The 57,373-nt window shown below is 68.6% G+C and carries 52 protein-coding genes (2 of these 52 running past the window's edge); 29 read left to right on the forward strand and 23 right to left on the reverse strand.

Annotation, left to right across the window (positions count from 1 at the left end; translation table 11 throughout):
- From dinB to ACWDTS_RS16915, 3 genes are all read right to left on the reverse strand, one after another.
- A protein-coding gene (gene dinB / locus ACWDTS_RS16905) for a DNA polymerase IV (protein WP_450118647.1) crosses the window boundary here: on the reverse strand, positions 1-1,050 show its 5' portion. The gene continues 195 nt to the left of window position 1, outside the view; the window shows 1,050 of its 1,245 coding nt (coding positions 1-1,050); it begins with the start codon at positions 1,048-1,050; the stop codon falls past the left edge of the window.
- A 20-nt stretch (positions 1,051-1,070) separates the two neighbouring features.
- Positions 1,071-2,459, reverse strand: coding sequence for a DNA repair protein RadA (gene radA / locus ACWDTS_RS16910; RefSeq protein WP_248675797.1), 1,389 nt, complete (start codon positions 2,457-2,459; stop codon positions 1,071-1,073).
- Positions 2,460-2,560: 101 nt separating this feature from the next.
- Entirely contained in the window at positions 2,561-3,193 is a 633-nt protein-coding gene (locus ACWDTS_RS16915) for a copper chaperone PCu(A)C (RefSeq protein ID WP_197250926.1), read from the reverse strand.
- Between the two features lie 290 nt (positions 3,194-3,483).
- On the opposite strand from ACWDTS_RS16915, the gene carD reads away from it, so the two are divergent.
- The 5 genes from carD to rlmB are packed head-to-tail and all read left to right on the forward strand — an operon-like array spanning position 3,484 to position 7,589.
- Entirely contained in the window at positions 3,484-3,972 is a 489-nt protein-coding gene (gene carD / locus ACWDTS_RS16920) for an RNA polymerase-binding transcription factor CarD (RefSeq protein WP_068155544.1), read from the forward strand.
- A gap of 33 nt (positions 3,973-4,005) precedes the next feature.
- Positions 4,006-4,731: a 2-C-methyl-D-erythritol 4-phosphate cytidylyltransferase gene (gene ispD / locus ACWDTS_RS16925; protein WP_197250937.1), complete on the forward strand. Its 726-nt coding sequence runs from the start codon at positions 4,006-4,008 to the stop codon at positions 4,729-4,731.
- A gap of 4 nt (positions 4,732-4,735) precedes the next feature.
- Positions 4,736-5,212 carry a 2-C-methyl-D-erythritol 2,4-cyclodiphosphate synthase gene (gene ispF / locus ACWDTS_RS16930; protein WP_248675796.1) on the forward strand — a complete coding sequence of 159 codons (477 nt, stop codon included), beginning with the start codon at positions 4,736-4,738 and terminating at the stop codon, positions 5,210-5,212.
- 11 nt (positions 5,213-5,223) lie between these two features.
- Complete coding sequence (gene cysS, locus ACWDTS_RS16935; protein WP_450118648.1) at positions 5,224-6,618, forward strand: cysteine--tRNA ligase; 1,395 nt, start codon at positions 5,224-5,226, stop codon at positions 6,616-6,618.
- Positions 6,618-7,589 (forward strand): 23S rRNA (guanosine(2251)-2'-O)-methyltransferase RlmB, encoded by a 972-nt coding sequence (rlmB, locus tag ACWDTS_RS16940; protein ID WP_450118649.1) that lies wholly within the window; start codon positions 6,618-6,620, stop codon positions 7,587-7,589. The genes cysS and rlmB overlap by 1 nt, the downstream gene beginning before the upstream one ends.
- A 27-nt stretch (positions 7,590-7,616) precedes the next feature.
- Here rlmB and ACWDTS_RS16945 read toward each other — a convergent pair whose 3' ends face one another.
- Genes ACWDTS_RS16945 through ACWDTS_RS16965 form a run of 5 tightly spaced genes read right to left on the reverse strand, consistent with a single transcriptional unit; the run spans position 7,617 to position 15,075 of the window.
- Positions 7,617-8,480 (reverse strand): 5-oxoprolinase subunit C family protein, encoded by an 864-nt coding sequence (locus tag ACWDTS_RS16945; protein ID WP_197250930.1) that lies wholly within the window; start codon positions 8,478-8,480, stop codon positions 7,617-7,619.
- 44 nt (positions 8,481-8,524) lie between these two features.
- Positions 8,525-12,151 (reverse strand): hydantoinase B/oxoprolinase family protein, encoded by a 3,627-nt coding sequence (locus ACWDTS_RS16950; protein WP_450118650.1) that lies wholly within the window; start codon positions 12,149-12,151, stop codon positions 8,525-8,527.
- Positions 12,152-12,189: 38 nt separating this feature from the next.
- Entirely contained in the window at positions 12,190-13,074 is an 885-nt protein-coding gene (locus tag ACWDTS_RS16955) for a metal ABC transporter permease (protein ID WP_248676258.1), read from the reverse strand.
- A complete protein-coding gene (locus ACWDTS_RS16960) occupies positions 13,074-13,949 on the reverse strand; it encodes a metal ABC transporter ATP-binding protein (RefSeq protein ID WP_450118651.1) in 876 nt (291 codons plus the stop codon). Before ACWDTS_RS16960 ends, ACWDTS_RS16955 begins: the two co-directional genes overlap by 1 nt.
- Positions 13,950-13,977: 28 nt before the next feature.
- Positions 13,978-15,075: a metal ABC transporter solute-binding protein, Zn/Mn family gene (locus tag ACWDTS_RS16965; protein WP_450118652.1), complete on the reverse strand. Its 1,098-nt coding sequence runs from the start codon at positions 15,073-15,075 to the stop codon at positions 13,978-13,980.
- Positions 15,076-15,228: 153 nt separating this feature from the next.
- On the opposite strand from ACWDTS_RS16965, the gene ACWDTS_RS16970 reads away from it, so the two are divergent.
- Both ACWDTS_RS16970 and ACWDTS_RS16975 read left to right on the forward strand, forming a co-directional pair.
- Positions 15,229-16,335 carry a LacI family DNA-binding transcriptional regulator gene (locus tag ACWDTS_RS16970; protein WP_450109565.1) on the forward strand — a complete coding sequence of 369 codons (1,107 nt, stop codon included), beginning with the start codon at positions 15,229-15,231 and terminating at the stop codon, positions 16,333-16,335.
- Positions 16,336-16,609: 274 nt separating this feature from the next.
- Positions 16,610-18,361, forward strand: coding sequence for a M4 family metallopeptidase (locus ACWDTS_RS16975; protein ID WP_450118653.1), 1,752 nt, complete (start codon positions 16,610-16,612; stop codon positions 18,359-18,361).
- A gap of 77 nt (positions 18,362-18,438) precedes the next feature.
- On the opposite strand, the gene otsB is transcribed toward ACWDTS_RS16975, so the two are convergent.
- Both otsB and kstR read right to left on the reverse strand, forming a co-directional pair.
- Positions 18,439-20,997 (reverse strand): trehalose-phosphatase, encoded by a 2,559-nt coding sequence (gene otsB, locus ACWDTS_RS16980; protein WP_450109567.1) that lies wholly within the window; start codon positions 20,995-20,997, stop codon positions 18,439-18,441.
- Positions 20,998-21,087: 90 nt separating this feature from the next.
- A complete protein-coding gene (kstR, locus tag ACWDTS_RS16985) occupies positions 21,088-21,750 on the reverse strand; it encodes a cholesterol catabolism transcriptional regulator KstR (protein WP_450118654.1) in 663 nt (220 codons plus the stop codon).
- A 91-nt stretch (positions 21,751-21,841) separates the two neighbouring features.
- Between kstR and ACWDTS_RS16990 the strand changes: the two genes are divergently transcribed.
- The 9 genes from ACWDTS_RS16990 (at position 21,842) to ACWDTS_RS17030 (ending at position 31,848) form a co-directional block, all read left to right on the forward strand.
- Positions 21,842-23,998 carry an acyl-CoA dehydrogenase family protein gene (locus ACWDTS_RS16990; protein WP_450118655.1) on the forward strand — a complete coding sequence of 719 codons (2,157 nt, stop codon included), beginning with the start codon at positions 21,842-21,844 and terminating at the stop codon, positions 23,996-23,998.
- A 72-nt stretch (positions 23,999-24,070) separates the two neighbouring features.
- The gene (locus ACWDTS_RS16995) at positions 24,071-25,132 is read left to right on the forward strand and encodes an acyl-CoA dehydrogenase family protein (RefSeq protein ID WP_450118656.1); all 1,062 of its coding nucleotides are present in this window, start codon (positions 24,071-24,073) and stop codon (positions 25,130-25,132) included.
- Entirely contained in the window at positions 25,117-26,268 is a 1,152-nt protein-coding gene (locus ACWDTS_RS17000) for an acyl-CoA dehydrogenase family protein (protein WP_248676152.1), read from the forward strand. Before ACWDTS_RS16995 ends, ACWDTS_RS17000 begins: the two co-directional genes overlap by 16 nt.
- A gap of 14 nt (positions 26,269-26,282) precedes the next feature.
- Positions 26,283-27,275: a bifunctional MaoC family dehydratase N-terminal/OB-fold nucleic acid binding domain-containing protein gene (locus tag ACWDTS_RS17005; protein ID WP_450109570.1), complete on the forward strand. Its 993-nt coding sequence runs from the start codon at positions 26,283-26,285 to the stop codon at positions 27,273-27,275.
- Positions 27,272-27,676 carry a MaoC family dehydratase gene (locus ACWDTS_RS17010; RefSeq protein ID WP_450109571.1) on the forward strand — a complete coding sequence of 135 codons (405 nt, stop codon included), beginning with the start codon at positions 27,272-27,274 and terminating at the stop codon, positions 27,674-27,676. The genes ACWDTS_RS17005 and ACWDTS_RS17010 overlap by 4 nt, the downstream gene beginning before the upstream one ends.
- A complete protein-coding gene (locus tag ACWDTS_RS17015) occupies positions 27,673-28,845 on the forward strand; it encodes a lipid-transfer protein (protein ID WP_450118657.1) in 1,173 nt (390 codons plus the stop codon). Before ACWDTS_RS17010 ends, ACWDTS_RS17015 begins: the two co-directional genes overlap by 4 nt.
- A 92-nt stretch (positions 28,846-28,937) precedes the next feature.
- Positions 28,938-29,774 (forward strand): mycofactocin-coupled SDR family oxidoreductase, encoded by an 837-nt coding sequence (locus ACWDTS_RS17020; protein WP_450118658.1) that lies wholly within the window; start codon positions 28,938-28,940, stop codon positions 29,772-29,774.
- A 147-nt stretch (positions 29,775-29,921) separates the two neighbouring features.
- Positions 29,922-31,334, forward strand: a complete 1,413-nt coding sequence (locus tag ACWDTS_RS17025; RefSeq protein WP_450118659.1) for a DUF2252 domain-containing protein — start codon at positions 29,922-29,924, stop codon at positions 31,332-31,334.
- A gap of 121 nt (positions 31,335-31,455) precedes the next feature.
- Complete coding sequence (locus tag ACWDTS_RS17030) at positions 31,456-31,848, forward strand: SHOCT domain-containing protein (RefSeq protein WP_248676156.1); 393 nt, start codon at positions 31,456-31,458, stop codon at positions 31,846-31,848.
- 170 nt (positions 31,849-32,018) lie between these two features.
- Here the strand turns inward: ACWDTS_RS17030 and ACWDTS_RS17035 are convergent, their stop codons facing one another.
- Together ACWDTS_RS17035 and ACWDTS_RS17040 are read right to left on the reverse strand one after the other, a co-directional pair.
- Positions 32,019-32,312, reverse strand: coding sequence for an SHOCT domain-containing protein (locus ACWDTS_RS17035; protein ID WP_450109576.1), 294 nt, complete (start codon positions 32,310-32,312; stop codon positions 32,019-32,021).
- Positions 32,313-32,361: 49 nt separating this feature from the next.
- The gene (locus ACWDTS_RS17040; protein ID WP_450109577.1) at positions 32,362-32,811 is read right to left on the reverse strand and encodes a DUF6325 family protein; all 450 of its coding nucleotides are present in this window, start codon (positions 32,809-32,811) and stop codon (positions 32,362-32,364) included.
- A gap of 252 nt (positions 32,812-33,063) precedes the next feature.
- On the opposite strand from ACWDTS_RS17040, the gene ACWDTS_RS17045 reads away from it, so the two are divergent.
- The 6 genes from ACWDTS_RS17045 (at position 33,064) to ACWDTS_RS17070 (ending at position 39,037) form a co-directional block, all read left to right on the forward strand.
- Positions 33,064-33,492: a DUF7144 family membrane protein gene (locus ACWDTS_RS17045; protein ID WP_450109578.1), complete on the forward strand. Its 429-nt coding sequence runs from the start codon at positions 33,064-33,066 to the stop codon at positions 33,490-33,492.
- A 20-nt stretch (positions 33,493-33,512) separates the two neighbouring features.
- Positions 33,513-34,946: a hypothetical protein gene (locus ACWDTS_RS17050; RefSeq protein ID WP_450109579.1), complete on the forward strand. Its 1,434-nt coding sequence runs from the start codon at positions 33,513-33,515 to the stop codon at positions 34,944-34,946.
- A 6-nt stretch (positions 34,947-34,952) separates the two neighbouring features.
- Complete coding sequence (locus ACWDTS_RS17055; protein WP_450118660.1) at positions 34,953-36,290, forward strand: diacylglycerol/lipid kinase family protein; 1,338 nt, start codon at positions 34,953-34,955, stop codon at positions 36,288-36,290.
- Between the two features lie 73 nt (positions 36,291-36,363).
- Positions 36,364-37,179 carry an SDR family oxidoreductase gene (locus tag ACWDTS_RS17060; protein ID WP_450118672.1) on the forward strand — a complete coding sequence of 272 codons (816 nt, stop codon included), beginning with the start codon at positions 36,364-36,366 and terminating at the stop codon, positions 37,177-37,179.
- An 83-nt stretch (positions 37,180-37,262) separates the two neighbouring features.
- Positions 37,263-38,237 carry an ATP-binding cassette domain-containing protein gene (locus tag ACWDTS_RS17065; protein WP_450118661.1) on the forward strand — a complete coding sequence of 325 codons (975 nt, stop codon included), beginning with the start codon at positions 37,263-37,265 and terminating at the stop codon, positions 38,235-38,237.
- Positions 38,234-39,037 (forward strand): ABC transporter permease, encoded by an 804-nt coding sequence (locus ACWDTS_RS17070; protein ID WP_248676158.1) that lies wholly within the window; start codon positions 38,234-38,236, stop codon positions 39,035-39,037. Before ACWDTS_RS17065 ends, ACWDTS_RS17070 begins: the two co-directional genes overlap by 4 nt.
- Positions 39,038-39,046: 9 nt before the next feature.
- On the opposite strand, the gene ACWDTS_RS17075 is transcribed toward ACWDTS_RS17070, so the two are convergent.
- Positions 39,047-39,436 (reverse strand): TIGR02611 family protein, encoded by a 390-nt coding sequence (locus tag ACWDTS_RS17075; protein WP_248676169.1) that lies wholly within the window; start codon positions 39,434-39,436, stop codon positions 39,047-39,049.
- 258 nt (positions 39,437-39,694) lie between these two features.
- On the opposite strand from ACWDTS_RS17075, the gene ACWDTS_RS17080 reads away from it, so the two are divergent.
- Positions 39,695-42,286, forward strand: coding sequence for an AMP-binding protein (locus tag ACWDTS_RS17080; protein WP_450118662.1), 2,592 nt, complete (start codon positions 39,695-39,697; stop codon positions 42,284-42,286).
- On the opposite strand, the gene ACWDTS_RS17085 is transcribed toward ACWDTS_RS17080, so the two are convergent.
- The 7 genes from ACWDTS_RS17085 to ACWDTS_RS17115 form a co-directional block, all read right to left on the reverse strand.
- Complete coding sequence (locus tag ACWDTS_RS17085; protein ID WP_450109584.1) at positions 42,267-42,641, reverse strand: VOC family protein; 375 nt, start codon at positions 42,639-42,641, stop codon at positions 42,267-42,269. The two genes, ACWDTS_RS17080 and ACWDTS_RS17085, sit on opposite strands and share 20 nt — an antisense overlap.
- Before the next feature lie 344 nt (positions 42,642-42,985).
- The gene (locus ACWDTS_RS17090) at positions 42,986-43,405 is read right to left on the reverse strand and encodes a DUF7144 family membrane protein (protein WP_450109585.1); all 420 of its coding nucleotides are present in this window, start codon (positions 43,403-43,405) and stop codon (positions 42,986-42,988) included.
- Between the two features lie 114 nt (positions 43,406-43,519).
- A complete protein-coding gene (locus ACWDTS_RS17095; protein ID WP_450109586.1) occupies positions 43,520-45,265 on the reverse strand; it encodes a cholesterol oxidase substrate-binding domain-containing protein in 1,746 nt (581 codons plus the stop codon).
- A 44-nt stretch (positions 45,266-45,309) separates the two neighbouring features.
- On the reverse strand, positions 45,310-46,170 hold the full coding sequence (locus ACWDTS_RS17100; RefSeq protein WP_450118663.1) for a MaoC/PaaZ C-terminal domain-containing protein: 861 nt from the start codon (positions 46,168-46,170) through the stop codon (positions 45,310-45,312).
- Positions 46,171-46,242: 72 nt separating this feature from the next.
- Positions 46,243-47,955, reverse strand: coding sequence for a 3-oxosteroid 1-dehydrogenase (kstD, locus tag ACWDTS_RS17105; RefSeq protein WP_450118664.1), 1,713 nt, complete (start codon positions 47,953-47,955; stop codon positions 46,243-46,245).
- Between the two features lie 172 nt (positions 47,956-48,127).
- Positions 48,128-48,466 (reverse strand): hypothetical protein, encoded by a 339-nt coding sequence (locus ACWDTS_RS17110; protein ID WP_248676163.1) that lies wholly within the window; start codon positions 48,464-48,466, stop codon positions 48,128-48,130.
- Between the two features lie 2 nt (positions 48,467-48,468).
- A complete protein-coding gene (locus tag ACWDTS_RS17115; RefSeq protein ID WP_197251655.1) occupies positions 48,469-49,614 on the reverse strand; it encodes a Rieske 2Fe-2S domain-containing protein in 1,146 nt (381 codons plus the stop codon).
- A gap of 188 nt (positions 49,615-49,802) precedes the next feature.
- On the opposite strand from ACWDTS_RS17115, the gene hsaA reads away from it, so the two are divergent.
- From hsaA to hsaB, 4 genes are read left to right on the forward strand one after another with little or no spacing between them, the layout of a single operon-like run.
- Positions 49,803-50,978 carry a 3-hydroxy-9,10-secoandrosta-1,3,5(10)-triene-9,17-dione monooxygenase oxygenase subunit gene (gene hsaA, locus ACWDTS_RS17120; protein WP_450109589.1) on the forward strand — a complete coding sequence of 392 codons (1,176 nt, stop codon included), beginning with the start codon at positions 49,803-49,805 and terminating at the stop codon, positions 50,976-50,978.
- Positions 50,979-50,990: 12 nt separating this feature from the next.
- On the forward strand, positions 50,991-51,866 hold the full coding sequence (gene hsaD / locus ACWDTS_RS17125) for a 4,5:9,10-diseco-3-hydroxy-5,9,17-trioxoandrosta-1(10),2-diene-4-oate hydrolase (RefSeq protein WP_248676164.1): 876 nt from the start codon (positions 50,991-50,993) through the stop codon (positions 51,864-51,866).
- On the forward strand, positions 51,866-52,765 hold the full coding sequence (gene hsaC, locus ACWDTS_RS17130) for an iron-dependent extradiol dioxygenase HsaC (RefSeq protein WP_248676165.1): 900 nt from the start codon (positions 51,866-51,868) through the stop codon (positions 52,763-52,765). Before hsaD ends, hsaC begins: the two co-directional genes overlap by 1 nt.
- On the forward strand, positions 52,765-53,349 hold the full coding sequence (hsaB, locus tag ACWDTS_RS17135; RefSeq protein WP_248676166.1) for a 3-hydroxy-9,10-secoandrosta-1,3,5(10)-triene-9,17-dione monooxygenase reductase subunit: 585 nt from the start codon (positions 52,765-52,767) through the stop codon (positions 53,347-53,349). Before hsaC ends, hsaB begins: the two co-directional genes overlap by 1 nt.
- 159 nt (positions 53,350-53,508) lie before the next feature.
- Here hsaB and argJ read toward each other — a convergent pair whose 3' ends face one another.
- The 3 genes from argJ to ACWDTS_RS17150 form a co-directional block, all read right to left on the reverse strand.
- A complete protein-coding gene (gene argJ / locus ACWDTS_RS17140; protein ID WP_450118665.1) occupies positions 53,509-54,657 on the reverse strand; it encodes a bifunctional glutamate N-acetyltransferase/amino-acid acetyltransferase ArgJ in 1,149 nt (382 codons plus the stop codon).
- 189 nt (positions 54,658-54,846) lie between these two features.
- Positions 54,847-55,596: an acetoacetate decarboxylase family protein gene (locus tag ACWDTS_RS17145; RefSeq protein ID WP_197251710.1), complete on the reverse strand. Its 750-nt coding sequence runs from the start codon at positions 55,594-55,596 to the stop codon at positions 54,847-54,849.
- 88 nt (positions 55,597-55,684) lie between these two features.
- Positions 55,685-56,557, reverse strand: a complete 873-nt coding sequence (locus ACWDTS_RS17150; protein WP_450118666.1) for an aldo/keto reductase — start codon at positions 56,555-56,557, stop codon at positions 55,685-55,687.
- A 123-nt stretch (positions 56,558-56,680) separates the two neighbouring features.
- On the opposite strand from ACWDTS_RS17150, the gene ACWDTS_RS17155 reads away from it, so the two are divergent.
- Both ACWDTS_RS17155 and ACWDTS_RS17160 read left to right on the forward strand, forming a co-directional pair.
- Complete coding sequence (locus ACWDTS_RS17155) at positions 56,681-57,112, forward strand: SRPBCC family protein (protein WP_450109591.1); 432 nt, start codon at positions 56,681-56,683, stop codon at positions 57,110-57,112.
- 5 nt (positions 57,113-57,117) lie between these two features.
- A protein-coding gene (locus tag ACWDTS_RS17160; RefSeq protein ID WP_450109592.1) for an ArsR/SmtB family transcription factor crosses the window boundary here: on the forward strand, positions 57,118-57,373 show its 5' portion. 62 nt of this gene lie beyond the right edge of the window; 256 of the gene's 318 nt are visible here — the first part of the coding sequence; the start codon lies at positions 57,118-57,120; the stop codon falls past the right edge of the window.

Below are 57,373 nucleotides of genomic sequence, written 5' to 3' on the forward strand. Positions count from 1 at the left end.
CAGCTGTTCGGTGTCCTCGTCGTCGAGATTGGTGACCGCGACACCCACGAGCGTCAGCCCGCGATCGGCGACGAGCGGCCACGCGGCATGCAGCAGGTCCAGGGCGGTGTCGCGGACGGTGTCGGTGCGCGCGGTCGCGACCGGCAGCGTGTGCGACCGGGTGATGCGCGTGTAGTCGGCGAAGCGCAGTCGCAGCACGACCGTGCGGCCGAGCCGATCGGCCGCCCGCATCCGCCGGGTCACCTTGTCGACGAGCAGCATGAGGGTCGCAGCCACGGAGTCCGGATCGTGGTAGCCGCGTCCGAGCGCGTGCTGGGCTCCCATCGAGCGGCGTCGTCGCCGGGTGCGGACGGTCCGGGGATCGACGCCGTTGGCCAGTGCGTGCAGGTGGCGGCCGGTGGCCTTCCCGAGCAGCGCCACCAGGTCGCTCTCACTGTGGCTCGCGACGTCGGCGACGCGGCGGATGCCGTGGGCGTGCAGCGTGGCGGCGGTGACCTTGCCGACGCCCCAGAGGCGTTCGACGGGCAGCGGATGCAGGAACTGCAGTTCGCCGTCCGGTGGCACGAGCAGCAGTCCGTCCGGTTTCGCGACGCCACTGGCGACCTTCGCGAGGAACTTCGTGCGCGCGACCCCGACGGTGATCGGCAGCCCGACCTGCTCGGCGACGTCGCGGCGCAGCCTTGTCGTGATCTCCAGGGGCGTGCCCGCGATTCGGCGCAGCCCGCCCACGTCGAGGAACGCCTCGTCGATGGAGATGCCCTCCACGATCGGGCTCGTCCGGTCGAAGACGGCGAACACGTCGCGGCTCGCGCGGGTGTAGGCGTCCATGCGCGGCGGCACCGAGATCAGGCCTGGGCACAGCGCGCGGGCGGCCCGTCCGGACATCGCCGTCTTGATCCCGTACGCCTTCGCCTCGTAGCTCGCGGCGAGCACGACCCCGCCGCCCACGACTACCGGCCGGCCCCGCAGCCACGGATCGTCGCGCTGCTCCACCGACGCGTAGAACGCGTCGAGGTCGGCGTGCAGGATCGTCGCATCGGACACGAACATATGTTCGCATCCGGCACCGACTAGCTCCGCAGCGCCGCCAGCGCCTGTCCGACGTTGCCCACCTCGGTCGCCTTCACCGACTTGGGCACGCCCTCGGTGCCGGGCGGGACCAGCGCGCGGGTGAAGCCGAGCCGGCCGGCCTCTGCGAGTCGCCGGCCCACGCCGGACACGCGCCGGACCTCACCGGCGAGCCCGACCTCGCCGAGCAGCACCGTGCCCGCCGGCAGCGGTTTCTCGCGCACCGCCGACGCGACCGCGAGTGCCAGGGCGAGGTCCGCGGACGGATCGGTGATCCGCATGCCGCCGACCGTCGACGCATAGACGTCGCACTTGCCCAGCGGGATCCTGCAGCGACGTTCCAGCACAGCGAGGACCATCGCGACCCGGGCGGAGTCGAGCCCGCTCACCGCCCGCCGCGGCGACGGGTTGTGGGTGGGCACCACCAGCGCCTGCAACTCACCGAGCATCGGACGCTTGCCGTCCATGGTCACGGTGATCGCGGTTCCGGCGACCTCCTCGGTGCGGTGCTGCAGGAACAGCCCGGACGGGTCGCTGACTCCGGCGATGCCGTCCTCGGACAGTTCGAAGCAGCCGACCTCGTCGGCGGCCCCGAAACGGTTCTTCACGCCGCGCACCATGCGCAGCGTCGAATGCTTGTCTCCTTCGAAGTGCAGCACGACGTCGACGAGATGCTCGAGCGATCGTGGCCCGGCGACCGCGCCGTCCTTGGTGACGTGACCGATGAGCAGCACCGGGACGCCGCTGGCCTTGGCGAGCGAGGTCAGCGCGCTGGTGACGGCCCGCACCTGGGTGACACCGCCGGAGACGCCTTCGACGTCGGCGGCGAGCATCGTCTGCACGGAGTCGACGACGAGCAGCGTCGGCTTCACCTGTTCGACGTGACCGAAGATCGTCGCGAGATCGGATTCGGCGGCGAGGAAGACCCGTTCGTGCACCGAACCGGTGCGATCGGCGCGCAGCCGCACCTGACCGGCGGATTCCTCGCCGGTGACGTAGAGCGAGCGGTCGTCGGGGCTGCGCTGTGCCCAGCGATGCACGACCTCGAGGAGCAGCGTGGATTTGCCGACGCCCGGTTCGCCGGCGAGCAGAACGACCGACCCCGGCACCACCCCGCCGCCGAGCACCCTGTCGAGTTCGGAGATGCCGGTCGGTTTGGCGTGCGTGGCCTTGCCGTCGACGAGCGTCAGCGGCGTCGCGGGTGTGGTCGGCAGGATCGCGGCGGCACCGGCGCGCGCCAGTGATGTTCCCGGGCGTGCGGCGACCGCGGCGGGAACGGCCGCTGTCTCGTCCATCGACCCCCACGTGCCGCACTCGGGGCAGCGCCCCACCCATTTCGCGACGGTGTGCGCGCAGTCGCTGCAACGGTAGATCGATTTCGTCTTGGCCACGGACTGCACGATAGAGGCGCGGACCGACACCGGACCTCCACCGAAACGAGGGCGGGGCCGGACGAGCAATGCTCGTCCGGCCCCGCCCTCGTGAGATCGGGTCAGTGGCTCTCGCCGACCACCGGAGACTTGTCGGACTCGTGCCGCTCCAGCTTCGGGCCCGCGTCGACGGGAACGCTGACGGTCACGTCGCCGGCCTCGGCGAACGTGAAGGTGACCGGGATGGTCAGGCCGGGGCGGACGCCCTCCTTCAGGCCGGTCAGCTCGACGGCGACGGGCACCGCGGTGTCGGGCTCCTCCTCGTCACCGGCCGGCTTCGGCGACTCGTCGACGACGAGTCCCTCGGCCTCGGCGGCCTGGGCAGGCGGAAGACCTGCGACGACGGAGCGTCCCGGCGGAATCTCGAGGTCGCCGACACCGGTCGCGGCGGCCGCGAAATCGGTGGAGATGCCGGTCAGCTTGTCCGGGGTGTACGGATCGAGGTTGACGATGCTGAAGCCGAGGGCGGCCTTGCCGCCGGGCTCGAGGGAGTACTCCTCGGAATCGGGGTAGATCACGTGCACATTGCGCAGTGCGATCTGGCCGACGTTGCCGCTGTTGCCGTTGATGGCCGCGACCTGGGTGGCGGTCTGGCTGATCTGGCCGGCGCCGCAAGCGGACAGAGTGAGCGCTGCCCCGGCGGCCAGGGCGAGAGCAGTCGCGACTCGGCGAGTCGGCGCGTTCAGAGCAGTCACGGGTTGTCCTCCACTCGAGTAAGGCTCGCAATCCACTAGGCAGAGTAGTAGTTGCCGGCGGCGCAGTCTTCCCCGGGGCCGTTCCGGCGGCACACCGACTGCACGGCGACGCGTACGCGCGCCCTGCGAATCATGATATTGGGCGGCCTGTGTCGGAAGTCACGAGATGCACGGAACCGGTTGCATGTCAAGCCCTACGCGCACGCGTCGGTGCCCCTGACCTGCGCCGTTGATGAGGGGCGAATGTGGTCGCGTGTTAAACTCGAAGAATCGAAAGGGGCACGGGACACATGATTTTCAAGGTCGGAGACACCGTCGTATACCCCCATCACGGTGCGGCGCTGATCGAAGCAATCGAAACACGCACCATCAAGGGTGAGCAGAAGGAATATCTGGTTCTGAAAGTCGCGCAGGGCGACCTGACCGTACGGGTACCTGCTGAAAACGCGGAATACGTCGGTGTTCGCGACGTCGTCGGGCAAGAAGGCCTCGACAAGGTTTTCCAGGTTCTGCGCGCACCACACACCGAAGAGCCGACCAACTGGTCGCGCCGATACAAGGCCAACCTCGAGAAGCTCGCATCCGGCGACGTGAACAAGGTCGCGGAAGTTGTGCGCGACCTGTGGCGTCGTGAGCAGGATCGCGGACTTTCCGCAGGTGAGAAGCGGATGCTCGCCAAGGCTCGGCAGATCCTCGTCGGTGAGCTCGCGCTCGCCGAGGGAACGGACGACGTCAAGGCGGAGACGCTGCTCGACGAGGTGCTCGCCGCCGCGTCCTGAGGCGTGGCAGCAGCGAACATCGAAAAACAGCAGTTGAACGATCGCAGCGGGCCGGTCGTCGGAATCATTCCGGCGGCCGGCCGCGGCGTACGTCTGGGGGAATCGCTTCCCAAGGCGTTCGTCGAACTCGGAGGCCGCACGATGCTCGACCGTGCGGTGCACACCATGATCGACTCCGGCGCGGTCGACCGCGTCGTGATCGTCGTGCCCGCCGAACTGGCCGGGACACCCGTCGACGAGCTCGTCGGGGCCGTCCCGGACGGACGCATCACGGTGGTCGCCGGTGGCGCGGAGCGCGCCGACTCGGTGCGGGCCGGCCTCGACGCCGCGGGCGACGCCCGATTCGTGCTCGTGCACGACGCGGCGCGGGCCCTGACCCCGCCGGACCTGTGCGTGCGGGTCGCGGGGGAACTGCGCGAGGGCAAGGACGCGGTGATTCCGGTCCTGCCGGTCGCCGACACCGTCAAGAGCATCGACACCGACGGGTGGGTCACCGGCACACCGGACCGGTCCACCCTGCGTGCGGTGCAGACTCCTCAGGGATTCGACATCGCGTTGCTGCGCCGGGCGAACGACGACGCCGGTGACGCCACCGACGACGCGGGCCTCGTCGAACGGCTCGGTGAGCGGGTGCACACCGTCGCCGGCGACCCTCTGGCCTTCAAGATAACGACGCCGTTGGACCTGGTCCTGGCCCGAGCGCTGCTCGAGTCGGAGACCGGAGCCCGGGAATCGGCCGAACGAGAACAGGAGCGTTAGCACCGTGCGAGTCGGTATCGGATCCGACGTCCATCCTGTCGAGGCAGGGAAACCGTGCTGGATGGCGGGGCTGCTGTTCGAGGGTGTCGACGGGTGCTCGGGCCATTCGGACGGTGATGTCGCAGCTCACGCGCTGTGCGATGCGTTGCTCTCCGCCGCGGGTCTCGGCGATCTCGGTTCCGTGTTCGGCACGGATCGGCCGGAGATGGCCGGGGCGAGCGGTGCGTCGATGCTCGCCGAGGTCCGGCGACTGCTCGACGCGAACGGTTTCACGATCGGGAACGCCGCGGTCCAGGTCATCGGGAATCGCCCGAAGATCGGGCCGCGTCGCGACGAGGCGCAGAGGGTCCTGTCCGACGTGCTCGGCGCCCCGGTATCGGTCTCGGCGACCACCACCGACGGGCTCGGCCTCACCGGCCGCGGCGAGGGTGTGGCGGCGATCGCGACTGCTCTGGTCCTGCCCCTCGAGACGGAACGGTAGGATCGCTGGTCGTGACCTTGCGCCTTTACGACACCGAAACGCGGGCCGTGCGGGATTTCGTCCCGCTGGTCCCCGGCCATGCCTCGGTGTACCTGTGTGGCGCCACCGTGCAGGGCGAACCCCATATCGGTCATGTGCGCAGTGGCGTCGCGTTCGACGTACTGCGTCGGTGGCTGTCCGCGCAAGGCCTGGACGTCGCTTTTGTGAGAAATGTCACAGATATCGACGACAAGATCCTCCGGAAGGCCGCCGAGGCGGGCCGCCCGTGGTGGGAGTGGAAGTCGACGTACGAGCGCGCCTTCAACCGCGCCTACGACGCCCTCGGAGTGCTGCCGCCGTCCGTGGAGCCCCGCGCGACCGGCCACATCACCCAGATGGTCGACCTGATGCAGCGGCTCATCGACGCGGGCCACGCCTACGCGGCCGACGGCAACGTCTACTTCGACGTGCTCAGCTACCCGGAGTACGGATCCCTGTCCGGGCACAAGCTCGAAGACGTCCACCAGGGCGAGAGCGCGGGCCAGGGCAAGCGCGACCCCCGCGACTTCACGATGTGGAAGGCCGAGAAGCCCGGTGAACCGTCCTGGCCGACCCCGTGGGGTCGCGGACGGCCGGGCTGGCACCTCGAGTGCTCGGCGATGGCCGGCTATTACCTCGGTGGCACCTTCGACATCCACTGCGGCGGCATGGACCTGGTGTTCCCGCACCACGAGAACGAGATCGCGCAGGCCAAGGCCGCGGGCGACGGCTTCGCGCGATACTGGCTGCACAACGGCTGGGTCACCATGGGCGGCGAGAAGATGTCCAAGTCGCTCGGCAACGTGTTGTCGATCCCGAACGTGCTGAAGCACGTCCGTCCGCAGGAACTGCGGTACTACCTGGGCAGTGCCCACTACCGTTCGATGCTCGAGTACTCCGATGCGGCACTGCAGGAGGCGGCCGCCGCCTACCGGGGCCTCGAATCGTTCGTGCTCAAGACCCGCGACCGCGCGGGCGACGTCCCGCTCGGGACCTGGACCGAGGCGTTCGCCGCGGCTCTCGACGACGACCTGGGTGTGCCGAAGGCGCTCGCCGAGATCCACGGCCGGCGCAGCGAGGGCAACAAGGCGCTCGACGCGGGCGACCTCGACGCCGCCGTGCACATCGCGGGCCAGGTCCGCGCGATGCTCGGCGTCCTCGGTCTCGACCCGCTCGATCCGCACTGGCTGGAGCAGTCCTGCGACGAATCCGCGGCGCTCGCTGCACTCGATGTGCTCGTCGCCGCCGAACTCGAGCGGCGTCAGCTCGCGCGCGCGGAGAAGAACTGGGCGGTCGCCGACGAAGTGCGCGACCGGATGGCGAAGGCGGGCATCGAAGTGACCGATACGCCGAACGGACCCGAGTGGTCCTTGAAAGCAGGGCAGTGATGGCTGGCAATTCTCAGCGCCGCGGAGCAGTCCGCAAGGGCGGAAGCAAGAAGGGGCAGGTCGTCGGCTCCGGCGGTCAGCGACGCCGTGGTCTCGAGGGTCGCGGCGCGACCCCGAAGGCCGAGGACCGGCCGTACCATCCCGCTGCCCGGCGTGCGCGTGCCGCCGCGAAGAACGCCGACCAGCGCGGCGGTGGCGGAGGTCGCCGACCGGCCGGCCGGAAGGCCGAGGACGGTCCGGAAATGGTGCTCGGCCGTAACCCGGTCGTCGAGTGCCTGCGGGCCGGTGTGCCCGCGACCGCGCTGTACGTCGCGCTCGGCGCCGAGTCCGACGAGCGGCTCAAGGAAGCCGTCCAGCGCGCCGCCGAGACGGGGATCTCGATCCTCGAGGTGCAGCGCAGCGAGCTCGACCGGCTCACCGCGAACGGCATGCACCAGGGCATCGGTCTCCAGGTGCCGCCGTACCGGTACGCGCACCCGGACGATCTGATCGCGGCTGCCCGCGACAACCACGAGCGGCCGCTGCTGGTGGCGCTCGACAACATCTCCGACCCGCGCAACCTCGGTGCCGTCATCCGCTCGGTCGCCGCATTCGGTGGGCACGGCGTGGTCATCCCGCAGCGCCGCAGCGCGTCGGTGACGGCCGTCGCGTGGCGTACCAGCGCCGGTGCCGCGGCGCGGCTTCCCGTCGCGCGGGCCACGAACCTGACGCGGACCCTCAAGGACTGGCAGTCCCAGGGTGTGCGGGTCGTGGGTCTCGACGCGGGTGGCGACACGAGCCTCGACGACTTCGACGGCACCGATCCGGTCGTGGTCGTCGTCGGTTCCGAGGGCAAGGGCCTGTCGCGCCTCGTCCGCGAGACGTGCGATTCGATCCTGTCGATCCCGATGGCCGGCGACGTCGAGTCGCTCAATGCGTCGGTCGCGGCGGGCGTCGTCCTCGCCGACATCGCGCGTCAGCGCCGCAAGTGACACGGCGACGGTGACGGGTTCGCCCCGTCACCGTGCGCGATGGAACCGGATGTGGTGTCCCGGCCGCAGTTGCGCCGCGATGTGCACGTCCTCGGGCACGACGACAGCGATCACCGGATAGTCGCCGACGGCGGGATGGTCCGCGAGCAGCAGGATGGGATGCCCGTCCCGGGGAACCTGGATCGCTCCCGCGACCGTCGGCTCGCCGGCGAACCTGTCCCGGCCGGCCCGGTGCAGGGGCCCCGGTCCGTGCAGGCGGATTCCGCGGCGATCGAGTTCCGGTGTGACCGACCAGATCTCCCTGGTCAGTGCTTCGACCGCTCCGGGTGTGAACCAGTGTTCCTGGGGTCCGCGACGGACCCGCAGCACGGCCGGTTCGGGCGTCTCGGCGGGCGGCGGAATCTGCACTTCCGTCGGCAGCTCCGCGGCGAGTCCCCCCACGAGCAGGCGGTCCCCGGCGCGCACGGGCGCCGGGCCGACCCCGGACAGCGTGTCGGTGGCGCGGCTGCCGAGCACCTCCGGCACGTCGATGCCGCCGCGCACCCCCACATACGTGCGTAATCCCTCCGACGGGGCGCCGAGTGTGAGGACATCACCGTCGTTCAGGCGCAGCATCGCGTAGTCGCCCTTCGGCCGGCCGTTCACCGCGACCGCGACCCGGGCGCCGGTGACCGCGACGATCGTCGGCCCGATACTGCGGATCTCGAGCCCGCCGACGGTCACCTCGAGGGTTGCGGCAGCCGGGTCGTTGCCGACGAGGCGGTTCGCTGCGTCGTGCGAGGTGAGGTCCGCCGCACCGGATTCGGAGATCCCGGCCTCGGCGTCCCCGGCGCGTCCACGATCCTGGATCGTGGTCAGAGCTCCGCTGCGAACGATCTCGAGCCAAGCCATACCGAGATTCTCGCGCACCGGGCCGTCCGGTGCCCGGGGTTTCGTCAGGGCCGGCCGTACCCCCCTCCGCCCGGTGTTTCGACGACCAGGACGTCGCCCGGCCCGACGTCCACCGAATCGCACCCGGCCATCTCGGTCACCGAGCCGTCGGCGCGTTCGATCCGGTTCGCGCCGAGCGACCCCGGCTCGCCGCCGGCCATGCCGTAGGGCGGAACACGCCGGTGCCCGGACAGGGTGCTGACGGTCATCGGCTCGAGGAACCGGATCCGCCGGGTGCCGCCGTCACCGCCGTGCCGGCGACCGCGACCGCCGCTGCCCGCACGGATCGAGTACTCCTCGAGCAGCACCGGCAGCCGCCATTCGAAGACCTCCGGGTCGGTGAGCCGCGAGTTCGTCATGTGCGTCTGGACCACCGAAGTGCCGTCGAAGCCGTCGCCCGCGCCGGATCCCGAGCCGAGCGTCTCGTAGTACTGGTGCCGCGCGTTGCCGAAGGTAACGTTGTTCATCGTGCCGGCGCCCTCGGCCTGCACCCGCAGCGCCGCGTAGAGCGCGCCGGTCACGGCCTGTGAGGTCTCGACGTTCCCCGCGACCACCGCGGCCGGGTACTCGGGCGCGAGCATCGACCCCTCCGGGATGACGATGTGCAGCGGGCGCAGGCATCCGTCGTTGAGTGGGATGTCGTCCGCGACGAGTGTCCGGAACACGTACAGCACCGCAGCACGCGCCACCGCCGTCGGCGCGTTGAAGTTCGTCGGCAGCTGGACGGAGGTTCCGGTGAAATCGATCGTCGCCGAACGTGATTCGCGGTCGACGGTGACGCGGACCTCGATCACCGCACCCGAATCCGTCTCGTACCGGTAGTGCCCGTCCTCGAGCCGGTCGACGACGCGGCGCACCTCCTCCTCGGCGTTGTCCTGCACGTGCCGCATGTAGGCCTGCACGACGTCGAGTCCGAAGTGCTCGATCATCCGGCCGACCTCGGTGACGCCACGCGCGTTCGCGGCGACCTGGGCGCGCAGATCCGCGAGGTTCGTGTCGGGATTGCGCGACGGATACGGCCCGGAGGTGAGGAGTTCCCGCGTCTCGTCGGTGCGGAAGTTGCCGTTCTCGACGAGCAGCCAGTTGTCGAACAGCACGCCCTCCTCACGGATGTCGCGGCTGCCCGCCGGCATCGAACCCGGTGTCAGGCCGCCGATCTCGGCGTGGTGCCCGCGCGATGCGACGTGGAACAGGATGGTGTCGCCGTCGGCATCGAACACCGGGGTGATGACCGTGACGTCCGGCAGGTGGGTGCCGCCGTGGTACGGATCGTTGACGGCGTACACATCGCCCGGCTTCATCGAACCCGCTCGGCGCCGCACGACCTCCTGGACGCTGGTGCCCATGGACCCGAGATGCACCGGGATGTGCGGGGCGTTCGCGATGAGATTGCCGTCCGGATCGAACAGCGCGCACGAGAAGTCCAGTCGCTCTTTGATGTTGACGGACTGAGCGGTGGATTCGAGGGTGGTACCCATCTGTTCGGCGATCGACATGAACAGGTTGTTGAAGATTTCCAGCAGCACCGGGTCGGCCTCGGTGCCGACGTCCGCGCCGGCGAGAGCCGCGAGCCGTTCGAGTACCAGATGACCGTGATCGGACAGCGTTGCCCGCCAGCCGTTCTCGACGACGGTGGTGGACAGGTCCTCGGCGACGATCGCGGGGCCGGCGACCTCGGTGCCGGGTGTCAGATGCTCGCGCCGGTACAACGGCACTTCGCGCCACGCACCGTCGACGAACATCCTCACCCGGGCGGGAGGCTGCTCGCCGCGGGCGTCGGCACTGCCGAGACCGGTCAGATCGGGACGGCGGGTCAACCCGGCGGCCTCGATCGCGACCGCGTCGACGATCAGCGGCCGGTCCATGAGGAACGAATACGTGCGCCGGTGTATCGCCTCGAACTCCGAGGTCATCGTCGCCGGGTCGGCCAGCGGTACCGGCACCGACGTGTCGGTCCCGTCGTACCGCAGATGCGCGGACCGGCTCACCACGATCCGGTCGTCGGGGATGTCCTCGTCCCGCAGCTCCGCACGGGCGTCGGCCTCCAGCTCGCCGGCGACAGCGTGCAGCCGGGGCATCGCCTCGTCGGACAGTTCGACGACGACGGACTGCTCGCGCATCGCGGCGGTGTCGGCCAGGCCCATTCCGAGAGCGGAGAGCACACCGGCCAGCGGCGGCACCAGCACCGTACGGATGCCGAGCACATCGGCGACCGCGCAGGCGTGCTGGCCGCCCGCCCCGCCGAATGTGGTCAGCGCGTACTCGGTGACGTCGTGCCCCTTCTGCACCGAGATCTTCTTGACCGCGTTCGCCATGTTCGAGACCGCGATCTGCAGGAAGCCCTCGGCGACCTGCTCCGGGGAACGGTCGTCGCCGGTGGCGGTGCGGATCTCCGCGGCGAGGTCGGTGAATCGGGCACGCACCGTGTCGCTGTCGAGGGGCTGGTCGCCGCCCGGACCGAACACGTGCGGGAAGTGCTCGGGCTGGACGCGACCCAGCATCACGTTGGCGTCGGTGACCGTCAGCGGCCCGCCGTTCCGGTAGGACGCCGGACCGGGATCGGCACCCGCCGAATCGGGACCGACCCGGTAGCGGCTGCCGTCGAAGTGCAGAATCGACCCGCCGCCGGCGGCGACGGTGTGGATGTCCATCATCGGTGCGCGCAGCCGCACACCCGCGACGACGGTGTCGAACACCCGCTCGTACTCACCGGCATAGTGCGACACGTCGGTGGACGTGCCGCCCATGTCGAAGCCGACGACCTTCCCGAACCCGGCGATCTCCGACATGCGGGTCATGCCCACGATGCCGCCGGCCGGCCCGGACAGGATGGCGTCCTTGCCGCGGAAGTGCTGCGCCTCGGTCAGGCCGCCGTTGGACTGCATGAACATCAGCCGCACCCCGGGCAGTTGCTCGGCGACACGGTCGACGTAGTTGCGCAGCACCGGGGACAGGTAGGCGTCGACGACAGCGGTGTCGCCGCGCGGCACCACCTTCATCAAGGGGCTGGCGACCGCGGACAGCGAGATCTGGCCGAAGCCGATCTTCTCGGCGAGTTCCCCGACCGCGCGTTCGTGCTCGGGATACAGGTGGCTGTGCATGCAGACGACCGCGACCGAGTCGATGCCGTCCGCGTGTGCGGCGCGCAATTCCGGTTCGAGCGCGTCGAGGTCGGGGGCCCGCAGCACGGTCCCGTCGGCGCGGACCCGTTCGTCCACCTCGATCACCCGCTCGTACAGCAGTTCGGGCAGCACGATGTTGCGGTCGAAGATGCGCGGCCGGTTCTGGTAGCCGATGCGCAGGGCGTCGCGGAAGCCGGCGGTGATCACCAGCGCCGTGCGCACACCCTTGCGTTCGAGCAGTGCGTTCGTCGCGACGGTGGTGCCCATGCGGACCTGCTCGACGAGATCGGCGCCGACGGGTGCGTCCTCGGGCACGCCGAGCAGCACGCGGATACCCGCCACGGCAGCATCACGGTAGCGGGACGGATTCTCCGACAGCAGTTTGTGGGTGACCAGCGTGCCGTCGGGTCGCCGGCCGACGACGTCGGTGAAGGTGCCCCCACGGTCGATCCAGAATTCCCACCGCCCGGTCCCGGGGTTCTGCTTGTCTGCCGTGTCCTCCGTCGCCATGAAAGGAGCGTATCGACTCCGATCAGGCGGGCCCGACCTCAGTGTGCGGCGACCGCTCGGCCCGCGCCCCGCCGCTGCCGGGCCGACCCGACGAACCGGCACACCAGGTAGATGACGAAGGCGATCGCGGTGATGAAGCTCGAGACGGGCACGCCCGGTGCGAGCGCCAGCAGGATGCCGCCGACCGCGGCGAGTTCCGCGAACACCACCGCCAGGGCCGTTGCGGCGAGCGGGCTGCTCGCGATCCGCGCGGCCGCCGCCGCGGGCGTGATGAGCAGGGCCATCACCAGCAGCGCGCCGACGATCTGCACCCCGAGCGCGGCGGTGATGCCGACCAGCACCGCGAACACGATCGACAGCGCCCGGACCGGGACACCGCGCGCGGCGGCGACCTCGGGGTCGGTGCTCGCGAACAGCAACGGCCGGTAGATGAAGAGCAGCGTGCCGACGACGACCACGGCGCAGACGGCCAGCACCGCGATCCCGGTGCCGCCGGGCGCGACGATCTGGCCGGTGAGCAGGGAGAACGCGGCGCCGGTGCGGCCGTCGTAGGCCCACAGCAGCAGCACGGCCAGGCCCAGCCCGAAGGCCATGACCACGCCGATCACCGAGTCGCGTTCGCGGGCGCGGGTGCCGAGGATGCCGAACAGGATCGCCGCGACGACGGCGCCGAAGACCGCGCCGATCCCGACCGAGACGCCGATGAGCAGCGCCGCGGCGGCGCCCGTCAGCGACAGTTCGGACGTGCCGTGCACCGAGAACGCCATCTGCCGGCTCACGATCAGCGGGCCGATGATGCCCGCGAGCAGACCGAGGATCGCACCGGCGAGCAGCGCCTGCTGCACGAAGTCGTACTGCAGCAACTCGACGGTGTCCTGCCAGTCGAACATGCGGCTCATCGCGTCGGAGAACTTGCTGCTCATCAGTGATCCTCGTGATGGTCGTGATGGACGCCCTCGCCGGGGCGCAGGCCGCCGGCGCTGCCGAGCGCATCGATGGCGTCGCCGGTGCCGACGACGACGAGGCGGCCGCGCATCTCGAGGACTTCCACGTCGGTGCGGTACAGCTCCGACAGCACCTCGGAGGTCATGACCTCGGCGGGGGTGCCGATGCGGAACTGGCCGTCGACCAGGTAGAGGACGCGGTCGACGAGCGGCAGGATCGGGTTGATCTCGTGGGTGACGAACAGCACGGCGGTGTCGTGGTCGCGGCGACGCCGGTCGATGAGGGCGGACACCAGGTGCTGGTTGGCCAGATCGAGGCTGAGCAGCGGTTCGTCGCACAGCAGGACACGCGGGTCGCCGACGAGTGCCTGCGCGATGCGCAGCCGCTGCTGCTCTCCGCCGGACAGCGAACCGATCGGGGCGTTCGCGTAGGACTCGGCCCCGACCTGGGCGATCGCGGCGTCCACCGCGGTGCGCCGCGTCTTCCAGAAACGCACCCCCGTACCCCACCGGTGCCCGTCGACACCGAGGCCGACGAGGTCGCGGCCGCGGAGCGGCACACCTTCGTCGAGCGACTTCTGCTGCGGCACGTACCCGACGTGCGAGTTCCCGGTCCTCGCCGGGGTACCGGCGATGGTGGCGGTGCCCGCGCTGAGTGGAAGCTGGCCGAGCAGGACCTTGAGCAGCGACGACTTCCCGGCACCGTTGGGTCCGAGTACCGCGACGAACTCGCCGGGTTGGACGGTCAGATCGAGGTTCTCCCACAGCGTGCGTTCGCCGAACGCCAACCGCGCGTTACTCAGTTCTACGGCGGGTTCTACGGAGGGGGAACGGTCGGGGTTGTGTGTGCTCACCGGATTCCGTGTTTCTCGAGCGGGCGGATCAGGCCGGGGTGCCGAGTGCGGCGGCCAGCTTCTCGACGGTGCCGGTCTGCCACTGGACGTAGTCGACGCCCTCGGGCAGCGTCTCGAACACCTCCACGACCGGGATGCCGGCCTGTTCCGCGGCCTTGCGCATCTCGAGGCTGACCTTGTCCTCGGTCTGCGGGTTGTAGATCAGAGCCCGGACCTGCTTGTCCAGCAGCAGCTGGCGGGTGGCGGCGATGGACGCGGGGGAGGGATCGGTGCCGTTCTCGACGGCGTTGGTGAAGTCGGCGGGGGTGAGATCGTTCAGCGTCGCCGCGAGGACCAGGTAGTGCGCGATCGGTTCGGTCTGCGCGATCGGTGCCTGCGGGTGCTCGGCCGCGACGGCCGCGATGCCGTCGGAGACCTCATGCAACCGGGTGTGGAACGCCTCGGCGTTGGCGCGATAGACGTCCGCACCTTCGGGATCGAGTTCTGCGAGGCGGTCGGCGACGGAGTGGGCGACGGCGTCGGCGGTCGCGAGGTCGTACCAGACGTGCTCGTTCACGCCGCCGTGGTCGTGGCCCTCGTGGCCGTCCTCGCTGTGGCTCTCGGTGGCGTGGCTGTCCTCTCGGTGGCCCTCGGCTTCGTGGCCTTCGTCTTCGTGGCCCTCGTCGTGCGCTTCGTCGTCACCGGTCGCCGCGGTGTTCCCACCGGTTGTCTCCGCTCCGTGCGCGTGCCCGTCGTGCAGGTCGCTGTTCTCGCCGGACTCGAACAGGGCGAAGGCGTCGACGGTCGCCGCACCGGTGTTCGTGGCCTCGAGGACGTCGTCGACGAACTGGTCGTAGCCGCCGCCGTTGTAGACGACGAGCGACGCGTCGCTGATCGCCGCCGCGTCGGTCGGGCTGGCCTCGTAGGAATGGGGGTCTGCGGACGGCTCCGTGATCAGGGACCGGACCTCGATGCGGTCGCCCGCGACGGCCTGTGCGACCGAACCCCACACGTTCGTCGATGCGACGACCTTGATCTCGTTCGAATCCGTGTCGCCGGTCGAGCCGCACGCGGTCAGGCTCAGTGCGGTAGCGCAGGCGAGGGCTGCGGCGGCGGTGGCGGCACGCGTGCGGGGGGACAGTCGCACTGATCCTTCTCCTGGATTCGACGTCGGGCGTGTCCGCGGGAGGCAACCCTAACGTTATTGGAAACCGTTACCGTTCTACTTTAGCGGACCGGATCGGGACTTTTGACCGGACCCGGGTGGCCGTGACGGGCAACACACAGCTACGGTCCGTGCATGCCCAGGTCCCGTCAGCCTCGTCGCCAGGCCACTCTGGCCTCGATCGCGGCCGAGCTGAAGATCTCGCGGACCACGGTTTCCAACGCGTACAACCGGCCCGATCAGCTGTCCGCGGAACTGCGCGAACGCGTCCTCGAGGTCGCCAAGCGGCGCGGATATCCCGGGCCCGACCCGATGGCGCGGTCGCTGCGCACCCGCAAGGCCGGGACCGTCGGTGTCCTGCTAACCGAAGCGCTGAGCTACTCGTTCCGCGACCCCGCCGCCATGACCTTTCTGTCCGGACTGTCCGAGGCCTGCGAGGCCGCCGGACAGGGTCTGCTCCTCGTCCCGGCCGGCCCGGGCCGCGACGACGAAGAGGCCGCCCAGGTCGTGCACCGATCCTCCGTCGACGGTTTCGTCGTCTACTCGGTGCCCGACGGCGACCCCTACCTGGCGGCCGTCCTCGAACGGCACCTCCCGATCGTGGTGTGCGATCAGCCGCGCGGCATCGCCACCGCACCGCTCGTCGGCATCGACGACCGTGGTTCGATGCGACGCCTCGCCGAGTACCTCATCGGATTGGGACACCAGCGGATCGGCATCGTCTCCATGCGGCTCGGCCGCGACCGCCACGACGGTGTCGCCGACGCCTCGCGTTTCGCCACCGAGAGCTTCCACGTGCAGCACGAACGGATCCGCGGGGTGCAGGAGGCGATGACCGCCGCCGGACTCGATCCCGCCGAACTCACCGTCGTCGAGCGGTACGCCCACACCGCCGACGACGGTGCAGCGGGTGCCGCACAGGCGATGACGGCCGATCCGCGGATCACCGCGCTCATGTGCACCACCGACGTTCTCGCGCTGGGTGCGCTCGCGTGGGCGCACAACTCCGGGCTCGATGTGCCCGGGCACCTGTCGATCACCGGCTTCGACGGCATCGACGAGGCGCTGCGCGAGGGGCTGACCACCATCCGTCAGCCGCAGAAGGAGAAGGGCCGCCGCACCGGCGAACTCCTGCTCGCGGCCCCGTCGCACTCGGGGGTCGCTCAGGTCGAGACGCTGGAGACCGAACTGCTCCCCGGACGCACCGCAGGTCCGGCCGAAAGTCTTTGGTGCGCTGAATAATCCGTGCGTAGGCGGCGGCCGCGCGGCAGGAAGACACCGGCGCGCGGCATCCCGCGCGCGGCTGTCTTTCCCGTCGGCAACCGCGTGCTACCCGACTGCTGCAGGCCGTTGCGCAAATCGGTAGCACTCCGCCGCGCAGATTGAGGTAGCGGACTACTCGTGTGGTGGTCGGCCGCTCGCCCTACCGTCGAATCGTGGCCGCACCTCGCGACCGCGGCGAGCCGTACGCGGCAGTCGCCGGACTCGAACATGCAAGAAACCGAAGGTGTTTCGTATGTCTACTTCCCTGGAATTCCTCCACTACCACGTCGCCGAGGACCCGGCGGTGTCCCCGGATGAGAACGCACGGTCGCCGGAGTCGTTCCCGGCCGGGGCCGTCGCGCCGGAATTCGACGCTCCCGCACCGATCTTCACCAGCAACGAGGCGGCAGCCCGGTTCTACGTGGATCAGCTGCTCCGGAGCGACGACCGCCCGTCCCTCGAATCACTGGTGGAACCCGAACGGCCCGAACGGGTACCGGGTCTGGTGTTCGACGGTGAGCAGGACCTGCGGGCGGCCGGAACCCGGCAGGTGCGCTTCCACCAGACGTCACGGAACATCCCGGTCTTCGGGTCCGGGGCCGTCGTCGAAATGACCGAATCACGCGAACTCGTGAGTGTGAACGCGCGGCTCGACGAGGTCACCGGTGTCGACCCGATCGAGTCTCTCGATCGAGCGGAGGCGCTCGCGCGGCTCGCCCGGTACACCGGCAGTGATTTGCCGCCCGACGTCGGGGTGGGCGCGACCCTCACCTTCTACAAGGACGAGGACTCGGGGTCGTGGCACCTGGCATGGTTGTTCGCCGAGGTCCCGGCCGAGCCTCCCACCACCGGCGACGAAGCCGCCGGCGACGCGGACGAGGTGCGCGGAATGGGACCTCGACCGGTCCCGCCGTCCTTCGACTACCTCGTCGATGCCCACGACGGAGAGATCCTGTTCTGCTACAGCGCCGTGGCGACCGCGCTTCCGACCCCGGCCCGGTGCGTCGGAGTCGACGAGAACGACGACCACCAGACGTTCCTCGGACAGCTCGCGGATCCGAACGGCACCATCTGCCGGCTCTCCGATCCGCTGCGTGCGGTCCACACCTACGACCTGCGGTTCGCGGATCTCGACAGCGACCCACCGGTGCCGCGCAATCCCGTCGAGGCCCCCACGAGCGACTTCGGCACGACCAACCGGGCCGCCGTCTCCGCGCACCTCAACGCCTCCCGGGTCCAGGACTTCTACAAGGTCGTCCTGCAGCGCGACGGCATCGACGACAAGGGCATGGATCTGATCTCGCTGGTCAACGCCACCGCAGCAAGCATGGAACCCCCGCCGACGCTGCTGAACGCCTTCTGGTGGAAGCGCCGGATGTGGTACGGGCAGATCTCCCGGAACGGCCGGCTCGTGAGCTTGTCGCGGTACCTCGACGTCATCGGCCACGAACTCACCCACGGGGTGATCGAGTCGACCTCGAACCTCGTGTACGCAACCCAGTCCGGGGCTCTCAACGAGTCGTACGCGGATGTCGCGGGAGTCGTCATCGGCAATTGGTACACCGCGCCGGACCGCCACGACGTGAGCACGTGGGACTGGAAGATCGGTGCCGGGCTCCGCCCGGACGGCCGACCGCTCCGCGACTTCGAAGACCCCACCCGAACCGGACATCCCGCACACATGAACAACTTCCGTGCGTTGCGTCCCGGCGAGTTGCCGAGCAACCGCAACGATCAGGGCTGGGTCCACTTCAACAGCAGCATCCACAACAAGGCGGTGCACAACCTGCTCACGATGACCAAGAACGGGGCACGCGTGTTCACGGTCGAGGACGTCGCGGTCCTGACCTACCTGGCGATGGCCCGGCTGACACCGCGAGCGACGTTCACCGACGCGCTGCAGGCAACCGTCGACGTCGGCCTGACCTACTTCGGTGGCGACCCGGACCGGAAGGGGAAGGTCGACTCGATCCGGGAGGCGTACCGCCTCGTCGGCATCACGTGAACTGCCGACCGACCCGCCGACGAAAACGACACCCGCTCACGTCCAGGACGTGAGCGGGTGTCGTTTCGGTAGGCGCCTTAGGTGGAGTGTCCCGACAGAAGCTGGGCGCAGCGCAGGAGCCCGATGTGGCTGTACGCCTGCGGATGGTTGCCCAGGGCCCGTTCGGCGACCGGGTCGTACTCCTCGCTGAGCAGGCCGGTCGGACCGGCCGCCGCCACGAGCTGCGCGAACAGGGCCTCCGCCTGAGGGCGGGCGCCGACCAGCAGATAGGCCTCGACGAGCCACGCGGCACACAGGTGGAAACCACCCTCGGTGCCGGGCAGTCCGTCCTCGTGCCGGTACCGGTACACCGTCGAGCCGCTGCGCAGTTCGGCCTCGGTCGCGACCACCGTCGCATAGAACCTCTCGTCGCTCGGATCGACCAGGCCGGTCAGACCGACGAACAGCGTCGCGGCGTCGAGGTCGGTGCCGTCGTAGGCGGCGGTGTAGGAGCGGACATCCTCGTTCCAGCCCTTCTCCCGCACCTCGTCGGCGATCTCGTCCCGAAGTTCCGTCCACCCCTCACCGGCGGTGCGGCCGAACTTCGCGGCCAGCGTCAGGGCCCGGTCGACGGTGAGCCAGCCCATCACCTTCGAGTACACGTGGTGCCGCGGGTTGTCGCGGATCTCCCAGATGCCGTGATCGGGTTCGAACCACCGCCGCTGCACGGCGGTGACCATGGCGCACACCAGGTCCCAATCGCGGTCGGTCAGCGCTTCGGCGTGCGGGATGCCGCGTTCCTCGCGTCGGTGCGCGAGCGCCGAGATCAGGTCGACGATCGGCCCGAACACGTCGAGCTGCACCTGCTGGTTGGCGGCGTTGCCGACCCGCACCGGCCGGGACCCGGCGTAGCCGGGCAGGTTGTCGAGCACCGCCTCGGGCGGAAGTGGGCCGCCGGCAAGCGAATACAGCGGATGCAGGCGTTCCGGCCCGGGGATCGTCTCGAGCACGCGGTGCACCCAGTCCAGGTAGGCCTCGGCCTCGCCGAGCGAACCGACACCGACCAGGGCGTGGGCGGTGAGCGCGGCGTCGCGGAGCCAGCAGTAGCGGTAGTCCCAGTTGCGGACGCCGCCGATCTCCTCGGGCAGCGATGTCGTCACCGCGGCCAGGATCGAGCCGGTCGGCTCGTGAACCAGACCGCGCAGCGTGAGCGCGGACCGCTTGATGAGGTCCGGCTTGAGCGGCGGCAGGTCGAGTTCCGCGGCCCACTGCCACCAGTACGCCTCGGCCTGTGCGCGCCGCTCCACCTCCGCAACCGGGTGTGGGCTCAAATCTTCTGTTCCGCAACGGAACTCGAGGATGATATCGTTCTCCGACGGATCGACCACCGCGTGCGCGGTCTGCTGCGTTCCGTCGGTGGTGATGTCCCACCGCACGTCGGGGGAGCGCAGCACGTACGGCTCGTTGAGGCCGAACACCCGCAGGCCGTCGTCGACGGCCTCGAGGATGACCTGCCCCTGTCCGAACTCGGGGCGCGGGGCGAACGTGACGACCGCCTTCGCGGTGCCGGTGATGACGCGCGTCAGATCGGTACGGCCGGGCTCGACGTCGTGCGGCAGATAGTCGATGACCGCCAGGCTCGCCCACCGGGTGACCACGGTCATCGTGGAGTCGACGTACCGCTGGCTCAGCGGCAGGGCCTCGCGGAGCGGGCCGATCGTGAAGTGGCCGGCGGCCTCCCCGCCGAGCAGATGCGCGAACACCGCGGCCGAATCCGGTTCCGGATGGCACAGCCACGAGATGGTGCCGTCGGGGGTGATCAGGGCCTTGGTCCGGGGACTCGCGAGCATGGTGAGACGCTCGATGCGCGGGGCGTCCGCACCGGACAGCCACGTGCGGCGCTGGTCGAGCAGGAACGCCATGGCCGCGGCGACGTCCTCGGTGCTCGAAACCCGGAACTCGGCGCTGGTGTCGCCGTCACCGACCTTGATTCCGACATCCGGCCCGTGCAGCGACCGGAACGCCTTCTCGTCGGTGACGTCGTCGCCGAAGAACACCGCCGCCGTCGCCGATTCCTGATGCCGGATGATGTCGAGCGCGCGACCCTTGTCGGTGGGCACGACGGACAGTTCGATCACGGACTTGCCCTCGGTGACCTGCACGCCGGGCAGGCGCGCCAGGTCGGCGCGGACGGTGGCCAGCGCGAGCTCGGCGTCGCGTTCGCTCGCATTGCGCACGTGCAGGGCCGCACTCGCGGGTTTGATCTCCACGTGCACGCCGTCGTAGAGCCGGGCGACGTTGTCGAGTCCGGCGATGATGCCGCGCAGCAACTCCTTGGCGTCGGTGTCGATGGCGTGCACGAATCCGATGTCGAACTCGGAGCCGTGGCTACCGACCAGCTGGACCTCGGCGGGAAGACGCGACAGCGCTGCCAGGTCCTTGAGGGCGCGGCCGGAGATGACGGCGGCCGACGTCGACGGCAGCCCCGCGAGCGCGCGCAGGGCGCGGACCGATTCGGCGTGAGGGAACGCTTTGTCGGGATCGGCGACGATGGGCGCGACCGTTCCGTCGTAGTCCGACGCCACGAGCAGTCGGGGGGATCGCGCGACCGTGACGAGTGCGCGACGCAGGTCGATCGGGAGGTCTTGGGCGCTCATTCTTCCCACGGTAGGGGAATAGGTCCCGCCCGTCGCTCCGGATGCACGGTTCGGGGCGTGTTCCCGGTTACAGGTTCGTTCCGGGAGCTCTCAGGAGCCGGCGACGGGCACCTGGGAGGGTCGGCGGGAGCCGTCGCCGAGCAGCAGTTCGACGGTGAGCTCGAGTCTGCGGGCGACGTCGGTCGCCGACGAACGGCGGGTCAGCCACGCCACGAGATTCGACAGCCACACGTCGCTGATGACGCGCGCGACGGCCAGCTCTTCCTCGGTCGGCTCGTCTTCGTTCATCGCGCGGGCGAACAGCCGGTCCATGAGCTGGCCGACCCGGTCGACCTCGGCGGCGGCCGAGGCGTCGGCGAACATGAACGCGCGCGTCATCGCTTCGGTGAGGAGCGGGTCGCGCTGCATGGCGCGGGTGATGAGGCTCAGGATCAGGTTCATGCGTTCGAGCGGGGTGTGGCCGGGCGGGATCTTGCCCTTGCTGTCGATGCGTGCGAATTCCCGGCCGAGCGCGGACACCAGCAGGTGCACCTTGGACGGGAAGTACCGGTAGAGGGTTCCGACCGCGACGTCGGCGCGCTCGGCGACCGCGCGCATCTGGACGGCCTCGTATCCCCCCTTGGAGGCGAGCGCCAGGGTCGCGTCGAGTATCCGCTTGCGGCGTTCTTTCTGGGCGTTGGAACTGAGGTCGTCCTCGGTGAGGGCGGACAGTGTTCCACTTCCGGTCGAACGCGAGCTGGGCGGTATCGTCATGGACTTTTTCCTCACACCTTGACTCTGAACCGGTGTCATATTAGAACACGTTCTAGACGTTGATGTCATTTTCGAAAGGCGGAGATCCGCTGTGAGTATCGCCACCACCGAGGAGCAGCGGGCTGTCCAGGCCTCCGTGCGTGCTTGGACGCGCTCCGCGTCTCCGATAGACAAGTTACGCCACCAGCCAGCGGAAATGTGGCAGCAGGGTTGGGGTTCGCTCGCCGAATTGGGCCTGTTCGGGGTGGCCGTTCCCGAATGCGCGGGCGGGCTCGGCGCCACCACGGTGGATCTGGCCGTGATGCTCGAGCAGGCCGCGCACGAACTGGCACCGGGACCGGTTCTCACGACCGCGCTCGCCGCGCTCGTGTTCGGTTCCGGAGGCGACTCCGCCGCCAAGACGGCCGCCCTGCTGAGCGAGGGCACCGTACCCGTGGCCGCCGCGCTCGATCTCGCGGTCGACGCGACCGACGCCACCGACGGCCTGACCCTCGGCGGCGACGCCGGACCCGCGATCGCCGCGGAACCCGGGGTGGCGGTCCTTGTCCGCGTCGCCGGTGCCGGCGGTGCCGATGCGTCCGAGGCCGAGGAGCGCTGGGCGCTCGTCGACGCCGACAGCCCCGGCCTGCATCTCGAGCCCCTCGACACCCTCGACAAGTCCCGCGCGCTGGCGAGAGTGCGGCTCGACTCGGTCGCGGTCACCGCCGACCGTGTCGTGACCGTACGTTCCGGTCTGGTCCGGGACCTGGCCGCGACACTCGCCGCCGCCGAACTCGCCGGCATCGCCGGCTGGGCGCTGACCACCGCGGTCGAGTACGCGAAGATCCGCGAACAGTTCGGGCAGCCGATCGGTGCGTTCCAGGCGGTCAAGCACCTGTGCGCCGAGATGTTGTGCCGCACCGAGAAGATCCGTGCCACCGCGTGGGACGCGGCTTCCGCCGCCGACACCGCGCCGGACGAACTGCCCATCGCCGCGGCCGTCGCGGCCGCCGTCTCGCTCGACGCCGCGGTGCAGACCGCCAAGGACGCCATCCAGGTGCTCGGCGGCATCGGGTTCACCTGGGAGCACGACGCCCATCTGTATCTGCGTCGCGCCGTGGCCACCCGCCAGCTGCTCGGTGGGTCCACGTGGTGGCGTGCGCGGGTCACCGCGCTGACCCGCGCGGGCGTCCGCCGTCACCTCGGCATCGACCTGTCGGAGTTCGACGACGAGCGCGCCCGCATCCGCGCCGAGATCGCCGAGTTCGCCGGTCTTCCGGAACCGGAGCGGCGCAACGCATTTGCCGAATCCGGTTACCTCGCACCGCACTGGCCCGCCCCGTACGGCCGGGGCGCCCGCGCCGCCGAGCAGATTCTCATCGACGAGGAACTCGCCGCGGCCGGCGTGGAGCGGCCCGATCTGGTGATCGGCTGGTGGGCGGTGCCCACGATCCTCGAGCACGGAACCCCCGAGCAGATCGAGCGATTCGCGATGCCGACGCTGCGCGGCGACATCGTCTGGTGCCAGCTCTTCTCCGAGCCCGGCGCCGGTTCCGATCTCGCGGCGCTGCGCACGACCGCGGAGAAGGTCGACGGCGGCTGGAAGTTGCAGGGGCAGAAGGTGTGGACGTCGCTCGCCCAGGTCGCGGACTGGGCGATCTGTCTGGCCCGCACCGACCGCGACGCACCGAAACACAAGGGCATCACCTACTTCCTGGTGGACATGAAGTCCGCGGGTATCACCGTCTCGCCGCTGCGCGAGATCACCGGCGACGCACTGTTCAACGAGGTCTTCCTCGACGGCGTGTTCGTTCCCGACGACTGCGTGGTCGGTGGGCTCGGCGGCGGCTGGAAACTGGCGCGCACCACCCTCGCGAACGAGCGGGTCGCGATGGGCAGCAAGTCGTCGCTCGGCAAGGCCATCGAGGATCTGATCGAGCTGTCCAGCCCCGGCGACCCGGTTGCCGAGGATCGCATCGCCACCCAGATCTGCGAGGCGATGGCGGGTTCGCTGCTCGACCTGCGCACGACCCTCGCGCAGCTCGGCGGTCAGGATCCGGGTCCGGCGTCGAGCGTGCGCAAGCTCATCGGTGTGCGGCAGCGGCAGGACACCTCCGAGCTGGCGATGGACCTGGCGGGGGAGGCCGGGTGGGTCGAGGGTCCGCTCAGCCGCGAATTCCTCAACACGCGCTGCCTGACCATCGCCGGCGGCACCGAACAGATCCTCCTCAGCCTGGCCGCCGAACGTCTGCTGGGGCTGCCCCGGTGACCGGGACTTGCACTGCTCGGACCCGCTCAGCGGTGCTACAACGTGGCACACGTTCTAATCGAAGGTGGAATTGTGGACTTCGCACGTGACGAGACGCAGGAGGCGGTGGCGGAAGTCGCCGTCGACCTGCTCGCCCGCGACCTGACCGCAGACGACCTGTGGTCCGCGCTCGCCGGCGCCGATCTGCTCGCGCTGGCCCTACCCGAACGCCTCGGCGGCGCCGGACTCGGTGTAGGTGAGGTCGCGACGGTACTGACCGAGATCGGCCGCAAGGCCGCCCCGGTCCCGGCCCTGGCCACGCTCGGCTTCGGGGTACTGCCCGTCGTCGCGCTGGCCACCGACGAGCAGCAGGACGCGCTGCTCGCCGACGTCCCGGGCGGGGCCGTGCTCACCGCGGCACTGTCCGAGCAGGGCCGGCCGTTCCCGGCCGCGCCGGCCGCGACCGCGGTGCCCGTGGACGGCGGCCACGCGGTCACCGGCTACTTCGTCGCGGTCCCGTATGCCGCGACCGCGCGGCACATCCTGGTGCCCACGGACGCCGGTGTCGTCGCCGTCGACGCGACCGCCGACGGTGTCACCGCGACCGCGAGCCCGTCCGCCGCGGGGAGCCCCGAGTTCTCCGTGCGGTTCGACGGCGCGGTCGGCACACTCCTCGGTGACGGCGCGGATCCGGCCGCCGACGTCGCGGTCCTGTACCGCCTCGCACTCGCGTCGATCGGTGCCTACGCGGACGGACTGCTCGACGGGGCAACGGCATTGACCGCCGAACACCTGAGCACGCGCCATCAGTTCGGCAAGCCGCTCGCGACCTTCCAGGCCGTGGCCCAGGAGATCGCCGACGTCTACGTCACCGCGCGCACCCTGCACGTCGCGGCGCTCGCGTCGACCTGGCGCGTCGCTCACGACGGGGCCCGCTCGGCGGCGGTGGACGACGATCTGGACGTCACCGCCTACTGGATCGCCGAGGAGCTGCCACCCGCGATGCGGGTGCTGCACCACCTGCACGGTGGCATCGGGGTCGACGTGACCTACCCGCTGCACCGCTATTCCTCGACCGCCAAGGATCTGGCGCGCCTGATCGGCGGCGCCTCGTACCGACTCGACCTCGTGGGGGCCCGGTGTTCATCGATCTGACCGACGAGCAGCGCGCGCTGCAGGCGGAACTGCGAACCTACTTCGCGGATCTCATCTCCCCGGAGGAGGCCGCGATCATGCGCACGGAGCGGCACGGCCCCACCTACCGTGAGGTCATCCGCCGCATGGGCAAGGACGGCTGGCTCGGCGTCGGCTGGCCGAAGGAATTCGGCGGACGCGGGTTCGGCGAGATCGAACAGCAGATCTTCGCCAACGAAGCGGTGCGCGCCGACGTCCCGTTGCCGAGCGTGACGCTGCAGACCGTCGGACCGACCCTGCAGGTGTACGGCACCGAGGAGCAGAAGCGAAAGTTCTTGCCTGCCATCCTCTCCGGTGAAGTGCACTTCGCGATCGGTTACTCCGAACCGGAGGCCGGCACCGACCTGGCCGCGCTGCGCACCAGCGCCGTGCGCGACGGCGACACCTATATCGTCAACGGCCAGAAGATCTTCACCACCGGCGGCCACGACGCCGACTACATCTGGCTCGCGGTGCGCACCGGTCCCGCCGACTCGCGGCACCGCGGCATCTCGATCCTCATCGTCGACACCACCGATCCGGGTTTCAGCTGGACCCCGATCATCACGTGCGACGGTGCCCACCACGTCAACGCGACCTACTACAGCGATGTGCGGGTCCCGGCGAACATGCTTGTGGGAGAAGAGAACAAGGGCTGGAAGCTGATCACCACCCAGCTCAACCACGAGCGCGTCATGCTCGGACCGGCCGGCAAGGTCGGCGGACTCTACGATCACGTGGCCGCATGGGCGAAGACGCACGATCTGCTGGGCGAACCCGACGTGCGCCGCGCGCTCGGTGAGATCCACGCGACCTTCCGCCTCAACGAACTGCTCAACTGGCAGGTCGCGGCCAGCGAATCCGAGGCCGTGGACATCGCGGACGCGTCGGCGACCAAGGTGTTCGCCACCGAACGTATCCAGCGGGTCGGCCGGCTCGCCGAGGAGATCGTCGGGCGCTACGGCGACCCCGCCGATCCCGAAACGGGCGAACTGCTGAGCTGGCTGGACATGCAGATCAAGCGGAACCTCGTCATCACCTTCGGTGGTGGCGTCAACGAGGTGATGCGCGAACTGATCGCGACGGCGGGCCTGGGCATGCCCCGGGTTCCGCGGTGAGAGAGGCACTTTCGATGACGACACCCGAGGAGATCCTCGCCGCCGCGGAACGGGTTCGCGGTGACGGGCCGTCGAAGCCCCGCGCCGGACGCGACCCGGTGAACATGCCGATGATCCGCAACTGGCTCGAGGCGATCGGCGACGAGAACCCGATCTACACCGACCCCGATGCCGCGGTCGCGGCCGGGCACGGCGGGTTGGTCGCACCGCCGGCGATGGCCCAGGTGTGGACGATGCGCGGACTCGGCGCCAAGCGCGAGGAGGACGATCCGCTCGGCCGGATGACGAACATCCTCGACGAGGCCGGTTACACCTCCGTGGTCGCGACGAACTGCGACCAGATCTACCACCGCTACCTGCGGCCCGGTGAAGAGGTCACGATCGAGTCCACCCTCGAGGATGTGGTGGGCCCGAAGAAGACCGGTCTCGGTGAGGGCTGGTTCTTCACGACCCGCAACATCTGGAAGGTCGGCGACGAGGTCGTCGCCGAAATGTTGTTCCGCATCCTGAAATTCGCGCCGCCCGCCAAGGAGGCGCCTGCGGCCGCGGACGCACCGGCGGTGCCGGAGGACCTCGACCCGACCCGGCTGCTGCGTCCCTCCGCGTCGCCGGACTCTCAGTTCTTCTGGGACGGAGTCGCCGCGCACGAGCTGCGCATCCAGCGCCGGCCGGACGGGTCCCTGCAGCATCCCCCGGTTCCCGCGCTCTGGCTCGACAAGACCGAAACCACCGACTATGTCGTGGCATCCGGTCGCGGCACCGTCTTCAGCTACGTCGTGCACCACGCACCGAAGGTGCCCGGCCGGTCGCTGCCGTTCGTCGTGGCGCTGGTCGAACTGGAGGAGGGAGGTGTCCGCATGCTCGGTGAGCTGCGCGGTGTCGATCCCGCGCAGGTCCACATCGGCATGCCCGTCGAGGTGACCTACCTCGACTTCCCGGGCGACGACGAGACCGGCGGCGCACCGTGGACGCTGTACGCCTGGACCCCCCGTCAGGAGACCGCATGAACACCGCAACCGTGACCGTGGGGGAGACCCTGCCCGCCCTGTCCGTCTACGGGGACCCGACCTTCATCGTGTCGAGCGCGCTGGCCACCAGGGACTTCCAGGACGTCCACCACGACCGCGACCTCGCCCGGAAAAAGGGATCGAAGGACATCTTCGTCAACATCCTCACCGACACCGGCCTGGTGCAGCGTTACGTCACCGACTGGGCCGGTCCCCGCGCCGTGATCAAGTCGATCTCGCTGCGGCTCGGGGTGCCCTGGTACGCGTACGACACGCTGAACCTGACGGGCACCGTCGCGTCCGTCGACGAGGGCCTGATCACCCTGGACATCGTGGGCAGCAACAGCCTCGGTAACCACATCAACGCCAAGGCCACCCTCGTGATCGGAGGTACCGCATGAGCGGGCTGTCCCGCCGCGCCGCCATCGTCGGCATCGGCGCCACCGACTTCTCCAAGGACTCCGGCCGCAGCGAGCTGCGCCTCGCCGCCGAAGCGGTGCGTGCCGCCCTCGACGACGCCGGGCTGCGCCCCGAGGACGTCGACGGCCTCACCTCGTTCACGATGGACACCAACACCGAGGTCGCGGTCGCGCGGTCGGTGGGGATCCCGAGCCTGAAGTTCTTCTCGCGCATCCATTACGGCGGCGGCGCCGCGTGCGCGACGGTGCAGCAGGCCGCGATGGCGGTGGCCACCGGTGTCGCCGACGTCGTCGTCGCCTACCGCGCGTTCAACGAACGCTCGGGCGCCCGCTTCGGTCAGGTCAACTCGGCGCTGGCCACGCAGGTCAACTCGTCGGGCACCGACAACGCGTTCTCCTACCCGCACGGTCTGAGCACCCCGGCATCGTTCGTCGCGATGGTGGCGCAGCGGTACATGCACGCCACCGGCGCGACCAGCGCCGACTTCGGTGCGGTCGCGGTCGCGGACCGCAAGCACGCCGCCACCAACCCGAACGCGTTCTTCTACGGCAAGCCGATCACGCTCGAGGACCACCAGAACTCGCGGTGGATCGCCGAGCCGCTGCACCTGCTCGACTGCTGCCAGGAATCGGACGGCGGTGTCGCGATCGTGGTGACCAGTCCCGAACGCGCGAAGGACCTGAAGCAGGCGCCGGTGCTGATCGCCGGTGCGGCCCAGGGCAGTGCGCAGGACCAGTTCATCATGACCAGCTACTACCGCGACGGGTTGACGGGTCTGCCGGAGATGGGGATCGTCGGCAACCAGTTGTGGGAGCAGTCCGGTCTGACGCCGCAGGACATGCAGACGGCGGTGCTCTACGACCACTTCACCCCGTACGTGCTCATGCAGCTCGAGGAACTCGGATTCTGCAAGCCCGGCGAGGCGAGGGACTTCGTCGCGGACGGCGGCATCGAACTGGGCGGGCACCTGCCGCTCAACACGCACGGCGGCCAACTCGGCGAGGCGTACATCCACGGCATGAACGGCATCGCCGAGGCGGTGCGTCAGATCCGCGGCACCTCGGTCAATCAGGTACCCGACGTCGAGAACGCACTCGTCACCGCGGGCACCGGCGTACCGACCTCGGGGCTGGTCCTGTCCCGCGGATAGCTTCGCCGTCGGTTCGGTGAGTGGGATCGGTTCTGGTGGGACCGATCCCACTCGCGTATCGATGGTCGGGTAGCCGACGCACAGGAGTGGACGTGAACGAATTCGAGGGCAAGGTCGCGCTGGTCACGGGAGCGGCGCGCGGGCAGGGCCGTTCGCACGCGGTCGCGTTCGCCGAGCGCGGCGCCGACGTGGTGATCTGCGATCGCTGCGAGAACAGCGACGCGGTGTTCTACCCGCTGGCGACCGACGACGACCTCGCGGAAACCGTGCGGCTGGTCGAGGCCACCGGCCGGCGCGTCATCGCCGAGAAGCTCGACACTGCCGACCGCGGCGCCCTCGACAAGCTCGTCGCTCGCGCCACCGACGAATTCGGCCGCGTCGACATCGCGGTCGCCAACGCCGGGGTCTCCGTCGCGGCGCCTGTACAGGTGATGCCGCAGAACATGTGGGACGAGGCGATCTCGTCGAACCTCACGGGCGTGTTCAACACCATCGGAGCGGTCGCACCAGGCATGATCGAGCGCGGCTACGGCCGGATCGTGACGATCTCCTCGATGCTCGGCCGGGCCGGCAACACCAACATGGCGGCCTACAGCGCCTCCAAGTGGGGTGTCATCGGCCTGACGAAGAGTGCCGCCCTCGACCTCGCGCAGCACGGGATCACCGTCAATGCCGTTGCTCCCGGCAACATCTCGACCCCGATGATCCACAACGACTTCCTGTACGGCATGCTGCGCCCCGACCTCGGGAAACCGACCGCCGAGGATGTGGCCCCGGTGTTCACGTCCCTGCACGCACAGCCCGTGCCGTGGCTCGATCCCGAGGAGATCACCCGGGTCGTGCTGTTCTTCGCCGCCGAGGCCGCCGCACACATCAGCGGCACGGTTCTGCCCGTCGACGCGGGCAACGCGGCACGGGTGACCGGCTGATCCCCAGCGGCGTTTCGTTCGCCGCACCCGGACCCGGTGGGCGGGATACCGTGGATACCGCCGGCGCCGTCGGCACCGCGCATCCCGATTGCCGGACGCCCGGCCTGTGGACCGGAACGATCGGCACAGCCGCTCGGAGGGTCGACCATGACGCAAACGAACGGGCACGTCGTCCATCACCCCACACACCAAGAGCGCGTCGAGACCGGTCTCGCGGCGCGGCGCGCCACCCCGATCGCCGCACTCGCCGAGGTCTCACCCGACGAGGCGCGCGATCCCATGGCGTTGCTCCAGCGGCAGGCGGCGACCCGGATACCGCAACTGGTCCCGGTCCGGTACGGGCGGATGTCCAGTTCCCCGTTCGCGTTCTACCGCGGCGCGGCCCTGGTGATGGCGGACGATCTGTCGCGCACCCCGAACAGCGGGCTGCACTGCCAGTTGTGCGGGGACGCGCACCTGAGCAACTTCGGGCTCTATGCCACACCCGAACGGAAACTCGCGTTCGACGTCAACGACTTCGACGAGACCTATCCGGGTCCGTTCGAATGGGACGTCAAACGGCTTGTCGCGAGCCTCGCGGTCGCGGCCCGCGACAACGGGTTCACCGGTAAGGACCGCAAACGGATCACCCGGGCGTGCGTCGCGGAATACCGCGAGACGATGCTCGCCCAGGCCGAGCGAGGGAACCTCGCGGTCTGGTACGCGCACGTCGAGCCGTCCACCGAACTCGTGGAACTGCGTGACGAACTCGATTCCACGATGAAGAAGCGCACCCGCAAACTCATCGAGAAATCGATGACCCGCGACAGCGTGCAGGCGCTCGGAAAACTCACGACGATCGTCGACGGCAAACGCCGGATCATCAGCGCGCCACCGCTCATCGTCCCGATCGAGGAGGTCTTCGCCGACCTCGACACCGAATTGATCTACAAAGAGCTGCACGAACGCCTCCGGTCCTATCGGTCGACCTTGCAGTGGGACCGTCGCGTCCTGCTCGAGCAGTTCGAATTCGTGCAGGCCGCCCGCAAGGTGGTCGGCGTCGGCAGTGTCGGCACCCGCGCCTGGATCATGCTGCTCCGCGGCCGGGACGACGATGACCCGTTGTTTCTGCAGGCCAAGGAAGCCCAGCGATCGGTGCTCGCAGACTATATCGACGGCCCGACCTTCGAGAACGAAGGTGAACGTGTCGTCAACGGTCAGCGGCTCATGCAGGCGGCGAGCGACATCTTCCTCGGCTGGCAGGCGGGCGTGGGCGCGGACGGAGTGCAGCGCGACTTCTACATCCGGCAACTCCGCGACGGCAAGGGCTCGGCGGTCATCGAGGCGATGACCCCTACGGGAATGGCGTTGTACGGCAGGTTGTGCGGCCGGGTGCTCGCCTACGGGCACGCGCGGTCGAGCGACCGCGTCGCGATCGCCACCTACCTCGGCCCCGGCACGGAGTTCGACGAGGCGATCGCAGAATTCGCGGAGCTGTATTCCCAGCGCAACAAGAACGACAGAAAGCTGCTCCTCGCTGCGATCGACGAGGGCACGGTGACTGCCCGGGCGGGAATCTGAGAAGACTCGACCGCCAATTTTGGCGAACTGCACGGAATTCCGCTGCGCGCGGGAGCAAGATATCCGGAGAATCCTCCGCTGGAGGATCCGTTCGCCCTGCGCACTCGGAAAGGTGCACGTCATGGATTCGTTTTGGGATTACGTGTGGTACACGATCGTAGTGTTCGCCTTCGTGGCGTACCTGATCGTGCTGTTCCAGATCCTGGTCGACCTGTTCCGGGATCACACCGTCTCCGGCTGGGTCAAGGCGGTGTGGGTGATCGTGCTGGTGCTGTTCCCGTACCTGAGCGCGTTCATCTACCTGATCGTCCGGGGCCGGGGCATGGCCGAGCGTGCGCGTGCAGCGCAGGTCGAAGCCAAGCAGGCCACCGATCAGTACATCAGGGAGGTCGCGGGAAAGTCGCCCGCCGAAAGTATTTCGGAGGCCAAGTCGCTCCTGGACTCGGGAGTGATCACCGAGGCGGAGTTCCAGCAGCTCAAGGCGCACGCACTGGGTAAGACGGCCACGAGCTGACCGGTCGGCCGGCCAACCCGACTGCCGGCCGACCCTGCTCTCGGCGCGCTCACCTTTCCGGTGTTCTTCGAGCGCACAACCCGCCCCCCTTTTTTCCGAGCGAATGTATCGCTCGTCTCCTTGGATCGATCGGATGTACCGTTCGCTCGGAAAAAGGGGGGAGCACCGGGTCAGCCGGCGAGGATTCGGGCCTTCTCGGCTTCGAACTCGGCCTCGGTGAGCACACCCTGGGCCTTCAGCTCGCCGAGTTGTTTCAGCGCCTCGAGCCGGTCGACGCCACCCGAAGCCTGAGGTTGTGGCGGCGGCGGAGGTGCAGCTTGCTGCTGCTGCTGCGCACGGGCGTACTCTTCCTGTTCCTGCCGGGCCCAGCGCTGTCCTTGGCGGCGCGAGACACGATTCGACACGGACGTCGCGGTTCCCGCGATCACGGCGGTCCGGGCGACGCCGCGGAGCAATCCGGGCATGGTTCAACCTTTCTCTGGATGTGCGGTTCCTGTCGGTCCTGGAACTCGGTCAGCTCTTGGCTTCGAGAGCATCGAGCGATGCCAGGATGCCCTGCACCGGCACCCGTCCCGACGCGACGAGCTGAGCCCCGTTGTGGCGTAACTTTGCCGCCAGCGGTGCTGCCCAAGTGTTCTCGTAGATCAGGACGGCCGCCGAGCATCCCGGTTCCAGCGCCTCACCGGCCTCGGCGAGGTCGGTTTCGTCGAGCAGTCCGGAGTACGCTTCGGCGAACAGTGTCACGTCGAAGTCTCCTTGGAGCCCGACGTCGGTGATGTCGATCCCGGACACGGAACCGTCGGCGCCCTTCTGGACGAACTCGAGGTCGAGCACGCGGATGATGCCGCGTTCGACGAGGTCGACCAGCAGAGGCAGGGCGGAGCCGTCCGGAGGCCGGTCGGCGGGAAATTCGATGACGAGATAGTCGATGGGCCCCATCTCGTCGACTTCGGTACCGGTCACGGTGGTCTCTTTTCGTGAGGACGGGTACAGCGTTTCGACCCTCGACGATAGCGCTCCGCACAGGTCTCCGGCCCTGTTTCCGCTGGCAGACGGGATCTCGTCGGTATCCCGTGGGGCCCGGTGCAATTCCGGGTTCGTCGGCACCACGCATCGGGCCGGGAGGCGAGTTCTGGAGTTGATCATCAAAGTCGTGCCGAGAACGCCAACCGCGCGCATACTACCGATACCACTCACCTCGTCAAAGGAACTCTCATGTCCGAAGATGTGCGTGTCAATCCGGAGGCCGGCAGCGTCAAGCAGGGAATCGCTGCGGGCACCTCCATCGGGGCCGCGGTGATCCTCGTGACCCTCGGCATCATCTCCCTCTTCCAAGGAATCGCCGCCGTCGCCGAGGACGAAGTGTTCGTGCGTGGCGTCGAATACATCTACAAGCTCGACTTCACCAGCTGGGGCTGGATCCACATCGTTCTCGGCGTCCTCATGATCCTCGTGGGTATCGCGTTGATGGCGGGCCAGACGTGGGCGCGGGTCAGCGCGATCATCATCGCGGCACTGTCGATCATCGCGAACTTCCTGTGGCTGCCGTACTACCCGTGGTGGTCGATCCTGATCATCGCGCTGAACATCGTGGTGATCTGGGCCGTGTCGACGTGGAAGCCGCAGGCCGCCGAGTACTACTGACCTACGACTGATCCACGACGATGACATCGGGTGTCGGCCCGACCGGATCGGGTGTCCCGGACGGCCCGCTCGCCTCGGGCGAGCGGGCCGAACTGGAGCGATTGCGCGCCGAGGTCGCGACCCTACGGTCGAAGGCCGCGGAGGTTCCCGCCGAGGGCGCGCCCCCGGAGCGGAAGCCTCGCCATGCGCTGCGATGGACGGCGGTGGCGATCCTGACCGTCCTGGTCGGAGTCCTGTCGATCGCCACAGTGACAGCGCGTTTCGTGCGCGGCGAAGTTCTCGATACCGACCGGTACGTCACCACCGTCGCCCCGTTGGCGTCGGATCCGGCGATCCAGAATCAGATCGCCAACTCCGTCACCGACGAGATCTTCGACCGGGTCGACGTCCAGCAGCTCACGTCGGACGCCCTGTCGGCACTCACCGACCTGGTGCCGGCAGCCGAGAACGCGCCGCGTCTCGATCGCGCGATCGACGGGCTGGCGCCGGTGATCGCCGGACAGGCACGCAGTTTCGTCAACGAAACGGTGTTGTCGCTGGTGCGCAGCGATCAGTTCGACGACCTGTGGATCCAAGCGAACCGGGCCGCCCACAACGGGCTGGTCGCGGTCGTGACGGGCGATGTCGGGCCGTCTTCCGTGACGGTGGACGAGTCCGGCACCGTCAGCATCTCGCTGGGGACGGTCATCGACAATGTCAAGGCACGCCTGATCGATCGCGGCTTCACGTTCGCCGAGAAGATCCCGGCGATCGACAAGCAGTTCGTGCTGTTCCAGTCACCGGATCTCGTTCGGGCGCAACGTGCAGTGTCCGCGCTGGACAAGGCCGCCGACATCCTGCCGTGGGTCACGATCGCCGCGGCCGTGGCCGCCGTGGTGGTCGCACCGACGGGCCGCCGCCTACGCGCCCTCGCGTTCGTGGGCGTCGCCCTGGCGATCGGGATGTTCGTGCTCGCCGTCGGTCTGATCATCGGGCGCGCAATATATCTCGACCAGATTCCACCGGACGTCCTGTCTCCCGACGCCGCCTCCACACTCATCGACACGGTGCTCGTGCCGCTCCGGGCCGCGCTGCGCGGTGTCGCCGTCCTCGGCCTGGTGATCGCGGTGGCCGCGTACCTGACCGGAGGCTCCGCCTCGGCCACCGCGGTGCGCCGCGGATTCGGTCGCGGACTGGACACCCTGCAGCGAGCACGTCGCACACGCCCGCCCAACGAAGTCGAACTGTGGGTGGCTCGGGCCCGAGTTCCGTTGCGGGTGGCGATCGTTGCGATCGGTGCGGTGCTGCTGATGTTCTGGCGGTACCCCACGGGCATGGTGGTCGTGTGGATCGTGATCGGTGTGCTCCTCGCGCTGCTGGTGCTCGAAGTGTTCGTGCGTCCGGTTCGGATGTGGCAGGAACAGTCCGGTCGCGACGCAGCGGCGGACGTCGACGCAGACGCACCGAGCGGGTGACCGATCGTGTCCGCCGTCGTCGACGAAATTCCGGGCGCGGCACGCTGGTGGGCGCGCGCCGCGGCGCTCTGTGTGCTCGTCGCGATCGTCCTGCCGATCGCCGAGGCGGGTGTGGGCGGTGCGGTGCTGCTCGTGGTCGTGGGAATCGCCGGGGTCGCGATCACCATCGCAGCGATCTACTGGTTCCTGTCCCGGCGTGGCGCGGTGAGGGCGGCGGCGCTCGTTCTGGCCGTCGTCGTACCGATCGCGGTGCTGGCGTTGTACATCCGCGAGAGAAACCTGTGGGTCGTGGTCGTCGCAGGTGTCCTCGTGGCGCTCGCCCTCGTGTGTGCCCGCGCGACGCTGCGTATCCACCACGACGAGACCGGACAGCCCGAATATCCTGCGGCGCCGGTGGAGAAGCCGTTCCTGGTGATGAATCCGCGTTCCGGCGGCGGGAAAGTGGTCAAGTTCGATCTGCAACGCAAGGCCGAGGAGCTGGGCGCCACGGTGGCGTTGCTCGACGGACCCGAACCCGTCGACGTCGAGGCGCTGGCGCTCGAGGCCGTCGCACGCGGAGCCGATCTGCTGGGTGTCGCCGGCGGTGACGGCACCCAGGCGCTCGTGGCGGGCATCGCCGCAGCGCACGACATTCCGTTCCTGGTGATCAGCGCCGGGACCCGCAATCATTTCGCACTCGATCTCGGTCTGGATCGCGACGACCCCGCCGCCGGCCTCGACGCACTGCGCGACGGCGTCGAACTGCGCGTCGATCTCGGCGACATCGACGGCCGCACGTTCGTCAACAACGCCTCGTTCGGGGTGTATGCCGACATCGTGCAGAGCCCGAACTATCGCGACGACAAGACCGGGACCGTGCTGGACATGCTGCCGGATCTGCTCGCCGGTGACGGCAGGGCGCGCTTGCGTGCCCGCATCGACGGGGAACTCGTGGACGGCCCCCAGGCGATCCTGGTCAGCAACGGCCCGTACACCACCGACGACCTGGCCGGGATGGGCAGGCGCACCAGGCTGGACCGGGGCCGGCTCGGGGTCGTGACGATCTCGGTGTCCAGCGCCCGGCAGGCGGTCGGGCTGCTCAATCGGGCGCGCAGCCGCGGTCTTGTGCAGCGCACCGCCACCGAGGTGGTCATCGACGCCGACGCTCCCGACATCCCGGTCGGCGTGGACGGCGAGGCCCTGCGCCTGCCGACACCGGTCCGGTGCACGATCACCCCGGGTGCCCTGCGCGTGCGGGTTCCCCGGAACCGGCCGGGGGTCCGTCTGCCCGCACCCGCCCTGGACTGGGTGCGTCTGCGCGAATTGGCTCTGCGCCGCCGTCGGACCTCCCCGGTGGCGCGGTGACGCTCCCGCAACGGCGGAGTTGAGGTACGTTCGCCCGTTGGGCAGGGACGAACATCGTCGTGAAGGGGGCAATGTGCAGGTCGAGGGCAAAGTTGCGGTCGTCACCGGGGCGGGAGGCGGCATCGGCGCCGCGATCGCGGGAAGTCTCGTCGCGGCGGGGGCGAAGGTGCTCCTCGCGGACCTCGACGGCGACGCCGTGCAGCGGGTTGCGGCCGGACTCGATCCCGCCGGGGAGGGTTCGGCTCTGGGTGTGCGGGCCGACGTGGCGGACAGCACCGAGATCCGCGCCCTCCTCGACCGCGCGGAGAACGAATTGGGGCCGGTGGCACTGTATTTCGCGAATGCCGGGATCACCGGCGCGCCCGGTCTCGACGCCGACGAATCCGTGTGGGACCGCGCGTTCGACGTGAACGTCCGCGCCCACGTGCGCGCCGCACAGTTGCTCGTGCCGAGATGGCTCGACCGCGGCGAGGGCTATTTCGTGTCCACCGCATCCGCAGCCGGCCTGCTGACGCAGATCGGATCGGCCACCTATTCGGTGACCAAGCACGCGGCCGTCGGGTTCGCGGAATGGCTATCGGTTACCTACGGCGACAAGGGAATTCGTGTGTCGTGCCTGTGTCCCATGGGAGTCGAGACCGCGTTGCTGCGGGAAGGGGAACGATCCGGAACCGGGCTCGGCGACATGGCGACGCGCGCCGTCACCTCCGCAGGGAAGGTCCTCGAGCCGTCCGAGGTGGCGGAGGTCGTCCTCGCCGCGATCGCGGAGGAGCACTTCCTGATCCTGCCGCACCCCGAAGTGCTCGACATGTACCGCTACAAGGGTGCCGACTACGACCGCTGGATCGCCGGGATGCGACGGTTCCAGGCGAAGCTCGCGGACGGCTGAGCGGCGCCCGCGCAGAAAATCGGTCGCGACTTGTCGGTGTCGTCGGGCAGACTGGGCGGCACACGACGGTCAGGGGAGGACCGATGGTCGATGCCATAGTCGCAGAAGGATTGATCAAGACATACGGGAAGGTCACCGCGCTCGACGGCGTCGACCTCCGGGTCCCGGAGGGCACGGTGACCGCGCTGCTCGGACCGAACGGGGCGGGCAAGACCACCACCGTGCGGGTGCTGACCACGCTGCTGGTGCCGGACGCCGGTCGTGCCCAGGTCGCCGGCTACGACGTCGTCGCCGATGCCCGCACCCTGCGCTCGCACATCGGGGCGTCCGGGCAGTACGCGGCGGTCGACGAGTACCTGACCGGCTTCGAGAATCTCGAGATGGTGGGCCGGCTCTACCACCTCGGTGCCAAACGCAGCCGGGAACGTGCCCGTGAACTGCTCGAACAGTTCGATCTCGTCGAGGCGGGGGACCGTCCCGTCAAGGGATATTCCGGAGGTATGCGCCGACGCCTCGACCTCGCGGGCGCGCTCGTCGCCGAACCCCCGGTGCTGTTCCTCGACGAGCCCACCACCGGTCTCGATCCGCGTGCTCGGCTCGGGCTGTGGGAGGTGATCGAACAGCTGGTGTCGCGCGGCACGACGCTGCTGCTCACCACGCAGTACATGGAGGAAGCGGAACGGCTCGCCGACGACATCGCCGTGATCGACCACGGCAGGGTGATCGCCGAGGGGACGGCCGACGAACTCAAGAGCCTCGTGGGCAGCGAGCGCATCGAACTGGGGATCCCCGACCAGGCGCACCGCGAGATCGCGGTGCGCGAACTCGCAGCCGTCGCCGCCGGTGAAATCCAGGTCGACGGTGGCGCGGGAACGCTCACGGTCCCGGTCGGGTCGTCCGACGGCGGCGGCGCCGAAGCTCTCGTCGCCGCGCTGGGCAAGCTGTCCGCTGCGGAGGTGCGTGTGGTGGATGTGGCGTTGCGCAAACCGACGCTCGACGACGTGTTTCTCACGCTGACCGGCCACGAGGCCGAGGACGAGAAGGAGGTGGCGCGGTGAACTCGGTGCAGATGGTCGCGTCCGACGGCCTCACCATCGCCAAACGCAACGTCATCAAGATCAAGCGTGTGCCCGACCTGATCGTGTTCACGATCCTCTCGCCGATCATGTTCGTGTTGCTGTTCGCGTACGTGTTCGGCAGCGCCATCGAGATCCCGGGCATGTCGTACCGCGAATTCCTCATCGCGGGCATCTTCACGCAGACCGTGATCTTCGGGTCCACGTGGACCGGTCTGGGAATGGTCGAGGACCTGCAGAAGGGCATCATCGACCGGTTCCGCTCCCTGCCGATGGCTCCGTCCGCCGTGCTCATCGGCCGGACCACGACCGACGTGCTCATCAACGTGGTGAGCCTGGTCGTGATGTCGTTGACCGGTCTCGTGGTGGGCTGGCGCATCAACACGTCACTGGGCGAGGCCGCGGCCGGATATCTGCTGCTGTTGCTGTTCGCCTACGCGTTGTCGTGGGTCATGGCGGTCATCGGTATGTGGATCCGCACGCCGGAGGTGTTCAACAACGCGAGTTTCATGGTGATCTTCCCGTTGTCGTTCATCGCCAACACCTTCGTCGACCCGTCGTCGATGCCGCCGCTGTTGCGCACGATCGCCGAGTGGAATCCGATGTCCGCGCTGACGCAGGCGGTGCGTGAGCTGTTCGGGAACACGAACCCGATGATGCCGACGCCCGACGTGTGGCCGTTGCAGAATCCGATCCTGGCCTCACTGCTGTGGACGGCCCTGATGTTGATCGTGTTCGTGCCCTTGGCGATCCACCGCTACCAGAAGGCCGTCAGCCGCTGAGACGGCCGATCACAGCGGGCTGTCCATCCACGAGTACTCGAGGCCGGCCCAGCCGCCGACGAGGCCGAACGTTCCCAGCAGCCACAGTGTCGTGAGCACGACGACGCCGGTTCCGAGCGCGCCGGCGCCGCGCACGACCCTCGACTGGCGGGAGAACCAGGCCATGAACCGGTCGTAGCGGGTGCGCACGCCGTGCAGGGTCCGATGCGCCCATGCGAACTCCGAGGCGAGGATGCCGAGCCCGGCGAACACGATCAGCCATCCCGGGCCGGGATAGGGGATCGCGACGACGCCGAGGACCAGCACGATCGTTCCGACCATGGCCACCGTGACCCGGTAGGTCGTGTTCAGGGTGGGTCGTGCCGCGATGTGTTCGCGCAGACGATGCAGGCGGTCCATGATCGACGGCGACGAGTCCGGTGACTCGTCCCGTTCACTGTTCACGATCGCTCCGGGCTCCTTCGTGTTCGGTCGCGTCGCTCGTGTGCGGCCGACTCTCCGAGTCCCACTGTACCGACGCCCGCTGGGCGCGGACGGGGGCAGTCGGGGTGCTGCGGCTACGGCTCCTACCGTGAAACTCCTGGTCAGCGGCTCAGCGGTGTCGCGCACACCCTCCCAGCCCTGTACTAGGTTTGCCTTCCCTTATAGACTTTCGCGGTGCTTTCCCGTTCCATCGAGCTCGTCGAGTGCTCGCGGGTGCCGTTCGCCTCGGGCCTCGCCGCTCACGGGGAACGGACCGCGCTCATCGTCGACGGCCGCGACATCTCCTACCGTGAACTCGCCGAGCGGGTCGATGCCGTCGCCCGCCGGCTCGGCTCGACCCGCCGCCTCGTCCTGATCACCGGCGCCAATGCCCTCGACCCGATCGTCGCCTACCTGGCGGCACTGGCATCCGGCCATCCGGTGCTGCTGGTGCCCGGCGGCAACGGCGATGCCCTCGCCGGGATGATCGAGACCTATCGTCCCGACGTCGTGGTCGACGACGGCCGTTTCGACGAACTCGCGCCCGGCACGACCCACGATCTGCATCCGGACCTGGCGCTGTTGCTGAGCACCTCCGGATCCACCGGCTCACCCAAACTGGTACGCCTGTCCCACAACAACGTTCAGGCCAATGCGGAGGCGATCGCCGACTACCTCGGAATCCGGGACACCGACCGCGCCGTCACGACGCTGCCGATGCACTACTGCTACGGGTTGTCGGTGCTGCACAGTCACCTGCTGCGCGGCGCGGGGGTGGTGCTCACCGACCGGTCCGTCACGGAACCGGAATTCTGGGACCTCGTCCGCGACCATCGCGTCAGCGCGCTTGCCGGCGTCCCGTACACGTTCGACCTGCTCGATCGCGTCGGTTTCGCCGACATGGACCTCGAGCACCTGCGCTACGTCACGCAGGCCGGGGGCAGGCTCGATCCCGAGCGCGTACGCGGATACGCCGAGTTGGGGCGGCGCCGCGGCTTCGACTTCTTCGTCATGTACGGGCAGACCGAAGCCACCGCCCGCATGGCGTATCTGCCGCCGGAACTGACGGCGCAGTGTCCGGACACCATCGGCGTCCCGGTTCCCGGCGGCTCGTTTCGCATCGATCCGGTCCCCGAGGGAGAGGACGGGGCCGGTGAACTCGTCTACACCGGACCGAACGTCATGCTCGGCTACGCGACCACACCCGGCGACCTCGCGTCGGGAAGGGTCGTCGACGAACTGCGCACCGGGGACCTGGCCGTGCGTACCGAGGCAGGTCTGTACCGCATCGTCGGACGCCGGTCCCGCTTCGCCAAGTTGTTCGGTCTGCGCATCGATCTGCAGCGGGTCGACGCCGCGCTCGCCGCTCACGGTCTGATCGCGTGCTGCGCCGGCGGCGACGAGCAGCTCATCGTCGCGGTCGTCGGCGCCGACCCGCGGCACGTCCGGGGGCTCGCCGCCCGGGCGGGTGGGCTGCCCGAGTCTGCGGTGCGGGTGGTCCCGGTTGCGGACCTGCCGCGCACCGAGAACGGCAAACCCGACTTCCGTGCCGTTGCCGCCCTCGCCGACCGCGCACCGGACGAACCGCTCGCCGCTGCCGGCCCGGTCGACTTGTCCCGGTTGCGCGCGCTCTACGCGGAGATTCTCGCCACCGACGAGGTCACCGACGACAGCACCTTCGTCGACCTCGGCGGTGACTCGCTCACCTATGTGCGGATGTCGGTGCGGCTCGAGAAGCTCCTGGGGAATCTGCCCGCCGACTGGCACACCACTCCGCTCCGCGAGCTGGCCACCGAGACCCGGCGGCCCCGGCGCGGGTTGCGCACAGTCGAGACGAACGTACTGATCCGTGCGCTGGCAATCGTCTTCATCGTCGGTTCGCATCTGCACCTGTTCGAGCTCGTCGGCGGTGCGCACGTGCTGCTCGCCGCCGCCGGGTACAACTTCGCGCGGTTCAACCTGGCGGGATCGCGCAGCGCCCGGTTCCGGCACACGCTGGCGTCCGTCGCGCGGATCGCTCTGCCCAGCATGGTGTGGATCGGTGGGGTCGTGGCCGTCACCGGGATTCATCCGGTGAGCAGTGTGTTCCTCCTCAACGGTGTGTTCGGTCCCGACGCCTGGACCCGCGAGTGGCGGTACTGGTTCGTCGAGGCGCTGGTGTACATCGTGCTCGCGGTCGCCGTGCTGCTCGCGATCCCGTGGGTCGACGAACGAGAACGTCGCTTCCCGTTCGCGTTTCCGCTGGTGCTCGTGGCGGCGGGGCTGCTCACCCGCTACCAGGTGATCGGACCGGACACCCCGACCAGCCAGATCCTCGCGTCGTACGTGGTGTTCTGGCTGTTCCCGCTCGGCTGGGCGGCGGCACGCGCGACCGCCGTGTGGCAGCGGGTCGTGGTGAGTGCGATCGCGCTCGCGACGGTGCCGGGTTTCTTCCACGACGAGCCCGAGCGAACCGCGCTGGTCCTCGGCGGATTGCTGCTGTTCGTGTGGATTCCGCGTATGTGGTGGCCGGCGTTGCTCGTCCGCCCGATGGAGGTGCTGGCGAGCGCGTCGCTGTTCATCTACCTGACGCACTTCACCGTCTACCCCTACCTGCGGGACATCGACCCGTGGTTCGCGTTCGCGGCGTCGCTGGTGGTCGGGATCGCCTACCAGCAACTGTGGGTCGGCCTGGGGTGGCTGTGGGCCAAGTGGCGATTCCGCTCGTCCGGCACCTCCGCCGATCCCGGCCGGGCACCCGCCGGGCACCCGGCCGAGACAGCGGCCGTCACAGGTACGGACGGGTGATCAGCTCGATCGCGTGACCGGACGGGTCCTTGAAATAGACGCCGCGCCCACCGTGCTCGGTGTTTGTTTCTCCGGGGCGTTGCATGTGCGGGTCGGCCCAGTGCTCGATACCGGCATCGACCAGACGCCGGTATGCGCGGTCGAACAGCTCGTCGTCGATCAGGAACGCGTAGTGCTGCATCTGGATCTCGACCGGCGGCTCGGCGAACTGGAGCAGCACGCCGTCGTCGAGCTGAAGGTTGGTGAACACGCCCCAGGACGGTGCTTCACCGACTTCCAGTAGCTCGCGGAAGAAACGCGCGGACTCCTCGCGGTCGCGGGAGGCGATGATCGTGTGGTTGAAGGTTGCGGGCACAGGTTTGCCCTTTCTGTGGTCGATTCTCGGGGTGGAAGTACATGCGGAACGTGCACGTACTTCGGGGGTCCCCGGATCGACTGCGGGCGGCGATTCGCCGCCCGGCCCGCGGTCAGCGCTCTACCGGATCGCCTATCCGTGTGTGGCGCAATGCCGTCCCGGTGTTCACACGCGGCACTCTACTCCCGTGAAGCCCAGACGGCACCCGAGTCGCGCAGTGGATCGGCACCGTGATCCAACTGCCGCTTCGTGTTTCGCATCGGTAAGGACCCCACTGGCGGTGGACGGCGAACAGAACCGATCGCGGCAGGCGGGTGCCTGCCGCGATCGGGGTTGTTCTCGCTTCAGTAGGTGATGGGCGCAGGCTGCCAGGTGGACACCGCCCAGATGACGACGATGTCCAGCGCGATGATCAGGACCGACCACCACGGGTAGTACGGCAACCACATGAAATTCACCAGGATCGACAGTGCCGCGAGAATGATCGCGGCCATGCGCGCCCAGGTCGCTCCCGTCAGCAGGACGAGGCCCACGACGATGATCACCACTCCGAACACGATGTGGATCCAGCCCCACGTCGTGAAGTCGAACTTGAACGTGTACTCCACGCCCACCACGAACAACTCGTTCTCGGCGACCGCGGCGATGCCCTGCAAGAGTTGCAGGATGCCGACGGTCATGAGAATGACGGCTGCCGCGATGGACGTTCCCGCAGCAACTTTCTGTTTGGTGCTTCCCCGATCGACGGGCACATCATCGGACACGGCAGTCACCTTCCAGTCGACTGTGCTTCCCGGAACGCTATTGTGCGCGCCGAGCCGGTCGTCACGGTGCGGTTTCTGTGATCTTCATCCGTTTCCGGGCGTGCGCCCGTGCGTTCACGGCAGGAGTCGGTCCAGGAAGCTGTTGCTGAACACGCGATGCGGATCGAGCCGGTTGAACACCTGCCGTGCCGAATCCCAGTTCTCGTGCGCCGGGACGCCCTGCCGGTAGGTGTCGGGAAGCGCCCCGGCGAGAATCGAATCGTCGGTGTACGGACGCTCGCGCCCGAACGCCCAGCCCTTCGACCATTCGGGACGGAAGGTGGAATCGCCACCGGCGAAACGCTGCCGCATCCACTGCTCCATCTCACGGTAGAACGCGAACATGCCGGGGGTGCCCGGGACACCGAGCACGTTCAGCCAGATGGCGGTGTCCCACTCGGGGTGGTCGGGGCGCGGCCGCATCGCCGAGATCGTCGGTGGGCCCGCCGACGGGACCCGCACGTCGTCGGGCTGATCGAGCCCACAGCAACGGATTTCGACAGGCCCGTTGAGCGGGTACTGCCCCAGCGACCGGTAGTGCTCGATCCGCTCGTGGAACCAGTGGGTGAAGTCGTGGATCACGTTGGCGATGTTCGCGCGGCTGGTGAGCACCGCGCCACCGCCCTCGGTCAGCCGGAGCGTGGTGGCCTTGATGTAGAACTGCAGGTCCTTCGACCAGCCCCAGATGTCGCTCGCGTTCGACGCGGCGAGCCCCGCGACCGTCACGCCGTAGTAGGCCTGCCCGAACGCCGGTGCGATGGAAGTGTTTCCGGCGGTGATCTGCCCGAGCATGTCGGTGATCGGCTCGGGGACGTTGTCGGAGAACGGATAGTTGTACGGCCCGAAGACCTCGCGGGATTCGGCGGGCTTCTCGGGGGTGATCGACCACACCTTCATCCACGGCTTGTCCGTGAACGGATACCAGATGGCCTCCGCGCGGCCGTCGCTGCGAATGAACGATTCGAACGTGCGGCCGTCGGCGCCGGCCGGCGCGAACAGTTCCCGCCAGTTGATGTCGGTGTAGCTGCGGCAGCGCATCCGCGTGTTCGGACCGGCCTGCATCGTCACTGAGGTGACGAAGGTGCGGCCGAGATTGGTGAGCAGCGCGGTGATGTCGGAGTCGGAGCGGCGGAATGTACGCAGACCGTATTCGCTGCCGGTCCACACCACCGCGGTCATCTCCGTGACCAGGTTGCTCAGCGAGCCGAACGTGTGGCCCGGCACCGGTTCCTCACCGTCGGCGGGGAGCGCGGCTCCGTGCGCGTCGACGGCGAGCGACCCGGCGATCGAAAGAACCCCCGGCGCGGGAAGATTCGCCCATCCCAGCCCGTGCTCCTGGAGTGCGGTGGTGATCGCGTCGAGAGTGGCTCCGGCGCCGGCGGTCACCGTGGCGGGGTCACCGCCCGGCTGCACGCTCACCCCGTTCAGATGAACCATGGTGTCCGCGAGGATCACCCGGTCCACCGACGCCCCGTGGGCGACGGTCAGCGGCGTCCAGCCGTGCATCGCGCCGCGCGGCCGGATCGTGTAGCCGTTCGCGTGTGCCCAGTTGGCCAAGCGGACAACGTCTTCCGGGCTCGTCGGCGTGCAGGTCCAGACGGCGTCGAGCATGATCTCCTTGGACCAGTTCTGATACGCCTGCTGGAACAGCGGGATGCCCTCGGGGAACTGCGGGGGAGCGGGCAGGGTGGCGCCCGACGATCCGAACGGCACAGCATGGGCCGGAGCCCAGCCACCCAGGGCGGTGGCAGCGAGGGCGCCTGCCCCGGCGGCGAGGAAACCCCGCCGGGACAGACGCAGCGACTCGTCACGAATCGTCATGCAGGATCCGCTTTCTCGAGGGGAAAAGGAGATCGAACAGGAGGTTATGCGATGGTGAGAACCACGTCGGCGAGTGCCGGAGCGAGATCGCGTTCGACGACGGCCGCGGTGATCAGCAGTCGATCGCCGTCGCGCCAGATCCGGACGCGCAGCGTCTCGCCCGGGAAGACCACGCCGGCGAACCGTGCCCGGAAACCCTTGACGCGGGCGGCATCACCGTCGAGGACGGCGTCGGTCGCCGCCTTGCACACGATGCCGTAGGTGCACAGGCCGTGCAGGATCGGCGCGGGGAAGCCCGCGCCCTTCGCGAACTCCGGATCCGAGTGCAGGGGATTGCGGTCGCCGCACAGGCGGTACAGCAGCGCCTGCTGCGGCAGCGTCGGGACGTCCACCTCGACATCCGGTTCGCGGTCCGGCAGCTCGACGGACTCCGACGGTCCACGCTCGCCACCGAAACCGCCCTCGCCGCGCGCGAAGATCGACGACCGTGCGGTCCACAGCGGGTTGCCGTCGGGATCCACCGTGGTCGATTCCTGCACGATCACCGCGGCCTTGCCCTTGTCCCACACCTCGGCGATGCGAGTGGTGGTGCGGCCCTTGCCGTCGGCCGGGATCGGCCCGTGCACGACGACCTCCTGGCTGCCGTGCACGACCTTCGCCAGGTCGATCTCGACGCCGGGGAACGACACCTTCGGCGGTTCCACGGCGTGGAAGGTCGCGGCGACGGTCGCGAACGTCGGCAGCACCTGCGACCGGCCGTCGCTGAGGTAGCGCAGTTCGGCCGGGTCGGTGGGGCGGGAGCCTGCGCCGATTCCCAGGTTGTAGAGCTGAACCTCGCTGCTGGTCCAGGAGAAATCCTGGGAGGGCAGTTCGGCGCCGATCGCGACGGAGGGGTCGATGGGCACGCGGGATCCTTTCTGACCGGCCGCTCTCTCGAGCGGCGATGTTGGCGGGGCGCTTCCGGCCTCGGCCGCAGACTAGTGCTGTTCCGCCGTCTCGGCTGCGGGTTCTCCCGTTGACCGGGTTCCCTCGCCCAGGATGTCGAGGACCGCGAGGTAGGCGAACGTCATCGCGGGACCGATGGTCGCGCCGGGGCCCGCGTAGGTGTGGCCCATGACAGGGGCGCTGACGTTGCCGGCCGCGTAGAGGCCCTCGACGACTGTGCCGTCCTCGCGGAGCACGCGAGCGTCGACATCGGTGACGAGTCCGCCCTTGGTGCCGAGGTCGCCGGGCACCACCTTGAACGCGTAGAACGGGGCCTTGGCGATGACGCCGAGGCTCGGGTTCGGCTTGTTCAGCGGGTCACCGTAGTAGTGGTCGTACTGTGATTCGCCGCGACCGAAGTCCTCGTCCTTGCCACTGCGGGCGAAACCGTTGAACCGCTCGACGGTCTCGGTGAGTGCCGCGGCGGGCACACCGATCTTCTCTGCGAGTTCGCTGACGGACCCCGCCTTCACCAGCACACCGGCCTTCAGCCAGCGACCGGGGAAGGGTGTGCGCGGGGTGATGCCGGCGAAGGTGTAGCGGTCGCGGTAGCGCTGGTCGAGGATCAGCCACGCCGGGATGTTCTCGCCGGGACCCTCGCCGCGGCCGTGGGTTCCGCCGTACATCGCGTGCGTCGCCTCGACGTACGGCGCGGATTCGTTGGCGAAGCGCTTGCCGGAGCTGTTGACCATGATGCAGCCGGGCAGGCTGCGCTCGGACAGCGCGAACCAGGGCCCGCCGGTCAGCGGGAAGGACGGACCCCACCACGCGTCGTCCATGAAGTCCACGGCGCCCCCGACGGCCTGGCCGGCGCGGATGCCGTCACCGGTGTTGGCCTTGGCGCCGACGGTCCATTCCGTCCCGATCGGGGCACGCTGGTACTTCTTGCGCATCTCGTCGTTGTGCTCGAAGCCGCCGCAGGCGAGGATGACGCCCTTGCGGGCGTGGATGATCCGCTCCTCGCCGTCCGAGACGACCTTGACGCCGCGCACGGCACCGTCCTCGACGACGAGGTCGGTGAGGGCGGTGTTGAGCAGCAGGGGAACGTTCGCGTCGCGGAGGCCGATGCGCAGACCCGCCATGAGTGCCTGACCGCGGACCAGCAGGTGCTTGCGGGTGAGGTTCGCCCACACGAAGCGCGCGCCGACCCGCATGGCGCGCAGCGGTCCGCGCGGGTTGCGCATCAGCAGGTTCAGCCACTTGTAGTCGGCCTGGGTGATGACGAAGTTCTTCGGGGCCCGCGCGTAGTCCGGTTCGAGCGTGGCGAGATCCGCGCCGAGGCGACGTCCGTCGAACGGGCTGGGCTCGACGGAGCGGCCACCGGCGCGCCCGCCCGGGGCCTCCGGGTAGTAGTCGGAATATCCGGGGACCCACTGCAATTCGAGTGCGCTGTGCTTCTGGACGAAGGACAGCATCTCGGGGCCGCGGTCGATGTAGGTGTCGATCTTCTCGGCGGGCACCACGTCGCCGATGATGCTGTGCAGGTAGGTGCGTGCGGCCTCGGGGGTGTCCTCGACACCGGCCGCCTTCAGTGCGTCGTTGTTGGGGATCCACACGCCGCCGCCGGAGCGGGCGCTCGAGCCGCCGTAGCAGGCGGCCTTCTCGATCACGACGACGCTCGCGCCCTTGGTGGCGGCGGTGATCGCGGCGGTCATTCCGCCGGCGCCACTGCCGACGACGACGATGTCGTACTCCTGCTCACTCATGTAGAACACGTTATAGAATTGGTTCTGCCGAGTCCATCCTTTCCGCCCAGATTGTCTGTGCGGAGAGGGGAGATCGCGCCGGTGATCCGACTCGAGACATGTTCCACAAACGACCGACGGGACCCGTCGTCCGGGCGGGCCGGACGACGGGTCCCGTCGTCGTGGACCGCGACTACCGGGGCACGGTCAGTGAACCGTCGAGCACGGCCTGCTCGATGCTCGCGCGCAGGTTCGGGCAGCCCTCGCGCGGGCCGCCCGCGCGGTCGGCGTCCCGGAAGACCGGGCACGTCTCCTTCGGATCGGACTGCCACTGGATGCTCGTTTGCCGGAAGCTGTTCTTGCGCACCAGGACACACGTGCCACAGCTCCGGCATTCGATCTCGCTCATGCCCGAGTCGAGGTAGTTGATCTTGTCGATGGCGGTCTGGGCGGCGATCGCCTCGACCCGGTCCGGCTGATCCGCGAAACTCGGAGACTTCGCCCACTTGCTCTTTCGGGTCGAGGCGCTCATCGTCAGACCTCCGCGTCCTGCTTCTTCTCCGCTTCGGCGGCCTTGCGGGCCATGTTCTCGGCGACCTCCGCCTCCCAGGCCTCGTTGGCCTTGGTGGTGTCGACCTCGAATTCGAAACGCTGGGTCATCTTCTCGGTGACGTCGGCGACGTCGACGTAGAACTGTTCGTACCAGCGGCGCAGCTGGTAGACCGGACCGTCCTCCTCGCAGAGCAGCGGATTCTCGATCTTGGTCTTGTTCTTCCAGATCTCGACGTCCTGCAGGAAGCCTTCCCCGATGCCCTCGGTGAACTTGGCCGCCATCCTGTCCGACTGCTCGTCGGTCATGCCCGTCGGCTTCTTGACGATGATGCCGTACTGCAGCATGAACGAGTCCTGCGTGATCGGGTAGTGGCAGTTGATCAGCACCGATTCGACCTTGTAGCCGCCGTAGCTGTTGGTCATCGGGTTGATCATGTAGGACGGGCCGTAGTACGCCGCGTACGACTCGAGGGTCGACTCCAGGCCGTACTGGGTGGACATGCCCTTGTCCGGGCGGCCGCGGGTGTTGAGGAACTGCTCCGCGATGTGCCCTTCGAAGACGTTCTTGAAGAATGTCGGGAAGGCGTAGTGAATGTAGAAGAAGTGCGCCATGTCCACGACGTTGTCGATGATCTCACGGCAGTTGGAACCCTCGATGAGGATCTGGTTCCAGGTCCAGTCGGTCCACTCGTCGCTGCCGTACTGCTCGATCTCCGGGAGCGTGATCTCCGGCGGCGGCGGGTTGCCCTCGGGGTCGTTCCAGACGAAGAGCTGGCCGTGCTTCTCGGTGGTGATCCACGCGCGGGTGCGGGCGAGCGGCGGAACGCGGCGGGCGTAGGGGATGTCGGCGCACTTGCCGCTGCCGTTCCAGCGCCAGTCGTGGAACGGGCACGCGATGTCGTCGCCCTTGATCTCTCCCTGCGACAGGTCGCCGCCCATGTGGCGGCAGTAGGCGTCGAGAACCTTGAGATCACCGTTGGTGTCGGCCCAGACGACGAGTTTGGTGCCGAACGCCTGCACGGAGTGGGGCTTGCCGTCCCTGAACGTCTTGCTCAGGCCGAGGCAGTGCCAGCCTCGTGCGTACCGAGTCCGGGCTTCTCCGACGTCGATCTCGCGAATCGGTGCCATGTCCCCTCACTTCCCTTCGGATTTCTACTAGAACACGTTATAGAAGTTCGTACCGATCCGGAAGTGATCGGAGACTTTGGTCCCTACGAAACCGGACCGACCTGCGGTGGGGCGCGACCCTCGACAGAAATAAGAACGTGTTCTAGTCTCGATTCAAGCGATCAATTCGGAGCAGACGGGAGCGTCCAGTGGGCGACCACGACAGCCACGAGGTACTGCAGCGCATCGACGCGCTGCTCCCTTCCTTCCGGGAACGTGCGCAGGAGACCGAGGACCTCCGCCGCATCCCCGACGACTCGATCAAGGCGCTGCAGGAGGCCGGCTTCTTCAAACTCGTCCAGCCGTCCCAGTGGGGCGGATACGAGTGCGATCCGGTCACCTTCTACGCCGCGGTCCGCAATATCGCGAGCGCGTGCGGCTCCACCGGATGGGTCGCCGGCATCATCGGCATCCACAACTGGCACCTGGCCCTGTTCTCCCAGCAGGCGCAGGAGGACGTGTGGGGCGAGGATCCCGACGTGCGCATCTCCTCGTCGTACGCGCCCATGGGCGCCGGCCAGGTCGTCGACGGGGGATACAAGGTCAACGGTGCCTGGGCATGGTCGTCGGGCTGCGACCACGCGACCTGGGTCGTCGTGGGAGGCCCGGTCATCAAGGACGGCCGCCCAGTGGACTTCGGCAGCTTCCTCATCCCGCGCGCGGAGTACGAGATCGACGACGTGTGGAACGTCGTCGGCCTGCGCGGCACCGGCTCGAACACGATCGTCGTCAAGGACGTCTTCGTCCCACGGCACCGCTTCCTCAGCTTCAAGACCATGAACGATCTGGCGTCGCCGGGTCTCGAGGTCAACACCGCTCCGGTCTACAAGATGCCGTGGGGCACCATCCATCCGACGACGATCTCCGCCCCCATCGTGGGAATGGCTTACGGCGCCTACGACGCCCACGTCGAGCACCAGGGCAAGCGAGTGCGCGCCGCCTACGCCGGCGAGAAGGCCAAGGACGATCCGTTCTCGAAGGTCCGCATCGCCGAGGCCTCCAGCGACATCGACGCCGCATGGCGTCAGCTCTCCGGCAACGTCGCCGACGAGTACGCATACCTGCTGGCGGGCAAGGAAGTTCCGATCGAGCTGCGTCTGCGCGCTCGCCGCGATCAGGTGCGGGCCACCGGTCGCGCGATCGCGTCGATCGACCTGTTGTTCGAGAACTCCGGAGCGACCGCTCTCGCGAACGGCACTCCGATCCAGCGCTTCTGGCGTGACGCCCACGCCGGCCGGGTGCACGCGGCGAACGACGCCGAGCGCGCGTACGTCATGTTCGGTGGCGCCGAATTCGGTCTGCCGCTCACGGACACGATGGTCTAGGGGAGGCGATCGATGACGACGACCGAAGAACTCACCTACGAATCCACGTCCCGCTTCGCGCAGGTCCGCCCGGACCTGAAGCTGCACTACCACGAGGCGGGCGTCGGCAACGGCCCGACGATCGTGCTCCTGCACGGCGGCGGCCCGGGCGCGTCCTCGTGGTCGAACTTCTCCAAGAACATCCCGGTCCTGGCGCAGCGGTTCCACGTGCTCGCGGTGGACCAGCCGGGCTACGGCAAGTCCGACAAGCCCACCGAGCACCCGCAGTACTTCGTGCACAGCGCCTCCGCGCTGAAGGATCTGCTCGACACGCTCGGCATCACCGGACGTGTTCACCTGCTCGGTAATTCGCTCGGCGGTGGCGCCGCGGTGCGTTTCGCGCTGGACTACCCGGACCGTGCCGGACGGCTCGTGCTGATGGGGCCGGGCGGTCTGAGCGTCAACCTGTTCGCCCCGGACCCGACCGAGGGCGTGAAGAACCTCGGCAAGTTCAGCTACGAGCCGACCCGCGAGAATCTCGAAGCGTTCCTGCGGATCATGGTGTTCGACCAGTCGCTGATCACCCCCGAACTGATCGAGGAGCGGTTCGCCGCGGCGAGCACCCCCGAATCCCTGGCCGCCGCGAAAGCGATGGGCAAGTCCTTCTCCAGCAGTGAATTCGAGAAGGGCATGCTCTGGCGCGACGCCTACAAGCTGCGGCAGCGCGTGCTCCTCATCTGGGGTCGCGAGGATCGCGTCAACCCGCTCGACGGCGCGCTCGTGGCGCTGAAGATGATCCCGCGCGCGCAACTGCACGTGTTCGGCGGCTGCGGCCACTGGGCGCAGCTCGAGAAGTTCGACGAGTTCAACAGGCTCGCAGCCGACTTCCTGCTCGACGGAGGAAACTGATGAGCATCCGCGCACTGGCGTACCTGCGCATCGAGGCCACCGACATGGCGGCCTGGCGCGACTACGGACTCAAGGTCCTCGGCATGGTCGAGGGCAAGGGCGCCGACCCCGACGCGCTCTACCTGCGGATGGACGACTACCCCGCTCGTCTTGTCATCGTTCCGGGCGAGCGCGACGGGCTCTACTCCTCCGGTTGGGAGTGCGCCAATGCCGAAGGCCTGCAGGAGATCCGCGAGCGACTGGCCAAGGCGGACTGGGCGTTCGAGGAGGGCACCAAGGAGGAGGCCGCCGAGCGTAACGTCGTCGAGTTCATCAAGTGCCGCGACGCCTCCGGGTCGCGACTGGAGATCTTCCACACCGTGGCGCTGCAGCATCGGCGCATCGTGAGCCCGTACGGCCACAAGTTCGTCACCGGCGAGCAGGGCCTCGGGCACGTCGTGCTCGCCACCAAGGACGACGCGGCGGACCTTGAGTTCTACCGGGATGTGCTCGGCTTCAAGTTGCGTGACTCGATGCGCCTGCCCCCGCAGGTCGTCGGGCGGCCCGCGGACGGCGAACCGGCCTGGCTGCGTTTCCTCGGCTGCAATCCGCGCCACCACAGCCTGGCGTTCGCGCCGCTGCCGAACCCCACCGGGATCGTGCACCTGATGGTGGAGGTCGAGAACTCCGACGACGTCGGGTTGTGCCTCGACCGGGCGCTGCGCAAGAAGGTCAAGTTGTCCGCCACCCTCGGCCGGCACGTCAACGACCTGATGTTGTCCTTCTACATGAAGACCCCGGGCGGCTTCGACGTCGAATACGGTTGCGAGGGATTGGAAGTCGAGGACGACAAGTGGATCGCCCGGGAGAGCACCGCGGTGAGCCTGTGGGGCCACGACTTCTCGGTGGGATTCAAGTAATGTCCGGCAGCGAAACCGAATCCGGCGCGGGTGTCGACCCGCGCCGGTTCCGGAACGTCCTCGGGCAGTTCTGCACCGGCGTCACCATCATCACCACCGTGGACGACGGCGCTCCGGTCGGCTTCGCGTGCCAGTCGTTCGCGGCGCTGTCGCTCGAACCGCCGCTGGTGCTGTTCTGTCCCACCAAGGCCTCGCGGTCCTGGGCGGCGATCGAACGGTCCGGTCGCTTCTGCGTCAACGTGCTCGCCGAGGAACAGCAGGACACGTGCGCCCGCTTCGGATCTCGCGAACCCGACAAGTTCGCCGGAATCGATTGGACGCCTTCGCCGCTGGGCTCACCGATCCTCACCGGCTCGCTCGCCCACATCGACTGCACCGTCGAGACCGTGCACGACGGGGGAGACCACTGGGTGGTGTTCGGACGCGTGGCCTCGCTGAGCGAGGTGCGCGACGAGAAGGAGCGTCCTCTGCTGTTCTACCGCGGTCAGTACACCGGTATCGAACCGGACAAGACGGTGCCCGCACCCTGGCGCGACGACCTCGAGGCGTTTCTCACGAGCGTCACCGAGGACACCTGGCTGTAGTCGTCCCGCCCCCGGTCGTCCGGAGACCCCCGTCCTTTCCGAGACCCCCGTCCTTTCCGAGACCCCCGTCTTTCTCGAGCGAGCGGTACATTCGATCGATTGAAGGAGACGAATGTACCGCTCGCTCGGAAACGGGAGGGGCTCGCCCGGGTGGGGCGGCTACGTGGTGTAGTCCGCGTTGATGCGGATGTAGCCTTCCGTCAGATCGCAGCCGTAGGCGGTGAACTCGCCCGCGGCGATGCCCAGATCCACCTCGATGACCACCTCGTCACCCCCGAGGTACTCCTGGAGAGCGGCGAGACGTTCGGGTGATGCCGGGACCGGATAGGTTTCGAGCCCTCCGAATGCGATCCGCACGTTCTCCTCGAGGATGTCGGTTTCGGATTCGCACTTCCCCACGGCCATCGCCACCCGGCCCCAGTTCGGGTCGGCGCCGTGCACGGCCGTCTTGACGAGCGGGGAGTTCACGACCGCCTTGGCGACGAGCTTGGCCTGCGCATCGTCGCGGGCACCGGTGACCCGGACCTCGATGAGCTTGCTGGCGCCCTCACCGTCCGAGGCGATCATCCGCACGAGCTCGGTGCACACCTTGAGCAGCGCCGCTTCGAACTCGGTCGGGTCGACGGGCCCGGCCGCCCCGGACGCGAACACGGCAGCGGTGTCCGATGTCGAGGTGTCGGAATCGACGCTGACCGCGTTGTAGGTGCGGTCGACGACCGAGCGGAAGATGCGGTCGAGGGCGTCCGGGGCGAGCTGCGCGTCGGTCGCGATGAACGACAGCATCGTCGCCATGTTCGGTTCCATCATGCCGACACCCTTGGCCACCCCGACCACCGTGGCGTTCCCGACCGTACGGAACGCACACTTGGAGCGCGTATCCGTCGTCATGATCGCTTCGGCGACCGCGCCGAGATCGGCGGGTCCGGGCGCGGGAAGGGCGTCCATTCCCGCGAGCATGCGTTCCATCGGGTACAACACCCCGATGACGCCGGTCGAGGCGACCAGAACCTGCTCGGCCGGGCATCCGAGGCGGTCTGCCGCCCAGGCCCGGAGTGTCCGGGCATCCGCGAGTCCCTGCTCGCCGGTTGCGACATTCGCGTTGCCCGACACGACGACGACTCCGCGGAGCGCCGACAGATCGAGCTCGCGGTCGAGACGCACACTCGGGCCGGCGAAGCGGGACCGGGTGAACACCGCAGCGGAGGCGACATCGGGGGTGGTCACGCCGAGAAGCGCGAAGTCGGGACGGTTGTCTTTGACACCGATGCTTCCGGTGAGCGAGATGAAGCCGTCGACGGCGGGGATCATTGAGAGTCCTTTCGAGCGAGTTTGCTGCAGGGTCCACTCTGCCGAACGAACGCCGGAAACGGGGACGCCGGGGTGCGCAGCAGCGCGCCCGCTTATGGGACCGGACCGTGCCTCGTAGCTCGAGCGAACGGTACGTTCGATCGATTGAAGGAGACGAACGATACATTCGCTCGGAAAGAAGGGGGAGGCCTACCGCGCCGGCACTTCCACGGCGTCCCCGAACGTCATCGCCAGATTCCCGATCGACGACGACACCAGCGCACGCTTGGGGAGCCCCAGCGACCGCAACTCGTCGGCAATAGGGTGCGTCCCCAGCCGCAGCGTGGCACCCCCGATCCGTGTCCGCATTCCGGACGGGTTCATGTCCCAGCTCGTGCGGCGCGTCACCGCGTCCAGGAACGAGTACGCCGCGACGGACGCCGTCGCACCCGCCCCCGGAACCGGAATACCCCGGGCGACGGTCAGTTCCGCGATGAGCCGGTCGTCCACGGACACCGACGCGCGTTTGGTGGCGCTGTGATGGTCGGTGTCGAAGTCGGCGAGGATCTTCGGGAATCCCCAGATACCGCGGCCGGCGGCGAGCGTGAAGTCGCCGTCGACGGGCAGTCGGTGGATGAGCGCACCGGCGCCGCCGGACCCGAGTTCGCGGAGGTCCTGCAGCACCGTGCCGCCGCGCCGGTTGTGGTCGCGGACGAGGAAGCACACGCCGAATTCGTTGTAGGGCCCGAGATCTCCGTCGACGTAGTCGACGAACACGAGGGTGCAGAGGCCGTGTCCGGGCCGGTACTGCAGAATCTCGAGGCCGCTGCCGGCGATCAGCGCCTGCGCCGGTGCTGTGGGTACCGAGTACATCGCCATGAAGGCGGTCGCGGTCCGGACCTGCACGGGCATCGCGACCTTCCTGCCGAGGACGAGGTGCGTGCCGGTGGTGTCGCTCATGTGTGCCTTCCCGGAGAATCGTGGAACGCTCGGATCAGAAATGAGAACACGTTCCACTATTGGGTCCGGGTGCGGCGAACGCAAGACCTTACGGCGCTCCCAGGTTCATCTCGTCCGGGTGCATCCCCACCCGGGTGCCGTCGTCGAGAGTCGCGATCTCGCTCAGGTCCAGTTCGGACAGTTCGAAATCGAACACGTCGATGTTCTGCGCGATCCGTTGCTCGTGCACCGACTTCGGAATGACGATCAGCCCGTTCTGCAGGTGCCACCGGATCAGGACCTGCGCCGGCGTCTTGCTGTGCCGGTCGGCGATGCGCGTGATCATCGGGTCCGTGAGCAGCGTGTTCGGCTTGGATGCCGGACCCCACCCGGAACCGCTGGTGCCGCCGAGTGGACTCCAGGATTCGACGGCGATACCGAGTTCGGCGGCGGTCGCGCGGATCTCCTCCTGCGGCAGGTGGGGGTGCAGTTCGACCTGGTCTACGGCGGGAAGCAGGCCGCCGCGATCGGCGAGCAACTTCAGGTGCCGCGGCTCGAAGTTGCAGACGCCGACCGCCTTCGCCTTCCCCGAGGATGCGATCTCCTCCATCGCATCCCATGTGCGCAGCAGGCGCTGGTCGTCGAGCAGCGGCCAGTGCACGAGATACAGGTCGACGTAGTCGAGACCGAGCCGTTCCAGGCTCGCGTCGATCGCCGCCAGGGCGGGTTCGTAGCCCTGGTCGGAGTTCCACAGCTTGGTGGTGACGAACAGGCCTTCGCGGGGGACCGACGACGACGCGAGGCCGCGCCCGACGCCCGCCTCGTTGCCGTACGCGGCAGCGGTGTCGATGTGCCGGTAGCCGGCTTCGTCGATCGCGAACCGCACGATGTGCTCGGTCTGCTCGTCGGTGGCCTGCCAGACTCCCAGGCCGAGCTGCGGGATGGTCGTTCCGGAATTCAGCGTGATCTCGGGAGTGCTCATCGTCCCAGGCTAACCACCGGGGTGCGGCTGCGCGGTCCGGAAGAAGAAATGCAACTCGGGGGTTGCAGTGCGCTGGTACATGTGCAACTCTAGAGTTGCAAAGCATCTACCACGGAGGAAGTCATGGCCTCTCTCGACATCACCCGCAGTATCGACATCCAGGCCCCGATCGCCAAGGTGTGGGCCGCCCTGACCGAACCGGGGCTGATCGCCCAATGGTTCGGTGACACAGCAGAATTCGATCCGAAGCCCGGAGGCGTAGGAAGTTTCGGCTGGACGAATCACGACGAAGGTCCGTTCCGCGTGCTGGTCGAGCACGTGGACGAACCGAAGACCCTGATCTACCGGTGGGCACGTGAATCGAACGCCGACCCCGTGCCGGGAAACTCCACGCTGGTGCGGTTCGACCTCGCCGAGATCGACGGCGGTACCCGCTTGACGTTGGTGGAGACGGGTTTCGAGGAGCTCGCCGAACCGCGATCGGCTCACGACGGCAACGTCGAGGGCTGGCAAGCCGAACTGGGCGACCTCGTGGAGTACGTGGAAGCACGGTGAGCGACATGTCCAAGGATGTTCCGGCGGTGCTGGCGGTACTCGCCGACGAGACCCGCTGGAACATCCTCACGCAGATCGGCGCCGAGGACCTGTCCGCGAGTGCGCTGGCGGACCGACTTCCGGTCAGCAGGCAGGCCATCGCCAAGCACCTGTCCGTGCTGGCCGACGCCGGATTCGTGGAGTCGGTCCGGGTGGGGCGAGAGATCCGATACCGGGCGATCGGCACCCCGCTCGGCAGGCTCGCCGATGAACTCGACGCCA

Source organism: Rhodococcus sp. NPDC003383 (assembly GCF_053589115.1).

Excerpts from the sequence above, each read along its gene's own strand:
- hsaC (WP_248676165.1), top strand. The coding sequence starts at position 51,866 with ATGAGCATCCGCGCACTGGCGTACCTGCGCATCGAGGCCACCGACATG.
- ACWDTS_RS17015 (WP_450118657.1), top strand. The coding sequence starts at position 27,673 with ATGAGCGGGCTGTCCCGCCGCGCCGCCATCGTCGGCATCGGCGCCACC.
- hsaD (WP_248676164.1), top strand. The coding sequence starts at position 50,991 with ATGACGACGACCGAAGAACTCACCTACGAATCCACGTCCCGCTTCGCG.
- ACWDTS_RS17110 (WP_248676163.1), bottom strand. The coding sequence starts at position 48,466 with ATGAGCGCCTCGACCCGAAAGAGCAAGTGGGCGAAGTCTCCGAGTTTC.
- ACWDTS_RS17050 (WP_450109579.1), top strand. The coding sequence starts at position 33,513 with ATGACATCGGGTGTCGGCCCGACCGGATCGGGTGTCCCGGACGGCCCG.
- ACWDTS_RS16955 (WP_248676258.1), bottom strand. The coding sequence starts at position 13,074 with ATGAGCAGCAAGTTCTCCGACGCGATGAGCCGCATGTTCGACTGGCAG.
- ACWDTS_RS16975 (WP_450118653.1), top strand. The coding sequence starts at position 16,610 with ATGTCTACTTCCCTGGAATTCCTCCACTACCACGTCGCCGAGGACCCG.
- ACWDTS_RS17035 (WP_450109576.1), bottom strand. The coding sequence starts at position 32,312 with ATGCCCGGATTGCTCCGCGGCGTCGCCCGGACCGCCGTGATCGCGGGA.
- ACWDTS_RS17030 (WP_248676156.1), top strand. The coding sequence starts at position 31,456 with ATGGATTCGTTTTGGGATTACGTGTGGTACACGATCGTAGTGTTCGCC.
- carD (WP_068155544.1), top strand. The coding sequence starts at position 3,484 with ATGATTTTCAAGGTCGGAGACACCGTCGTATACCCCCATCACGGTGCG.
- rlmB (WP_450118649.1), top strand. The coding sequence starts at position 6,618 with ATGGCTGGCAATTCTCAGCGCCGCGGAGCAGTCCGCAAGGGCGGAAGC.
- ACWDTS_RS16950 (WP_450118650.1), bottom strand. The coding sequence starts at position 12,151 with ATGGCGACGGAGGACACGGCAGACAAGCAGAACCCCGGGACCGGGCGG.
- ACWDTS_RS17010 (WP_450109571.1), top strand. The coding sequence starts at position 27,272 with ATGAACACCGCAACCGTGACCGTGGGGGAGACCCTGCCCGCCCTGTCC.
- ACWDTS_RS16945 (WP_197250930.1), bottom strand. The coding sequence starts at position 8,480 with ATGGCTTGGCTCGAGATCGTTCGCAGCGGAGCTCTGACCACGATCCAG.
- ACWDTS_RS17045 (WP_450109578.1), top strand. The coding sequence starts at position 33,064 with ATGTCCGAAGATGTGCGTGTCAATCCGGAGGCCGGCAGCGTCAAGCAG.
- ACWDTS_RS17025 (WP_450118659.1), top strand. The coding sequence starts at position 29,922 with ATGACGCAAACGAACGGGCACGTCGTCCATCACCCCACACACCAAGAG.
- kstD (WP_450118664.1), bottom strand. The coding sequence starts at position 47,955 with ATGAGTGAGCAGGAGTACGACATCGTCGTCGTCGGCAGTGGCGCCGGC.
- ACWDTS_RS17155 (WP_450109591.1), top strand. The coding sequence starts at position 56,681 with ATGGCCTCTCTCGACATCACCCGCAGTATCGACATCCAGGCCCCGATC.
- argJ (WP_450118665.1), bottom strand. The coding sequence starts at position 54,657 with ATGATCCCCGCCGTCGACGGCTTCATCTCGCTCACCGGAAGCATCGGT.
- ACWDTS_RS16970 (WP_450109565.1), top strand. The coding sequence starts at position 15,229 with ATGCCCAGGTCCCGTCAGCCTCGTCGCCAGGCCACTCTGGCCTCGATC.
- ACWDTS_RS17075 (WP_248676169.1), bottom strand. The coding sequence starts at position 39,436 with ATGGACCGCCTGCATCGTCTGCGCGAACACATCGCGGCACGACCCACC.
- ACWDTS_RS17005 (WP_450109570.1), top strand. The coding sequence starts at position 26,283 with ATGACGACACCCGAGGAGATCCTCGCCGCCGCGGAACGGGTTCGCGGT.
- kstR (WP_450118654.1), bottom strand. The coding sequence starts at position 21,750 with ATGACGATACCGCCCAGCTCGCGTTCGACCGGAAGTGGAACACTGTCC.
- ACWDTS_RS17150 (WP_450118666.1), bottom strand. The coding sequence starts at position 56,557 with ATGAGCACTCCCGAGATCACGCTGAATTCCGGAACGACCATCCCGCAG.
- ACWDTS_RS17145 (WP_197251710.1), bottom strand. The coding sequence starts at position 55,596 with ATGAGCGACACCACCGGCACGCACCTCGTCCTCGGCAGGAAGGTCGCG.
- hsaB (WP_248676166.1), top strand. The coding sequence starts at position 52,765 with ATGTCCGGCAGCGAAACCGAATCCGGCGCGGGTGTCGACCCGCGCCGG.
- ACWDTS_RS17065 (WP_450118661.1), top strand. The coding sequence starts at position 37,263 with ATGGTCGATGCCATAGTCGCAGAAGGATTGATCAAGACATACGGGAAG.
- otsB (WP_450109567.1), bottom strand. The coding sequence starts at position 20,997 with ATGAGCGCCCAAGACCTCCCGATCGACCTGCGTCGCGCACTCGTCACG.
- ACWDTS_RS17115 (WP_197251655.1), bottom strand. The coding sequence starts at position 49,614 with ATGGCACCGATTCGCGAGATCGACGTCGGAGAAGCCCGGACTCGGTAC.
- ACWDTS_RS17095 (WP_450109586.1), bottom strand. The coding sequence starts at position 45,265 with ATGACGATTCGTGACGAGTCGCTGCGTCTGTCCCGGCGGGGTTTCCTC.